Source organism: Streptomyces sp. B5E4 (genome assembly GCF_039871555.1).
GTDB lineage: Bacteria > Actinomycetota > Actinomycetes > Streptomycetales > Streptomycetaceae > Streptomyces.
Window position 1 is genome coordinate 57,672 of sequence record NZ_JBDPMI010000004.1, and the last position, 57,671, is coordinate 115,342.

The 57,671-nt window shown below is 74.8% G+C and carries 42 protein-coding genes (2 of these 42 cut by a window edge); 23 read left to right on the forward strand and 19 right to left on the reverse strand.

Features of this window, described 5'->3' with window-relative positions; translation table 11 throughout:
* The 5 genes from ABGA99_RS07525 to ABGA99_RS07545 all read left to right on the forward strand — a co-directional run.
* On the forward strand, positions 1-2,630 hold the 3' portion of the coding sequence (locus ABGA99_RS07525; protein ID WP_347582357.1) for a S8 family serine peptidase. It extends 697 nt beyond the left edge of the window; the window shows 2,630 of its 3,327 coding nt (coding positions 698-3,327); its start codon lies off the left edge, out of view; the stop codon is at positions 2,628-2,630.
* 216 nt (positions 2,631-2,846) lie between these two features.
* Positions 2,847-3,884 (forward strand): aspartate-semialdehyde dehydrogenase, encoded by a 1,038-nt coding sequence (locus ABGA99_RS07530; protein ID WP_347576524.1) that lies wholly within the window; start codon positions 2,847-2,849, stop codon positions 3,882-3,884.
* Between the two features lie 160 nt (positions 3,885-4,044).
* Positions 4,045-6,627, forward strand: coding sequence for an aminopeptidase N (gene pepN, locus ABGA99_RS07535; RefSeq protein ID WP_347576525.1), 2,583 nt, complete (start codon positions 4,045-4,047; stop codon positions 6,625-6,627).
* A gap of 267 nt (positions 6,628-6,894) precedes the next feature.
* On the forward strand, positions 6,895-7,422 hold the full coding sequence (locus ABGA99_RS07540) for a DUF1203 domain-containing protein (RefSeq protein ID WP_347576526.1): 528 nt from the start codon (positions 6,895-6,897) through the stop codon (positions 7,420-7,422).
* A 93-nt stretch (positions 7,423-7,515) separates the two neighbouring features.
* The gene (locus ABGA99_RS07545; protein WP_347576527.1) at positions 7,516-8,313 is read left to right on the forward strand and encodes a VOC family protein; all 798 of its coding nucleotides are present in this window, start codon (positions 7,516-7,518) and stop codon (positions 8,311-8,313) included.
* Between the two features lie 108 nt (positions 8,314-8,421).
* Here the strand turns inward: ABGA99_RS07545 and ABGA99_RS07550 are convergent, their stop codons facing one another.
* The 11 genes from ABGA99_RS07550 to ABGA99_RS07600 all read right to left on the reverse strand — a co-directional run bounded on the left by ABGA99_RS07550 (position 8,422) and on the right by ABGA99_RS07600 (position 23,162).
* Positions 8,422-8,646 (reverse strand): hypothetical protein, encoded by a 225-nt coding sequence (locus ABGA99_RS07550; RefSeq protein WP_018834246.1) that lies wholly within the window; start codon positions 8,644-8,646, stop codon positions 8,422-8,424.
* 87 nt (positions 8,647-8,733) lie between these two features.
* Positions 8,734-9,351 carry an alpha-L-fucosidase gene (locus ABGA99_RS07555; RefSeq protein WP_347582358.1) on the reverse strand — a complete coding sequence of 206 codons (618 nt, stop codon included), beginning with the start codon at positions 9,349-9,351 and terminating at the stop codon, positions 8,734-8,736.
* Between the two features lie 42 nt (positions 9,352-9,393).
* A complete protein-coding gene (locus ABGA99_RS07560) occupies positions 9,394-11,565 on the reverse strand; it encodes a 4-alpha-glucanotransferase (protein WP_347582359.1) in 2,172 nt (723 codons plus the stop codon).
* A 135-nt stretch (positions 11,566-11,700) separates the two neighbouring features.
* Positions 11,701-11,922 carry a hypothetical protein gene (locus ABGA99_RS07565; RefSeq protein WP_347576530.1) on the reverse strand — a complete coding sequence of 74 codons (222 nt, stop codon included), beginning with the start codon at positions 11,920-11,922 and terminating at the stop codon, positions 11,701-11,703.
* Between the two features lie 214 nt (positions 11,923-12,136).
* A complete protein-coding gene (locus ABGA99_RS07570) occupies positions 12,137-14,086 on the reverse strand; it encodes a sialidase family protein (protein WP_347582360.1) in 1,950 nt (649 codons plus the stop codon).
* A gap of 10 nt (positions 14,087-14,096) precedes the next feature.
* A complete protein-coding gene (locus ABGA99_RS07575) occupies positions 14,097-15,677 on the reverse strand; it encodes a sulfatase-like hydrolase/transferase (RefSeq protein ID WP_347582361.1) in 1,581 nt (526 codons plus the stop codon).
* Positions 15,674-16,609: a dihydrodipicolinate synthase family protein gene (locus tag ABGA99_RS07580; RefSeq protein ID WP_347576533.1), complete on the reverse strand. Its 936-nt coding sequence runs from the start codon at positions 16,607-16,609 to the stop codon at positions 15,674-15,676. Before ABGA99_RS07580 ends, ABGA99_RS07575 begins: the two co-directional genes overlap by 4 nt.
* A gap of 410 nt (positions 16,610-17,019) precedes the next feature.
* The gene (locus ABGA99_RS07585) at positions 17,020-18,555 is read right to left on the reverse strand and encodes an ABC transporter substrate-binding protein (protein ID WP_347582362.1); all 1,536 of its coding nucleotides are present in this window, start codon (positions 18,553-18,555) and stop codon (positions 17,020-17,022) included.
* A gap of 73 nt (positions 18,556-18,628) precedes the next feature.
* Positions 18,629-19,576 (reverse strand): ABC transporter permease, encoded by a 948-nt coding sequence (locus ABGA99_RS07590; RefSeq protein ID WP_347582363.1) that lies wholly within the window; start codon positions 19,574-19,576, stop codon positions 18,629-18,631.
* Entirely contained in the window at positions 19,577-20,482 is a 906-nt protein-coding gene (locus tag ABGA99_RS07595) for an ABC transporter permease (protein WP_347582364.1), read from the reverse strand.
* Positions 20,483-20,654: 172 nt separating this feature from the next.
* The gene (locus ABGA99_RS07600) at positions 20,655-23,162 is read right to left on the reverse strand and encodes a dipeptide ABC transporter ATP-binding protein (protein WP_347582365.1); all 2,508 of its coding nucleotides are present in this window, start codon (positions 23,160-23,162) and stop codon (positions 20,655-20,657) included.
* A gap of 157 nt (positions 23,163-23,319) precedes the next feature.
* Here ABGA99_RS07600 and ABGA99_RS07605 point away from each other — a divergent pair, with 157 nt between their 5' ends.
* On the forward strand, positions 23,320-23,997 hold the full coding sequence (locus ABGA99_RS07605; protein WP_347576538.1) for a FadR/GntR family transcriptional regulator: 678 nt from the start codon (positions 23,320-23,322) through the stop codon (positions 23,995-23,997).
* A 278-nt stretch (positions 23,998-24,275) separates the two neighbouring features.
* A complete protein-coding gene (locus ABGA99_RS07610; RefSeq protein ID WP_347576752.1) occupies positions 24,276-27,413 on the forward strand; it encodes a beta-N-acetylglucosaminidase domain-containing protein in 3,138 nt (1,045 codons plus the stop codon).
* A gap of 297 nt (positions 27,414-27,710) precedes the next feature.
* Here the strand turns inward: ABGA99_RS07610 and ABGA99_RS07615 are convergent, their stop codons facing one another.
* The 7 genes from ABGA99_RS07615 to ABGA99_RS07645 all read right to left on the reverse strand — a co-directional run bounded on the left by ABGA99_RS07615 (position 27,711) and on the right by ABGA99_RS07645 (position 35,694).
* Entirely contained in the window at positions 27,711-28,706 is a 996-nt protein-coding gene (locus tag ABGA99_RS07615; RefSeq protein ID WP_347576539.1) for a BadF/BadG/BcrA/BcrD ATPase family protein, read from the reverse strand.
* Positions 28,697-29,962: a 6-phospho-beta-glucosidase gene (locus ABGA99_RS07620; RefSeq protein WP_347576540.1), complete on the reverse strand. Its 1,266-nt coding sequence runs from the start codon at positions 29,960-29,962 to the stop codon at positions 28,697-28,699. Before ABGA99_RS07620 ends, ABGA99_RS07615 begins: the two co-directional genes overlap by 10 nt.
* A complete protein-coding gene (locus ABGA99_RS07625) occupies positions 29,959-30,888 on the reverse strand; it encodes a carbohydrate ABC transporter permease (protein WP_347582366.1) in 930 nt (309 codons plus the stop codon). Before ABGA99_RS07625 ends, ABGA99_RS07620 begins: the two co-directional genes overlap by 4 nt.
* A complete protein-coding gene (locus tag ABGA99_RS07630) occupies positions 30,888-31,835 on the reverse strand; it encodes a sugar ABC transporter permease (protein ID WP_347582367.1) in 948 nt (315 codons plus the stop codon). The genes ABGA99_RS07625 and ABGA99_RS07630 overlap by 1 nt, the downstream gene beginning before the upstream one ends.
* On the reverse strand, positions 31,835-33,181 hold the full coding sequence (locus ABGA99_RS07635; protein WP_347576543.1) for an ABC transporter substrate-binding protein: 1,347 nt from the start codon (positions 33,179-33,181) through the stop codon (positions 31,835-31,837). The genes ABGA99_RS07630 and ABGA99_RS07635 overlap by 1 nt, the downstream gene beginning before the upstream one ends.
* A gap of 130 nt (positions 33,182-33,311) precedes the next feature.
* Entirely contained in the window at positions 33,312-34,517 is a 1,206-nt protein-coding gene (locus ABGA99_RS07640) for an ROK family transcriptional regulator (protein WP_347582368.1), read from the reverse strand.
* A gap of 166 nt (positions 34,518-34,683) precedes the next feature.
* Positions 34,684-35,694: a mechanosensitive ion channel family protein gene (locus ABGA99_RS07645; RefSeq protein ID WP_347576545.1), complete on the reverse strand. Its 1,011-nt coding sequence runs from the start codon at positions 35,692-35,694 to the stop codon at positions 34,684-34,686.
* A gap of 333 nt (positions 35,695-36,027) precedes the next feature.
* Here ABGA99_RS07645 and ABGA99_RS07650 point away from each other — a divergent pair, with 333 nt between their 5' ends.
* From ABGA99_RS07650 to ABGA99_RS07685, 8 genes are all read left to right on the forward strand, one after another.
* Positions 36,028-36,564: an HNH endonuclease gene (locus ABGA99_RS07650; RefSeq protein ID WP_027741881.1), complete on the forward strand. Its 537-nt coding sequence runs from the start codon at positions 36,028-36,030 to the stop codon at positions 36,562-36,564.
* A 296-nt stretch (positions 36,565-36,860) separates the two neighbouring features.
* A complete protein-coding gene (locus ABGA99_RS07655) occupies positions 36,861-38,366 on the forward strand; it encodes a hypothetical protein (protein WP_347582369.1) in 1,506 nt (501 codons plus the stop codon).
* 20 nt (positions 38,367-38,386) lie between these two features.
* On the forward strand, positions 38,387-39,382 hold the full coding sequence (locus ABGA99_RS07660) for a glutamate ABC transporter substrate-binding protein (protein WP_347576547.1): 996 nt from the start codon (positions 38,387-38,389) through the stop codon (positions 39,380-39,382).
* Positions 39,383-39,472: 90 nt separating this feature from the next.
* Positions 39,473-40,777: a hypothetical protein gene (locus ABGA99_RS07665; protein ID WP_347582447.1), complete on the forward strand. Its 1,305-nt coding sequence runs from the start codon at positions 39,473-39,475 to the stop codon at positions 40,775-40,777.
* Between the two features lie 28 nt (positions 40,778-40,805).
* On the forward strand, positions 40,806-43,397 hold the full coding sequence (locus tag ABGA99_RS07670) for a tetratricopeptide repeat protein (protein ID WP_347576548.1): 2,592 nt from the start codon (positions 40,806-40,808) through the stop codon (positions 43,395-43,397).
* A gap of 11 nt (positions 43,398-43,408) precedes the next feature.
* Positions 43,409-44,773 carry a protein phosphatase 2C domain-containing protein gene (locus ABGA99_RS07675; protein WP_347576549.1) on the forward strand — a complete coding sequence of 455 codons (1,365 nt, stop codon included), beginning with the start codon at positions 43,409-43,411 and terminating at the stop codon, positions 44,771-44,773.
* A gap of 121 nt (positions 44,774-44,894) precedes the next feature.
* On the forward strand, positions 44,895-46,250 hold the full coding sequence (locus ABGA99_RS07680; protein ID WP_347582370.1) for a VWA domain-containing protein: 1,356 nt from the start codon (positions 44,895-44,897) through the stop codon (positions 46,248-46,250).
* 28 nt (positions 46,251-46,278) lie between these two features.
* Positions 46,279-47,292, forward strand: coding sequence for an FHA domain-containing protein (locus tag ABGA99_RS07685; protein ID WP_347582371.1), 1,014 nt, complete (start codon positions 46,279-46,281; stop codon positions 47,290-47,292).
* Between the two features lie 137 nt (positions 47,293-47,429).
* Here the strand turns inward: ABGA99_RS07685 and ABGA99_RS07690 are convergent, their stop codons facing one another.
* A complete protein-coding gene (locus tag ABGA99_RS07690) occupies positions 47,430-47,729 on the reverse strand; it encodes a trypco2 family protein (protein ID WP_347576552.1) in 300 nt (99 codons plus the stop codon).
* A gap of 90 nt (positions 47,730-47,819) precedes the next feature.
* Here ABGA99_RS07690 and ABGA99_RS07695 point away from each other — a divergent pair, with 90 nt between their 5' ends.
* The 8 genes from ABGA99_RS07695 to ABGA99_RS07730 form a co-directional block, all read left to right on the forward strand.
* Positions 47,820-49,172, forward strand: a complete 1,353-nt coding sequence (locus ABGA99_RS07695; RefSeq protein WP_347576553.1) for a serine protease — start codon at positions 47,820-47,822, stop codon at positions 49,170-49,172.
* Positions 49,169-51,622 (forward strand): tetratricopeptide repeat protein, encoded by a 2,454-nt coding sequence (locus tag ABGA99_RS07700; protein ID WP_347576554.1) that lies wholly within the window; start codon positions 49,169-49,171, stop codon positions 51,620-51,622. The genes ABGA99_RS07695 and ABGA99_RS07700 overlap by 4 nt, the downstream gene beginning before the upstream one ends.
* Before the next feature lie 24 nt (positions 51,623-51,646).
* Complete coding sequence (locus tag ABGA99_RS07705; RefSeq protein ID WP_347582372.1) at positions 51,647-53,125, forward strand: hypothetical protein; 1,479 nt, start codon at positions 51,647-51,649, stop codon at positions 53,123-53,125.
* On the forward strand, positions 53,122-54,108 hold the full coding sequence (locus tag ABGA99_RS07710) for a hypothetical protein (protein WP_347582373.1): 987 nt from the start codon (positions 53,122-53,124) through the stop codon (positions 54,106-54,108). Before ABGA99_RS07705 ends, ABGA99_RS07710 begins: the two co-directional genes overlap by 4 nt.
* A 2-nt stretch (positions 54,109-54,110) precedes the next feature.
* The gene (locus tag ABGA99_RS07715; RefSeq protein WP_347582374.1) at positions 54,111-55,382 is read left to right on the forward strand and encodes an ABC transporter substrate-binding protein; all 1,272 of its coding nucleotides are present in this window, start codon (positions 54,111-54,113) and stop codon (positions 55,380-55,382) included.
* 110 nt (positions 55,383-55,492) lie between these two features.
* A complete protein-coding gene (locus tag ABGA99_RS07720; protein WP_347582375.1) occupies positions 55,493-56,089 on the forward strand; it encodes an ABC transporter ATP-binding protein in 597 nt (198 codons plus the stop codon).
* 13 nt (positions 56,090-56,102) lie between these two features.
* Positions 56,103-56,507, forward strand: a complete 405-nt coding sequence (locus ABGA99_RS07725) for a globin (protein ID WP_347576558.1) — start codon at positions 56,103-56,105, stop codon at positions 56,505-56,507.
* A 132-nt stretch (positions 56,508-56,639) separates the two neighbouring features.
* A protein-coding gene (locus ABGA99_RS07730) for an ABC transporter permease (RefSeq protein WP_347582376.1) crosses the window boundary here: on the forward strand, positions 56,640-57,671 show its beginning. 2,736 nt of this gene lie beyond the right edge of the window; only the first 1,032 of its 3,768 coding nucleotides appear in the window; the start codon lies at positions 56,640-56,642; the stop codon falls past the right edge of the window.

A 57,671-nucleotide genomic window follows, 5' to 3' on the forward strand; every position in this document is an offset into this window, starting at 1 on the left:
AGCGCAAGATCACCGACTGGGTGACGGCCACCGACCCGATCGTCGACGGCGACCGCACCTGGCGCCCGATGGTCAACGACGTCTCAGGACCCGCCTTCACCTTCAACGACCGCGAGTACACCGCCCCGCGCGGCGACTACTCCGTCAGCCTCTTCAGCGAGAACGCCACGCTGGGCGGCGAGATGCAGGGCGACCTGAACCGCGACGGCGACACCACCGACTCCTGGGCGCTGCTGTACGACGCGGCGGCCGGGACCGTCCGCGTCGACCTCGGCGACGACGGCGACTTCACGGACGACAAGCCGATGGCTCCGTACGGCGAGGACCACAGGTTCGCCTACTTCGGCGCCGACGACCCGGGCACGGCGATCGCCGAGGCGATCCCGTTCGTCGTGGAGATCCGCAAGGACGTGCCGATGGACCCGTACGGCGGGGACTGGATCGGCAAGAAGGAGGACTTCGTCAACATCGGCGTCGTCGAGGGCGCGCACGGCACCCACGTCGCCGGCATCACCGCCGCCAACGGCCTCTTCGGCGGCAGGATGAACGGCGCCGCGCCCGGCGCCAAGATCGTCTCCTCCCGGGCCTGCACCTGGAGCGGCGGCTGCACCGCGGTCGCGCTCACCGAGGGCATGATCGACCTGGTCGCCGACCGCGGCGTCGATGTCGTCAACATGTCGATCGGCGGCCTGCCCCCGCTCAACGACGGCAGCAACGCCCGCGCGGCGCTCTACAACCGCCTCATCGACACCTACGGCGTGCAGCTCGTCATCTCCGCGGGCAACGACGGCCCCGGCGCGAACACCATCGGCGACCCCGGCCTGGCCGACAAGGTCATCAGCGTCGGCGCGGCCGTCTCCCGCGAGACCTGGGCCGCCAACTACGGCAGCCAGGTCGAGACGAAGTACGCGATGATGCCGTTCTCCTCCCGCGGCCCGCGCGAGGACGGCGGCGCCACCCCGACGATCACCGCCCCCGGTGCGTCGGTCAACACCATCCCGACCTGGCAGCCCGGCTCGCCCGTCGCCGAGGCCGGGTACCGGCTGCCGCCCGGCTACGGCATGCTGCAGGGCACCTCGATGTCCTCGCCGCAGACGGCCGGCGCCGCGGCGCTGCTGCTGTCCGCCGCCGAGCGGGAGGGCATCGACGTCACGCCGAACGCCCTGCGCACCGCGCTGACGTCCACCGCCGACCACATCCCCGGCGTGCAGACGTACGCGGAGGGCGCCGGCCGGGTCGACGTCGTCGACGCCTGGGACTCCCTTCAGGACGGCGCCACGGCGTACGACTACAAGGTCGAGGCGCCCGTCGACACCGTGCTCGCCGGCTTCCTCGCCACCCCCGGCGTGGGCACCGGCGTCTACGACCGCGAGAGCGGCCCGGCGCGCGGCGAGTCCGAGACGTACGAGATCACGCTCACCCGCACCTCGGGCCCGGCCGGCGGCACGCCGCACGAGCTGGAGTGGCAGGGCAACGACGGCACCTTCAAGCTGCTCGGCGACGACGACGTCACGCTGCGCCGCGGCCAGCCCCTGACCGTCAAGGTGCAGGCCAAGCCGCGCTCGGCGGGGCTGCACAGCGCCGCGCTGCTGGTCGACGGCGAGCGCACCGAGGGCATCGACCACCGGGTGCTGACGACCGTGGTCGCCTCGCAGGAGCTGGCGGCGCCCGCGTACGGGTACCAGGTGTCGAACGAGGTGCAGCGCAACTCCACCCGCTCGTACTTCGTGAAGGTCCCCGAGGGCGCGAAGACCCTGGAGGTGGCGATGAGCGGCCTCAAGGGCAGGAGCCAGACCCGCTGGATCGCGATCGACCCGTGGGGCATTCCGGCCGACGAGACGTCGACGCCGTTCTGCTACCACAACTACGACAACCCGGCCAACACCTGCCGCCCCGACCTGCGCTCCTACGACGACCCGATGCCGGGCGTGTGGGAGATCGAGGTCGAGTCGCGGCGCACCTCGCCGGAGCTGGACAACCCGTTCACGGTCGAGGCGGCCGTGCTCGGCGCGGGCTTCGACCCCGAGGTGCAGACGATCGACGAGGCGAAGGTCGGCACGCCCAGCCCGGTGGAGTGGACGGTGACCAACGGGTTCGCCCCGGTGGCCGGCAAGCTCGCCGGCGGGCCGCTCGGCTCCGGTCTGTCCACCCGGCCGGGCATCGCGGACGGTGACACGAACACCACGACGGTCGAGGTCGGCGAGGGCGTCACCCGGTTCGACGCGGTCATCGGCGCCACCTCGGACGCCAACGCGGACCTGGACCTGACGGTCTACCGCGACGGCGAGCCCGTCGCGCAGTCCGCGGACGCCGACTCGGAGGAGGGCGTCACCCTCGTCGACCCGGAGCCCGGGACGTACACGGTGGAGGTCTTCGCCTACGCCGTGCCGGCGGGCACGACCGAGTACGACTACCGCGACGTGTACTTCTCCCCGGCGCTGGGCGAGGTGAGCGTCGGCGACGCGCCGGTGGAGCTGGACAGCGGCGCGAGCGCCGAGGTCGGCGCCGAGGTCACGGTGGCGGCGCCCGGGCCCGAGGGGCGCGAGTTCTTCGGCGAGGTGCAGTTGCAGAACGCCCGCGGCACGGTGGCGGGCGCGGGCAGCGTGCGGATCGGGACGGTGGTGCCCTAGTGCGCCTGGCGTACGCCGTGGGTGACGCGCGTACGCCCTGACAGCACCCGCGGGGGCGGGACGCCGGGTCCGCCGGTGTCCCGCCCCTGTGGCGTGTGTCTCAGTCCGCCGCGCGGGCGCGCGTCGCGCGAGCGGCTGGGCAGGGGAAACGACTGGAGCCAGCCGCCCGGCGCCCGGCATCATGGTGGGCGGACCCGCACCCGTGAACGGAGAGCCATGAAGATCGGAATCGTCGGAGCCACCGGCCAGGTCGGCGGAGTGATGCGCGACATCCTCGCCGAGCGGGCCTTCCCGGTGGACCAGCTTCGCCTGTTCGCGTCGGCCCGGTCCGCGGGGCGGACGCTGCCGTGGCGGGACGCTCCCGGCGGTACGGTCACGGTGGAGGACGCCGGCGGCGCCGACTACTCCGGGCTCGACATCGTGCTGTTCTCCGCCGGCGGCGCCACCTCCAGGGCGATCGCCGAGAAGGTCGCCGCGCAGGGCCCGGTCGTGATCGACAACTCCTCCGCGTGGCGCCGCGACCCCGCGGTGCCGCTCGTCGTCTCCGAGGTCAACCCGCACGCGGTGGCCGACCGCCCCAAGGGCATCATCGCCAACCCGAACTGCACCACGATGGCCGCGATGCCCGTGCTCAAGCCGCTGCACCGCGAGGCGGGCCTGGTCTCCATGGTCGTCGCCACCTACCAGGCGGTCTCCGGCTCCGGCCTCGCCGGCGTGGACGAGCTGTTCGAGCAGGTCCGCGCCGCCGGCGAGGAGGCGCCGAAGCTGACCCGGGACGGCGCGGCGGTCGCGTTCCCCGAGCCGGCGAAGTACGTGGCCCCGATCGCGTACAACGTGCTGCCGATGGCCGGCTCCCTCGTCGACGACGGGCTCGACGAGACCGACGAGGAGCAGAAGCTGCGGCACGAGTCGCGCAAGATCCTGGAGATCCCGGAGCTGAAGGTCTCCGGCACCTGCGTCCGCGTCCCCGTCTTCACCGGGCACTCGCTCCAGGTCAACGCCCGCTTCGCGGAGCCGCTGAGCCCCGCGCGGGCCACCGAGCTGCTGGCCGGGGCGGCGGGCGTCGCGCTCGCGGACGTGCCGACGCCGCTGGGCGCGGCCGGGAAGGACGTCTCGTACGTGGGGCGCATCCGGCGGGACGAGACGGCGGAGAACGGCCTGGCGCTGTTCCTCTCCGGCGACAACCTGCGCAAGGGGGCGGCGCTGAACGCGGTGCAGATCGCGGAGCTGGTGGCGGCGGAACTGCGGTCCTGAGACCGGGGCCGGCCGGCGGCCGAGCCGCCGCCGGAAGGAGTTGTCCACAGGCCGGTACGGTCCGTCCGGCCGGGGGTGCCGCCGTCGTCCACAGGCCCCTCCCCGCGGGGGGCCGGCGTGCGAGGATTGCGGTCAGTCGTAGGGGTAAGGAGTAGCCCAGGTGCCTGGCACGAATCTGACCCGGGAAGAGGCGCAGGAGCGCGCGCGCCTGCTGAAGGTGGACGCGTACGAGATCGATCTCGACATCTCCGGCGCCAAGGAGGCCAAGGAGGGGGGCACCTTCCGGTCGGTGACGACGGTGCGGTTCTCGGCCGCCGAGGAGGGCGCGGAGACCTTCGCCGACCTCGTCGCGCCCGAGGTCCACGAGGTGGTGCTGAACGGCACCGCGCTCGACGCCGCCGAGGTCTTCGCCGACTCCCGGATCGCCCTGCGGGGGCTGCGCGCGGGGGAGAACGAGCTGCGGGTCGTCGCCGACTGCGCGTACACCAATACGGGTGAAGGTCTGCACCGGTTCGTCGACCCGGTGGACGGCGAGACGTATCTGTACACGCAGTTCGAGGTGCCCGACGCGCGCCGGGTGTTCGCCAACTTCGAGCAGCCGGACCTGAAGGCGACGTTCGCCTTCACGGTGACCGCGCCGGAGGGCTGGCAGGTCATCTCCAACTCGCCGGCGCCGGAGCCGGCGGCCGGGGTGTGGCGCTTCACGCCCACGCCGCGCATGTCGACGTACATCACCGCGCTGATCGCCGGGCCGTACACGTCGGTGCACGGCACCTGGGAGGGCGACGGGCGGACGGTGCCGCTGGGCGTGTACTGCCGTCCTTCGCTCGCGGAGTTCCTGGACGCGGAGGCGATCTTCGAGGTCACGCGGCAGGGCTTCGACTGGTTCCAGAAGCGGTTCGACTACCCGTACCCGTTCGAGAAGTACGACCAGCTCTTCGTCCCGGAGTTCAACGCCGGCGCGATGGAGAACGCGGGCGCGGTCACCTTCCGCGACCAGTACGTGTTCCGCTCCAAGGTCACCGACGCGGCGTACGAGATGCGGGCCGACACGATCCTGCACGAGCTGGCCCACATGTGGTTCGGCGACCTGGTGACCATGGAGTGGTGGAACGACCTCTGGCTGAACGAGTCGTTCGCCACCTACTCCTCCACCGCCTGCCTCGCCCAGGCGCCCGGCTCGCGCTGGCCGCACGCGTGGACCTCGTTCGCGAACCAGATGAAGACGTGGGCGTACCGCCAGGACCAACTGCCGTCCACCCACCCGATCATGGCCGAGATCGCCGACCTCGACGACGTGCTGGTCAACTTCGACGGCATCACGTACGCCAAGGGCGCCTCGGTGCTCAAGCAGCTCGTGGCGTACGTCGGCGAGGACGAGTTCTTCCGCGGCGTGCAGGCGTACTTCAAGCGTCACGCCTTCGGCAACACCCGGCTGAGCGACCTGCTCGGCGCCCTGGAGGAGACCAGCGGGCGCGACCTGGCGGCCTGGTCCAAGGCCTGGCTGGAGACCGCCGGGATCAACGTGCTGCGGCCCGAGCTGGAGACCGACTCCGACGGCGTGGTCAGCTCGTTCGCCATCCGCCAGGAGGCGCCCGCGCTGCCCGCCGGTGCCAAGGGCGAGCCGGTGCTGCGCCCGCACCGCATCGCCGTCGGGCTGTACGAGCTGAAGGACGGCCGGCTGGTGCGCACCGACCGGCTGGAGCTGGACATCGACGGCGAGCTGACCGACGTGCCGCAGCTCGCCGGCCGCCCCCGCCCCGCGGTGGTCCTGCTCAACGACGACGACCTCACCTACGCCAAGGTCCGGATGGACCCCGTCTCGCTGGACGTGGTCACCCGGCACCTCGGCGACTTCGAGACCACGCTGCCGCGCGCGCTGTGCTGGGCGTCGGCCTGGGACATGACCCGCGACGGCGAGCTGGCCACCCGCGACTATCTGGACCTCGTCCTCTCCGGCATCCGCAAGGAGAGCGACATCGGCGTGGTGCAGTCGCTGCACCGCCAGGTGAAGCTGGCCCTCGACCTCTACGCGGCCCCCGACTGGCGCGAGACCGGTCTGGCCCGCTGGTCGGCCGAGGCCGAGACCCAGCTCCACGCCGCCGAGCCGGGCGGCGACCACCAGCTCGCCTGGGCCCGCGCCTTCGCGGCCACCGCCCGCACCGACGGCCAACTCGACCTGCTCGCGGGCCTCCTCGACGGCTCCCGCACGATCGACGGCCTCGATGTCGACACCGAGCTGCGCTGGACCCTGCTGCACCGGCTGGCCGCCACCGGCCGGGCCGGCGACGACGCCATCGCCGCGGAGCTGGAGCGCGACAAGACCGCGGCCGGCGAACGCCACGCGGCCGCGGCCCGGGCGGCCCGGCCGACCGCGGCGGCCAAGTCGCGGGCGTGGACGGAGGTCGTGGAGGAGGGCAACCTCGCCAACGCGGTGCAGGAGGCGGTGATCGGCGGCTTCGTCCAGACCGACCAGCGCGAGCTGCTGGCGCCGTTCACGGCGAAGTACTTCGACGCGGTCAAGGACGTCTTCGACTCCCGCAGTCACGAGATCGCCCAGCAGATCGTCGTCGGCCTCTACCCGACCCTCCAGGTCTCCCAGGCCACCCTGGACGCCACGGACACCTGGCTCGCCGAGACCCAGCCGTCCCCGGCCCTGCGCCGCATGGTGACGGAGTCCCGCGCCGGCGTGGAGCGCGCCCTGCGGGCCCAGCGGGCCGACGCCGCCACCGCGGAGTCCTGACCGCGGCGGGCCCCCGCCCCGGGGGCCCGCCCGCACCACCGCACCGCCCCGCTGCCCGGCGCAGGCCGGGCGGCCCGCTCCCGGGCGCCGCGCGGAGGCAGCGGGCCGGCACAGGCCGGGCAGGTGGCGTCCGTGCGGACACGGCTCCTCCCCTGGTCGTCGTCACGCGGTGGGTGCGTGACGCAATCCTGCCAGCGCCCGCCGACACCGAACCTGACGTCGGATTCCCGCCAGCTTCCGCGGCCCGCGGCGCGCAGCCTGGACGGCATGACGACGACACCGCAAGCTCCCGCCGCCTACCGCGCCGCCCCCATCCCCCCGGCCGTCCTGGCCCGGCTCCGCGAAGCCGACGACGCCGGTCGCCCCGCGCGGGCGGTGACCGACGGCGAGGGCGGGGCACCGTTGCGTTGCTGTCTGCGGCGGAGCCGGGCCGGGGAGCGGATCGCGCTCGTGTCGTACGCGCCGCTGCGGCGGTGGGCCGCGGGGGCCGGGGTGGATCCCGGGGCGTACGACGAGCAGGGCCCGGTCTTCGTGCACGCCGGGGACTGTGCCGGGCCCGCGTCCGGCGCCGGGTATCCGTTCGCCGAGACCGCCGCGCTGCGGGCGTTCCGGCGCTACGACGCGGGCGGCCGGATCGTCGGCGGCGCCGCGCTGCGGCTGCCGGAGGATCCGGCCCGGGCGGAGGCGGCGACGGCGGAGGCCCTCGCGGAGGCGTTCGCGGCGCCCGAGGTGGCGTTCGTGCACGTGCGGGCTGTCGAGTACGGGTGCTTCCTGTACGAGGTACGGCTCCCCTGAGCCGTCCGCGCGCGAGCGGCGCGCCACGGGGCTAGCGTGAGAAGTGCACAAATCGCCGCAATAACGCCCAGCCCTCAGAGGAGGCGACCGATCATGACCGTACGACCCGAAGGCGCACCCACGTGGGCGGACGCGACCTTCCCCGACCTCGAGGCCGCGAAGAGCTTCTACTCCGACGTCTTCGGCTGGACCTTCGAGGACGGCGGCGAAGCCTCCGGGCACTACACCCAGGCCAAGGCGGAGAGCGGCGTCGCCGCCGGTCTCGCACCGCCGATGCCCGGCTCGGAGGACGCGCCGGCGGGCTGGACGCTCTACTTCGCCACCCCCGACGCCGAGGTCACCGCCGAGCACGTCGGTGAGCAGGGCGGGCGGGTTCTCATGGGCCCGATGGAGGTCGGCCCGTACGGCACGATGGCCATCGCCGAGGACCCGGACGGCATCCGGTTCGGGCTGTGGGAGTCGGGCAGTCACGAGGGCTTCGCCGCGATCGGCGAGCCCGGCACCTTCTGCTGGGCCGAGGTCGACACCCGTAACCCCGAGCACGCCGACGCCTTCTTCCCGGAGCTCTTCCACTACCGGGTGCGCAAGATGCAGGACGACCAGATGGACTACGCCGTGTGGAGCGTCGGTGACGGCGACCCGCTCATCGGCCGGGCGAAGATGAGCGGCAACGTCTTCCCCGCCGGGACACCTCCGCACGTGGGCGTCTGCTTCGCGGTGGACGACTGCGACCGTGCCGTGGAGACGACGCAGCGGCGCGGCGGCAGCGTGACGTTCGGGCCGCAGGACTCGCCCTTCGGGCGGATGGCGACCCTGGAGGACCCGCAGGGCGCCACGTTCACCGTGATCGACGTCAACCGCACGGTCGGTGACATGCCGGACTTCGCCTGAGGCGGGCGGCAGCGGCCGGGCCCGGCCCACGGGCCGCCCGGGCGCACCGCAGGCGCCCGTCCCGGGTCCGGGACGGGCGCCTGCGCGCGGCGGATCGATCCGCCGGCGTCAGCTCTTCTTCTTCTCCGCCGCGACCACCAGACCGGCGATCACCGCGAAGGCGACCAGCGGGGTGAGCACGAAGAGACCCAGGGTCTCCGCGACACTCAGCCCGGGGCCCGGGTCGTCGCCGTCGTCGCGGTTGAGCGCAGAGGCGGCGGGGGACGACATCAGCATGATCAGCGCCGTCCCGGCGGCGAGTGCACCGGCGCGTAGGGTCTTCTTCCTGTCCACGCTCAAACCGTAGCGAACACCGCCGCCACCCGCGCGCCCGGGGTCGCCTAACGTGCTACGGACCACCCGCCGTGCTCAGATGCGCCGTCACCGGCAGCAGCCGCGGCGTGCCGCGGGTCTCCTCCACCCGTACCCGCAGCCTCTCCGCCGTGACCGGCGCGGCCGGCGGCAGGATCGGTACGCGCCGATCGTCGTGCCCGCCGCGATCCGGTGCCACCGGCCCGTCGCCGGATCCTGCGCCAACACCGCGAAGCGCTCGACGCGCTGGCCGTGCCGGATGTCCTCCGCCAGCCGGACCCGGTCGAACGGCAGGTCCGCGAGCCAGCCGGCGTGCCAGGCGTGCGGCAGTTCCGCGCCGTCGGACGGCGAGAGGTAGACGCCGACGTCGAGGCCGGCCTTGCGGGCTTCCCTGACGTACGTGCCGAGGAGGTCGCGGCTGTGCGGGCCGGCGGCCACGCAGTGGTCGGAGTAGCGCGTCGGGTAGAGGTTGAAGCCGTCGTGGTGCTTGGCGGTGAGCATGGCCATCTCGGCGCCCCTCGCCTTGTACGTGCGCATCCACTGGGCGACGTCGACCCGGCCGGGGTCGAAGAGCGCCGGGTCCTCCGCGCCGGAGCCCCACTCGCGGTCGGTGAGGGTGTTCATGCCGAAGTGGGTGAAGGCGGTCACCTCGCGGCGCTGCCAGGCGAGCTGGCCGCGGGTGGGCACGATGCGACGGCGGCGGCGCCCGTGCCGACGGAACGGGCGGCCCTACGCACGGGGGGCCTCCTCGCTCGTACGACCGGACTCCCCACCGCCGGACGCCCCGCGGGACGCCTCGCCGACGGGCGGAGCGAGCGGGTCCGCGCCGTCCCTGCCGCCGAGTTCGCGCACCACCTCCGCCAGCAGCCGGTGCGTTCGCGGCGCGTCGGCCAGCTCCTCGAAGAGCAGCGTGCGGCCGTCCGGATCGGCGACGGGCAGCCGCCAGCCGGGGTACTCCGCGCCCGCGCCCGGCACGTGCTGCGGGCGCCGGTCGCCGGCCGCGTCCGGCAGCCAGACGGCGACGAGCCGCGCGGGGGTGCGGGCGAGGAAGCGGTACAGGCCGGTGATGACGGACGCCTCGTCGGCCCGGCCGCCGGGCAGCAGCCGCAGCCGGTCGAGCAGGTCGAGCCAGGTGCCGACCTCCACGGCGTCGGCGGCGCGGGCGGCGGGCAGCGGTCCTTCGACGAGGCCCAGTTCGTGGCGGAGGGCCAGGTGCGCGCCGCTGAGCCGGGCGGCGGTGGGCGGCAGGTCGTGTGCGGTGACGGAGGCGAGCGCGTCGGCCCGCCAGCGCTCCGGCGGCCGCGGGCACGGCACGGCGCCCGGGGTCTGCGGCGCCGGCTCGCGCTGGTTCCACAGCGCCGCCGTGCCCAGCACGCCCCGCGCGGCCAGCGCCTCCCGTACCGCGGGGTCCGCCGGTCCTTCCCGGTCCTCGCCGATCACGGGTGCGCCCGCCCGGTGCGCCTCCAGCGCCAGTACGCCGAGCATCGCCTCCGCGTCGTACGAGACGTACGTGCCCTCCGCGGGCGGCCGGCCCGCCGGCACCCACCACTGCCGGAACAGCCCGCTCACGTGCCCGACGCGCAGCGCCCCCGCCCGCCGCAGCGCGGCGCGCAGCACCGAGCGGTACGGGCCGTAGCCCGCCGCCGCCAGCCGGTCGGGCCGCCACACCGGCACGCCCCGGTCGGTGCCGGGGACATCGCCGTCGTCCGGCGCGGTGCCGGCGGTGCAGCCGGCGGCGAGGACGGACTGCTCCGCCCAGGCGTCGGCGCCCGAGGGGTGCACGCCGGCCGCCAGGTCGTGGATGACGCCGACGGCCATGCCCGCGTCCCGGGCGATCCGCTGGGCCCGCCAGAGCTGGTTGTCGGTGAGCCAGGCCAGCCGGCAGTGGAAGTCGATGCGGTCGAGCAGGTCGTGCCGGGCGCGGGTGGTCGCGGTGGAGCGCGGGTCGGCGAGGCCGCCGGGCCAGGAGCGCCAGTCGGGGCCGTGGATCTCGGCCAGCGCGCACCAGGCGGCGTAGTCGTCGAGGGGCTGGCCCTGTTCGGCGAGGAAGTGGTGGTACGCGACCCGCCGGCCGGGCGTCAGCTCGACGCGCATCAGCAGTTCCAGCGCGGCGCGCTTGAGCCGCCACACCTCGTCGCGGTCGACGAGCCCGCCCTTGGCGCGTACCCGGTCGCGCAACGCGGCGGCGCGGCCGGCCAGTTCCGCGGCCTGCTCGCGGTCGGCGGGGGCGAGGTAGCGGTATTCGGGTATGTCCTCGATCCGCAGGTGCACGGGGTCGGCGAAACGCCGGGAGGACGGCCGGTACGGGGACGGGTCCGCGGGCCGGCCCGCGGCGCCGGGGACGGCGGCGTGCAGCGGGCCCAGCTGAACGAAGTCCATGCCGTGGGTACGCGCCGACCAGGCGGCCAGCTCCGCCAGATCACCGAGGTCGCCCATGCCCCAGGAGCGGGTCGACAGCAGCGCGGGCAGCGGGAGCGCGAGCCCGGCGCCGCGCCGGCCCGGCTGCGGCACGCGCGCGGGGGCGGCGATGACGGTGGCCTTGCCGGTGCGCCCGTCGGGGGCGGTGGCGGTGAGGGTGTGCACGCCGAGGGGGAGCGGGGCGCGCGGGTCGAGTTCGGCGCCGCCCTCGCCGGCCAGGGCGGTCTCGGTGCCGGCCGGCAGCGGCCCGGGGTCCAGGAGGGTGCCGGCGGGCGGCACGAGGGTCGCGGGCAGGAGGCGCTCCCGCTCGGCCCTTTCGCACGCCGCGAGCGAAGCGGCGACGGCGGCGGGCCCGGCGGCGTCCACGCCGAGCGCGGCGAGGACGGCGACGAGGGTGTCCTCGGGGACCGGGAGGGCGCGGCCCGACGTGCGTGCGTACGAGACCGCGACTCCGTGCAGCGCAGCTAACCGCGCCAGGGACATGCCACCCCCAGGTGGTATGCGACGTCTTCGGCTCCGGCGTCACCCACATACCCGGTCGCGGGCCCCGGAGGGTCCCCGCCGGGGTGAGCCGGCAGGCTGATCGTACTGCGGCAGCCGCGTGCCGTCAGCAGGCCGTCACGTGAAGTGAACGGGCGGCAGCGGCTCGCTGATGAGGTTGTCGTCGGCGGCGAGCGGCGGCTCGCTGGTCAGCGGAGTGCCCGCGGCCAGCGGGGGTTCGCTGGTCAGCGGCAGTTCGGCGCAGGAGCAGGCGCCGGCCAGACCGTAGTCGGGGTCGGCGCCCTCGACGGGTTTGAGGTGGTGGTCGTGGCTGACGTGGAACGGAGCGGGAGCGGCCACCGCGGTCCTCCTCGGTCGACGGCTGGTCACGTCCGCCGCTACCCGATCAAGGGCAGGGCAGTCGTGGCGACACACGTTCGTGCCATACGTCACAGTACCCGGAACGGGCGATTTCACTGCAACGGGCCCTGGAAGACGCAAGAGCTGGGGCACGTACGCCCTCCCGGCCCGCTTTTTCCGTCGGGGCCGGGAGGACGGAAGACGGGTGCCGCGGCTAGCCGCGGCGGACCCGCTCCAGCGGCAGGTGCAGCACGGTCTCCCCGCGCGGGGCGCGGTTGTCCGCGGCGAGCCGTGCGACCTGCCCGGGGTCGAGGGCGCAGTCCAGCAGCCACACCTCGTCCACGGCACCGACGAGCGGGTTGTTGATCCCGCCGGTACGGGCGCCGGCCCGGATGCCGGTACGGGCGCCCGCGGAGACCGAGCCCGCGACCGGTCCGGAGGCGGCGGCGGGGGCCCCGTCCACGTAGAGCGTGACGCCCGTCTCGTCGCGGGTGAGCGCGACGTGGTGCCACCGACCGTCGGCGAAGTCGCCGGGGGCGGAGACGAAGGTGTTCCCGGAGCCGGTGTTCACGTGGCCCCGGATGCGGTTCTGGTCCGGCTCCAGCCGGATCCACCACTTGGCGTCCGCCGCCTCCTCGGAGTGCGCCCAGAGCACGGCCTGCTGCTGCTCCCGCTCCGTGCTGCGGAACCAGACGGCGGCGGTGAACGGCCCGGTGCCGAACGCCGGCTCGCCGGCCGGCTGCGTCTCGACGTAGTCGCCGGCGAGGCCGAGCCCGCGGCCGAAGGGCCCGCCGACGCGCTCCGGGCTGCCGCCGACGACGGCGTCGCGGCGGTGGCCGGAGGCGTCGGGCGTGGTCGAGGGCCGCGGCGGCGGGGTGTTCAGCAGCGGGGCGGGCACGTGCGCGTAGGTGATCCGCCGGTGGTACGGCTGCAGCCCGTCGCCGGTGGGCGTGCGGGCGCCGTTCTCGTAGAGCACGCCGACACCGCCGGCGGCGGGTACGAGGTCGGAGTAGCCGGCCGGGCCGTCGTGGACCTGCGGTCCCTCCCGCCAGTTGGCGCCGTCGTCGCGGCTGGTGCGCAGGGTGAGGTTCTCGCGCGCGGTGGCGTGCCGGGGTGCGGAGAACACCAGCCGCCGGGCCGGGTCGGAGGCGGCCGGGAGCGTGAGTACGGCGCCCTGGACGACGGGCGCGAGGAGGTCGGGCACCTCGCGGTACGGGGCGTCGAAGGTGGCGCCGCCGTCGGTGCTGACGGTGGCGGCGCGGGAGCCGGGGCTGCTGCCGTGCTGGTCGCGGGTGTTGAAGTAGACGGTGCCGTCGGACAGTTCGGTGGCGGAGGTCTCGTTGGGGATGACGGTGCCGTCGGTGACCTCGTCGACGCCGCCGAGGCGCCAGGTGGCGCCGCCGTCGTCGCTGTAGAGGGAGTGGCCGCCGAAGAGGTGCTTGTCGGGGCAGGCGCCGCCGGGTTCGGGGGCGCGGGAGTGGTTGCCGGGGATGACGAGGCGGCCGGCGTGCGCGCCGCGGGTGAGCTGGGTGCCGTGGCCGGGGCCGCCGACGAAGTGCCGCCACCCGGGCCTCTTGACGTCGGCGGTGATCTCCCGCGGTTCCGACCAGGTGGCGCCGTTGTCGTCGCTGTGCTGGACGAACGAGCGCCGGGTCTCCTCGGCCGTCGCCCGGCCGCAGATGACGTCCTGGCCGGAGACGCCGCCGCCGGTGCGGGTGGTGTTGAGCAGGACGCGGCCGGTGGCGCGGTCCACGACCGGCACGGGGTTGCCGAACTTGTTGCCGCCGTCGTCGGCGACGACGGACAGCCCGCCCCACGTACGGCCGCCGTCCGCGGACCGCTTGAGCACGAGGTCGATGTCGCCGTCGTCGCCCGGACTGTCCACCCGGCCCTCGGCGAACGCGAGGAGCGTGCCGTCGGCGGCCTCGACGACGGCGGGGATCCGGAAGGTGTGGTAACCGTCCTCGCCGCGTTCGAAGACCGTGGAGTACGCGATGCGCGCGGCGGGCCCCGGCGCGGCCGCGGTGTCCGGCGCCGTCGCGGGCAGGGCGGCGGCCGGCAGGGCGCCGGCCAGCAGCAGCCCGCCGGCGGCGAGTCCGACGGCTCTCGACGTGCCTCTGCGGCGGGCGGGTCGGCGGGCGGAGGGAGGAACGGGTGCGGACATGGTGCTCCCTTCAGGGGTGGGTGTCACCGGAGGAGGTCCAGGCGGCGGGGCCGCCGGCGTCGAGGGCCCGGCGGACGGCCGCCGCGTCGTGCGCGCGGGGGGCGGCGCGCGGGTCCCGGCCGGGCGCCGCGGCGGGTACGGGGCCGGGGACGCGGGGGGCGTTCTCGTCCAGGCGCGTCGGCACCGGGGTGTCGAACACCGCCCAGCGCCACAGCGCTTCGCGCAGCTCGGCGGCGGCACCCGCGCAGGCGGGGTCGGCGAGCCGGTCGGTGAGCTCGTACGGGTCGGACGTCAGGTCGTACAGCGCGTCCTGTGCCGGCTCTGCGGCCAGCAGCAGCTTGTGCGTACGGGAGCGGGCCATGAGCACCCGGCCGCGCCGCCGGTCCTCGGCGAAGACGTACCCGTCCCCCGCGGCAGGCCCGGCGAGGTCGTGCCCCGCCAGGGCGCCGGACGCGGCGACGCCGCACGCGGCGAGCACCGTGGGGGCCACGTCGACCAGCGAGGCCGGGGCGTCGCTCACCTCCCCGCGGCGGCCGCCGCCGCGGGCCCCGGCCGGGTACTTGACCAGCAGCGGCACCCGCACCAGCGGGTCGTACATCGGGCCGTCCTTGAGCAGCAGGTGGTGGAAGCCCAGGTACTCGCCGTGGTCGGAGGTGAACAGCACGAGGGTGTCGTCGTAGAGCCCGCGCCGGCGCAGGGTGTCCAGCAGCCGGCCGACGTGGTGGTCGAGCTGGGCGATGGAGCCGTAGTAGTGCGCGAGGACGGTACGCAGCACGGGCTCGGTCAGCGGGCCGTAGTCGAAGTACGCGCGGGCGTGCGGCAGATCGGCGTCGGGGATGGCGGGGGTCCAGCCCGGCGGAAGCGTGAGCGCGGCGGGCTCGTGGAGGGTGTCCCAGGGGGCGGGCGGATCGAAGGGGTGGTGGGGTTTGACGAACGAGACGTGCAGAAGCTGCCCGCCGCCGTCGTCCCACGCGTCGAGTTCGCGCAGGGCGTGCTCGCCGATCCAGGTGGTGGAGTGCCACTCCTCGGGCAGGTCGGAGCGGCCGGTCCCGTAGGTGTCCCGGTAGCCCGGCGGCGCCTGGGGACGCAGCGTGAGTTCCTGGTCGAGCAGGTCGACGACGTCGGCGAGGCCGGCGGCGCGCAGGTCGCGGTGGTAGTCGTCGTCGTAGCGGCCGGGGCCGTGCTGTTCGGCGAGTTGCAGGCGGTCGTAGCCGACGTCCAGATAGGTGGGGGTGAAGTGCATCTTGCCGACGGCGGCGGTGCGGTAGCCGGCGCGGCGCAGGGCGCGGGGGAAGGTGTCGAGGGCGGGGTCGAGGGTGCTGTGGTTCGTCCAGGCGCCGTGCTGGTGGGCGTAGAGGCCGCTGAGCATGGTGTAGCGGGAGGGGGTGCAGACGGGGTACGGGCAGTACGCCTCGGTGTGCCGGACCCCGTCGGCGGCGAGCAGGTCGAGGGCGGGGGTGCGGACGTCGGGGTGGCCGGCGGCGCCGAGGCAGTCCCAGCGGTACTGGTCCGCCTGGACGACCAGCACGTTGGGGCGGGCGCCGGACCGGCCGGGCGGCACGGGGTGCGGCGCCGGGTGCGGCGCGGTCACGCGGACGGCCCGTCCGGGAAGCCGATGCGGCCGAAGTCGGCGCGCAGGGCGTCGAGCTGGGCGTCGTCGAGCGTGCCGAGCGGCTCCCGGCACGGGCCGCAGTCCACCCCCGCGAGCCGGGTCGCCGCCTTGAAGCCGGGCAGCTCACCGGCGTGCCGGGAGGCGGCGTCGATGGCGGCCTGGGCGAGAAGCTGGCAGGCGCGCGCCCGGTCCGTCTCGCCGCGTTCGAGATGGCGGATGAGCCGCAGGTAGACGGGGGCGGCGAAGTTGTACGCGGAGCCGATCGCGGCGCGCGCCCCGACCCCGGCGGCGGCGAGCAGCAGCCGGGCGCTGCCGAAGTACATCTCGTACCTGCCCTCGGCCCGTTCCAGACATCGCTGGAAGTCGGCCAGGTCGTTGTCCGCGTACTTGATGCCCGCGAAGGTCGGGATGCGCCGGGCCGCCTCCGTGAGGAACGCGCTGGCCGGCACCTGCACCCCGGTGACGGACGGTATGTGGTAGTAGATGAACGGCAGTCGGGGGGCCGCCGCGGCCAGCGGGGCGAGGAAGTCCGTGAGCGCGGCGGCGTCCCGGGGCCGGTGGAAGTACGGCGGGACCGCGGAGACCGCGCGGGCGCCGCTCGCCTGGGCGTGGGCGGCGAGGGCCTGCGCCTCGGCGAGGCTGGTGTGGCCGACGTGTGCGATGACGTCCATCCGCCCCTCCGCCGCCTCGCACCACCGCTCCAGCAGCGCCTTCCGCTCGGCGCTGGTGAGGGACGCCCCCTCGCCGGCGGTGCCGCCGACGTACACCGCCGGGCAGCCCCAGGCCGCCACCGCGTCCGCCTGCTTGCCGACGGTCTCCAGATCGAGGCCGCCGTCCGGGCGGAAGGGGGTGAACACCGCGGTGAGCAGGCTCATCACCGGGCTGCCGGCGGCGTAGTCGAGCGCTTTCATACGGGACCTTTCTCGGAGGACGGGGGTCGGGCGGGTACGGGCGTGCGGCCGCGGGGGCCGGCGGTGGGCCAGGGCGGCAGCGCGGACGGGCGAGTCGGCCGGAGGGAAGGACGGACGGAGCGCGGACGGGTGGGCAGACGGGCGGACGGAGGGCGGACGGCCGTGACCGGACTGTGCCGAGCGGCGGGCGGGCCGGGCGGTGGCGGGGCCGCAGGCAGCGAGGCGGACGCCGCGCCGTCCGCCGGCGGCGACCGGACGAGGCGTCCCTCGCCCGGCGACCGGCGTGCGACGGCGACCGCCGGCTGCCCGGCGGCCCCCGCCACGGGACCGCCATCGGCGATCACCGCCCGACCAGCCGGACGACTACCGCCGCGCGACGACCGCCCGGCGGCCACCACCGCCCGCCCCCGCTACGCGGTGTCGGTACGGGTGAGGTCGAGGAAGTCGCGCTTGTCGACGGCGTAGCCGCTGACGTTCCGGTCCAGCGCGGCCAGCGAGGGCCGCGTGGCGATGCCGACGGCCCACGCCTCGTCGACGAGCACCGCGTTCAGCTCCGCGTACGCCGTGGTCTGCGCCTCGGGCGTGAGCGCGGTGCGGCTCGCCTCGACGGCCGCGGCGTAGCGGGCGGGGACGCGGGCGCCCATCATCACGTTGTCCTCGGTGGGCAGCATCTGCCGCCCGCGGGAGATCAGCGACGGGCTCTGCAGGTTGTTCGGCTGCGCGGCGATGCAGCACTCCAGCTCCCCGGCGAACAGCGCGTCGAGGAACGCCGTCTCCTCCATCGGCTGGAGCGTCAGCTCGAAGCCGATCTTCTCGAAGTCCGCCTGGATCGCCTGCACGATGTCCTTGGCACCCGGCTCGGGACCGAACGCGGCGGTCGCCTTGCGCGGCCCGCCGGCGGCGTCCAGCAGCTTCTTCGCGGCGTCGAGGTCGAAGCCGTGGGAGTCGAGGTAGCCGGAGTCGAACGCCGGGGACTCCGGCATGAACGCGGTGTAGACGGGCTTGCCGAGGCCGAAGCGGACCTGGTCGATGATCCGGTCGCGGTCGATGGCGCGGGCGAGGGCCCGGCGCACCTTCTTGTCGTCGAACGGCGGCCGGGCACCGTTCATGAAGAACAGGTCCATCCGGCCGGCGCCCTGGACCAGCGTGAAGCGGTCGCGCAGCCGGTCGGCGTGGCGCAGCGACAGGTACACGGCGCCGTCGAGGTCGCCCGACTCCAGCGCGCCGACGAGGGACTCCTCGTCGCGGAAGAAGCGGAACTCGACCTCGTCCAGCCGCGGTTCGCCGCGGTCCCAGAAGCCGGGGTTCTTCTTCAGCCGCAGCAGCCGGTCGCGGCGGAAGTCCGCCAGCAGGAACGGGCCGGAGCCGGCCGGCTTCTTCTCCAGCACGGCGACCTCGTTCTGCCCCGCGGGGACCAGCGGGAAGGCGAACATCCAGTCCAGGACCAGTTCGTCGGGCACGGCCTCGGCGAAGTCCAGCCGCACGGTGCGGTCGTCCTCTGCGGTGGCCCGGTCGATGAACGCGGTCGTCGCGGCCAGCGTGAACCCCGTCTCCGGGTCCTTGGCGCGCTCGACGCCGGCGACGACGTCGGCGGCGGTGACCGCCTTGCCCGACTGGAAGTCGCTCGTGCGCAGGGTCACGGTCACCGAGGTGTGGTCGGCGGCGAACTCCCACGTCGAGGCGGCGGCGGGCTTGGCCGTGTAGTCGTCGGTGTAGTCCAGGAGGTAGGTGTAGAAGGTGTGGATGTGCAGGGCGGTGTTCGTCTGGTACGGGTCGAACTGCATGATCTGCGTGGTGCCGAGGGTCAGCCGGCCGGACGCACCGCCGGACCGGCTGCCCTCGCCGCAGGCGGTCAGCAGCGGTACCCCGGCCAGCGAGCCGGCTCCGGTCAGTCCGGCGGCCTTGAGCAGGGAACGCCGGCTGAGCCGTGGCGCGGGTCGTGCCATGACAGGACTCCTTTTGACGTAGTGCGTGCGCGGGTGTCGGGGGGAGCGGGGTGCGGAGGAGTCGGTACGGCGGTCAGGCGAGCCGGATCCGCGGGTCGAGGTACGCGTAGAGGACGTCGACCAGCAGGTTGAGACAGAGGAAGGCGGCCACGACGAAGAGCACGCCGCCCTGCACGACCGCGTAGTCGCGCTCGCCGATCGAGGTGTAGAGGAGCCGGCCGAGGCCCGGGTAGTTGAAGACGGCCTCGATGACGACGGTGCCGCCGAGGAAGCCGCCGAGCTGGATGCCGACGACGGTGACGGTCGGCAGCGCGGCGTTGCGCAGCGCGTGCCGGCGTACGACGTAGCGCTCCGGCACGCCCTTGGCGCGCGCGGTGCGGATGTAGTCCCGGCCCATCACCTCGCGCAGCGAGGCGGCCAGGAAGCGGGCGAGCACGCTGGAGGCGTGCACGGCGATCGCGAGCGCGGGCAGGATCGTGGCGCGGACCGCACCCACGGGGTCGCTGAACAGCGGCACGTAGTCGCTGGCCGCGGGGAGCGCGCCGAGTCGCACGGCGAAGACGAGGATGAGCAGCAGGCCGAGCCAGAAGGCGGGGATCGCGAGCCCGGCGGTGAGGTACGCGTCGGCGGCGCGGCCGGCCCACGAGCGGGGGCGCAGCGCGACGACGGTGCCGGCGGGGATGCCGATGAGCAGGGTGAGCGCCATGGCGAAGGCGGCGAGCTGTCCGGTGGCCGGAACGGTGTCCAGGAGGGTCGAGCGGACGGTTTCCGCGGAGAAGTACGAGTCGCCGAGGTCGCCGGTGACCGCGTTGCCGAGCCAGGTGACGTACTGCTGGACCACCGAGTCGTCCAGGCCGAGCCGTTCGCGGGTGGCGGCCAGTTCGGCCGGGGCGGCGTCGGGGCCGGTGAGGACCGTCGCCGGGTCGCCGGGGAGCGCGAAGACGAACGCCCAGACGGCGAGGGAGCCGAGGAACAGCACGAGGGCGAACTGCAGCAGCCGCCGGATGAGGTACGCGTACATCTAGATCGTTCCCTCCCGGGCCCCGCCGGTCACGGCCGTGCCGAAGGCCCGTTGCAGCCCGCGCCCCACCCGGTCGAGGCAGAAGACGGTGAACGCGAGGCAGAGCCCGGGGAAGACGCCGTACCAGGGGCTCTGGTGCAGGTACGAGCGGGCCTCCTGGAGCATCCCGCCCCACGAGGGCGCGGGCGGCGGGGTGCCGAGGCCGAGGAGGCTGAGGCCGGACTCGACGACGACCGCGAGCGAGGCGGTGACGACGAGCTGGACGAGGATGGGGCCGAGGACGTTCGGCAGCACGGTGCGGACCATGGTGTCGGCGGCCGGTGCGCCCATGCCGCGGGAGGCGACGACGAAGTCGCGCTCCCGGATGGAGAGCGTGGCGGCGCGGGTGAGCCGGGCGAACTCCGGTACGGCGCCGACGCCGATGGCGAGGATGAGGTTCAGCCGGCCCGGGCCGAGGACGGCGATGATGACGAGCGCGAGCAGGATGCCGGGCACGGCGAGCAGCAGGTCGGTCAGCCGCATGGCGACGGCGTCGGCCCAGCGGCCGACGTAGCCGGCGACGAGGCCGAGCGGCACGCCGACCAGCGCGCCGAGGGCGGCGGCGCCGAACCCGACGAGCAGCGAGGCACGGGTGCCGTGGAGGACGCGCGAGGCGATGTCGCGGCCGAGTTCGTCGGTGCCGAGGAGGTGGGTGGCGGAGGGGCCGAGGAGGTTGTCGGCGCCCTGTTCGTTGGGGTCGAAGGGGGCGACCCAGGGGGCGAGGAGGGCGAGGAGTACGAGCAGGAGCAGCCCGGCGGCGCCGGCGAGCGCGGAGCGGGAGCGGGCGAAGCGGCGGGCGGCGGCGAAGCGGGGCGCCCTGGCGGGCGGGGCTGCGGCGGGGGTCTTGGTGAGGGCGGTGCCGGTCATGAACTCACCTCGCGCCGTGAGGGATCGACCGCGGGGCGGACCTCGGCGGCGGAAGAGGCGGACGTGGGGGCGGCGCGGCGGAGGCGTTCGGCTGCACGACCGGCGGAGGCCGTGTCCGTCGCGCTCGCGGGTGGGCCGGGGGCCACCGGGGTCGTGGTGGGGAAGGCGGCGGTCATGAGTGCACCTCGCGGAGTACGGGGCCGGCCGCCCGCGGGGCGCCGGCGCCGCGGAGCGTTTCGGCGAAGTGGCAGGCGGTCAGGCCGCCGTCGACGGCGCGCAGCGCCGGCTCCTCGGCGGCGCAGCGCTCCTCCGCCAGCGGGCAGCGGGTGCGGAAGCGGCAGCCCGACGGAGGGTCGGCCGGGCTCGGGACGTCGCCGCCGAGCGGGGCCCGGCGACGGGTCTCGCGGCCGACGGGGTCGGGGGCGGGCACGGAGTCGAGCAGCGCGCGGGTGTACGGGTGGCGGGGCCGGCCGTAGATGCGCTCGACGGGGCCGGACTCGACGATCCGGCCGAGGTACATGACCGCGACCTCGTCGGCGACCTGCCGCACGACGGACAGGTCGTGGCTGACGAAGAGGTAGGCCATGCCGGACTCCTGCTGCAGGTCGGCGAGGAGGTTGAGGACCTGCGCCTGCACGGAGACGTCGAGCGCGGAGACCGGCTCGTCGAGGAGCAGCAGCCGCGGGCGCAGCGCGAGGGCGCGGGCGATGGCGACGCGCTGGCGCTGCCCGCCGGAGAACTCGGCGGGGTAGCGGTCGGCGTGCTCGGGGCGGAGGCCGACGCGGTCGAAGAGGTCGAGCACGCGGTCGCGCCGCTGGGGGCGGCTGAAGCCGCCGGCCAGGCGCAGGGGTTCGGCAACGTTGTCGCCGACGCTGAGCCGGGGGTTCAGGGAGGCGAAGGGGTCCTGGTAGACCATCTGCACCCGCTGCCGGATGCGCCGCAGCTCGCCGCGGCCGGCGCGGACGAGGTCGTGCCCGGCGACGGTCAGTTCCCCGCCGCTGGGCTCGACGAGCCGCAGCAGCATCCGCGCGAGCGTCGACTTCCCGCAGCCGGACTCCCCCACGAGCCCGAGCGTCCGCCCGGCGGGTATCCGCAACGACACCCCGTCGACGGCGTGCACGTACCCGGAGGTGCGGGCGAAGACCCCGGTGCGGAGGGGGAAGAGCTTGCGCGCGTCCCGCACGTCGAGCGGTGCGCCGCGCGGCGCGGAGCCGCCGTCCGGCGGGGTACCGGACTTCGCCGCCGCGCTTCGCGGCGAGGCCGAGGACGTGCCGGGCGCACCCGGTGCCGGAGGCGACGCGGAGGCCCCCGCGCCAGCGGCCGGGACGGCCGGCTTCGCCGCCGCACCGTGCGGCGGAGCCGCAGGTGGCGGGTCGGCGGACTCCTCCGTCGCACCACGCGCCGGCGAGGCCGTCTCCTGCAGCCCGTCCACCGCGGTGCCGGACGCCCCGTGAGCCGGCCGCGACCCGGCCGCAGACGCCCCCACATCCGACGCGGGGCCACCGGCCCCTGCCCCGGCGCCCCGCGGCAGAGCCGTGGGCGGATGCTCGCCGCCGCCCGGCCCCAGGGCGGACTTCTCCGGCTCACCGGGCCGCGACGAAGCCATGCCCTGCGACCCGGCACCGCCACCCGCCGCGCCCGCGTCGCGCGGCGCGGGATCCCGCTCGGGGCCCGCCGCCCTCGGGGGCGGGCCGGCCTCGTCCGGGTAGTGGCACGCGCTCAGGCCGCCGTCGGTCGCCACCGGCTCCGGGCGCTCCTGCGCGCACCGCGGGCGGTCGTGGCCCACCGGGCAGCGCGGGGCGAACGCGCAGCCCGGGGTCACCTCGATCAGGTCCGGGGGGCGCCCCGGGATGGGCGTGAGGCGGTCGGCGCGTACGTCGAGGCGCGGCAGCGACGCCAGCAGGGCCGCGGTGTACGGGTGCCGCGGCCGGGCGAAGACGTCGTACACCGTGCCGGATTCGACCACCCGCCCGCCGTACATCACGCACAGCCGGTCCGCGGTCTCCGCCACCACCCCCAGGTCGTGGGTGATCAGCACGGTCGCCGCCCCGGTCTCCCGCGCCGCCCGCCGCAGCACGTCGAGAATCTGCGCCTGGACGCTGACGTCGAGCGCCGTCGTCGGCTCGTCCGCGATCAGGACCCGCGGCCGGTTGGCGATCGCCATCGCGATGACCGCCCGCTGGCACATCCCGCCGGAGAACTGGTGCGGGTACGCGTCGTACCGCCCGGCGGGGTTCGGCACGCCGACCTCGTCGAGCAGTTCCACGGTCCGGGCCCGCGCGGCGGGCGCGGACAGCGTCCGGTCGTGCACCCGCAGCGCCTCCGCGATCTGGTCGCCGACGCGCTGCACCGGGTTGAGCGCCGAGCCGGGGTCCTGGAAGATCATCGCCACCTCGCGGCCGAGCACCGCGCGCAGTTCGTCCGCCGGCAGCGCCAGCAGGTCCGTACCGCCGAGCAGCGCCTGCCCGGCCACCCGCCGCACGTTCCCGGCGGACAGCAGCCCCAGCGCGGCCAGGGCCGTGACGCTCTTGCCCGAGCCGGTCTCGCCGACGACGCCGAGGGTCTCGCCGGCGGCCACGTCGTAGCTCACGCCGTCCGCCGCGCGTACCACGCCGGCCGGGGTGTCGAACTCAACGGTCAGGTCCCTGATGCTCAGGGCCGACCCCGTGTCTGGTGCCACCGGCTCCCCCTATGGGAACGTTCGGAGTCTGCAAGATATCCTACAAGTTCGGGACCGTAGGTTCACGGTGCGCCGCTGTCAAGAGCCGTGGTAGGACGGGGATTCGCGAGTGGACGAGAGAAAGCGGGAGTCGTCGGTGCAACCAGCGTTCAGGCGGGTGGGGACCGCACCCCCGCTGCACAAGACGGTGCAGGACGAGATCAGGCACTACATCATCAAGCGCGGGCTGCGGCCCGGCGACCCGCTCAAACCGGAGGCCGAGCTGGCCCGGCTCTTCGGCGTCAGCCGCAACTCCGTCCGGGAGGCGGTGAAGGCCCTGGAGTCCACGGGCGTGCTCGAAACCCGTCGCGGCAGCGGGGTGTTCGTCCGGGACTTCTCCTTCGCCCCGCTGCTCGACAACCTCCCGTACGGACTGATGCAGGGCCCCCGCGCGCTCGTCGAGCTGGTCGCGCTGCGCAAGGCACTGGAGTCCGGGATGATCGCCGATGCGATGAGGTCGCTGACGCCGCAGAGCGTGGACTCGCTGCGCGAGGTGCTGGCCGGGATGCGGGCGGCGGCGGACCGGCACGAGGAGATCGCCGAGCTGGACCGGGAGTTCCACCGGCTGCTCTTCGCCGACCTCGGCAACTCGATGCTGCTGCAGCTCTTCGACCTGTTCTGGGTGGCCTACCACCGGGCCGCGCCCACCGCCCCGCACCGCGACCCGGAGGTGATCCACGACCTGCACGCCCGTATTCTCGACGCGGTGCTCAGCGGCGATCCCGAGCAGGCCAGGGAGGCCGTGCGGCAGCACTACGTGGGCATCGAGGAGCGGGTCGCCGGGTCCGCACCCTGACGGGCGCGGGCGGCCCGGCAGGCCCCTCCCGCGATTCGGGCCGACCGGCGCGTTGACAGCGGCGGCATCGCGGTGGTGGGCTCTCCGCTGCGCCCCGCGTACGGGCGGCGCGGGGTCGGTGTACGGCACACGTATGCGCATCCTTAACCGCCGTGAAACGCAGGGGCGATGAGCAGTCGACAGCGTCGGCGTACGGTCGGGAAGACGGCCGGCAGCCGGTGCGCGGGACCGGAGACGGACGGAGGGCGGCGGAGGTGGGCGGAGTTGCCAGGCGGCGGGTGGCCACGGCGACGGCGCTGTCCGCCGCCGTGATCGGCGGGCTGCTCGGCGGCCGGGCACCGGACGCCGCCGCACAGCCGCAGCAGCCGGACTCCGGCGGCACGGAGTCGGCCGAGACGCCGGCCGCGGAGGAGGCGCTGCGGGACGCGGTGTGGCCGCGCCCGCAGCAGTTGCGCGCCCGGTCGGGCGAGGTGCACGCGGGCGGGCAGGCCGTGCTCGTCACCCCCGAGGGCGCGGACCCGCAGGCGCTCACCGAACTGCACGAGGTGCTGCGGGCGGTCGGCGTACGGGAGTTCACGCAGGTACGCCCCGGCGCCGCGCTGCCCGCGACCGGGCTCGTCGTCTACGCCGACCAGGCGCCGGCCGGCCCCGCGGGCGTCGCGGGCCCGCCGCCGCGGCGCTCCCCCGCCGACGCCGCGCTGCGCGCCCTGGGCGCCGGCGAGCAGGCCGACCTGCCGGCCGGAGGCTACCGGCTGGCCGCCGGCCGGTACGAGGGCCGTGACGTCGTCGCGCTGGCCGGGACCGACGCCGCGGGCCTCTTCCACGGCGTGCAGACACTGCGCGAACTGGCCCGCGCGGCCCGTACGGAGAACACCCTGCCCGCCGTGTCCGTACGCGACTGGCCGGGCACCGCCGTGCGCGGCATCGCCGAGAACCACTACGGCCGCCCCTGGAGCCACGAACAGCGCCTGGCGCAGCTCGACTTCATGGGCCGCACCAAGCTCAACCGCTACCTCTACTCCCCCGGCGACGACCAGTACCGCCAGGCCGGCTGGCGCGAGGCGTACCCGGCCGAGCAGCGCGCCCGGTTCCGCGAGCTGGCCGAGCGGGCCCGCGCCAACCACGTGACGCTCGCCTGGGCGGTGGCGCCGGGCCAGAACTTCTGCTTCTCCTCGGGCCGCGACCGCAAGGACCTGCTGGCCAAGGCGGACGCGATGTGGGCGCTGGGCGTACGGGCCTTCCAGCTCCAGTTCCAGGACGTCAGCTACAGCGAGTGGGCCTGCGGCGAGGACGCCGACGAGTACGGCACGGGCCCGGAGGCCGCCGCCCGCGCGCAGGCCGAGACCGCCAACGCGCTGGCCGCGCACCTGTCCCGGCGGCACCCGGAAGCGGCGCCGCTGTCGCTGCTGCCGACCGAGTACTACCAGGACGGCACCACCGACTACCGCTCCGCGCTCGCCGGCGAGCTGGACGAGCGGGTCGAGGTCGCCTGGTCGGGCGTCGGCGCGGTGCCCAAGGAGATCAGCGGCGGGCAGCTGCGCGACGCGCAGGCCGCGTTCGGCGGCCATCCGCTCGTCACGCAGGACAACTACCCCGTCAACGACTACGCCCGCGACCGCATCTTCCTCGGCCCGTACGACGGCCGCGACCCGGCGGTGGCCGCCGGCTCCGCGGGCGTGCTGGCCGGTGCGATGGAGCAGCCCGCCGCCTCCCGCGTGCCGCTGTTCACGGTCGCCGACTACGCCTGGAACCCCCGCGCGTACGACCCGGACGCCGCCTGGCGGGCGGCCGTGCGCGACCTCGCCGCGGACGCCCCCGACCCGGAGGGCGCGGGCGCCGCCCTCGCCGCGCTGGCCGGGAACTCGGCCTCGTCGGAGCTGGGCGCCACGGAGTCGGCGTATCTGCGGCCGCTGATCGCGGACTTCTGGCGCGAGCGGGAGAACGCGGCCGGCGGCCGGCGGGACGCTGAGAAGGCGGCCGAGCGGCTGCGGGAGGCGTTCACCGTGATGCGCCGCGCGCCGGACGCGCTGGCGCCGCTGGCGGACGGCACGTTCGGCGACGAGGTGCGGCCGTGGCTGGCGCGGTTGGCGCGGTACGGCGCCGCCGGCGAGCGGGCCGTGGACATGGTCACCGCGCAGGCCGCGGGGCGCAACGAGGAGGCCTGGCAGGCGCGGCTGGAGCTGCAGCGCCTGGCCGGTGAGGCCGGCCGGGGCGGCGGGGTGGTGGGCGCGGGGGTGCTCGACGCCTTCCTCAGCCGGGCGCTGACGGACTCGGACTCCTGGCTGGGCGCCGGCGGCGCCGCCCGGAGCGGCGCGGGCGCCGGGGCGACCGCCTCGGGCGGCGCGGAGCCGCTGGAGCGCTCGTCGGTGACGTCGGCGGCCGACGGCAGACCGGCGACGGCGTACGAGGCCGCCCGGCCGCCGTCGCCCGGCACGCACGAGGCGCTGGTGGTGGAGTTCGACCGGCAGCCGCTGCGGGCGGTGACGGTGCTGACCCAGCCCGGCACGGGCACCCGCGCCGAGGTGCAGATCCGGGTACGGGACGGCGGCGGGACCGCGTGGCGCCCGGTCGGCGAACTCGACGGCCGCGGCTGGACCGAGCTGCCCGCCGGGCGCGCCGACGCCGACGCCGTACGGCTCGTGTGGGCCGCCGACACCACGGCGCCGGTGGTGCACGAGGTGGTGCCGTGGTCCGCCGCCGGGCCGGGCGCCCGGCTGTCGCTCTCCCGCGACGAGGCCGACGTGACGATCGGCGGCGATCGGGTGGTCGTGGACGCGGAGTTGTCGGCGCGGCGTCCCGGCGACGCGGGCGGCAAGGTGACGGCGAGGGCGCCGGAGGGGCTGGAGGCGGAGTCCCCCGGCGAGGTGCGGATAGCCCGCGGCACGACCGCCAGGGCCCCGATCGAGATCCGCGCGACGAAGGACGTGGCACCGGGCACGTACGAGATCCCGGTGCGGCTGGAGGACGGCGGCGCGGCCCAGGTCCGTACCGTCACCGTGCACGCCTACCCCGCGGTGGGCGGCCCCGACCTGGCGCGCGCGGGCCGCGCGTCGTCGTCGGCGGACGAGACGCCGGACTTCCCGGCGGCGGCGGTGACGGACGGCGACCCGGAGACGCGGTGGTCCTCGCCGGTCGAGGACGGCGCCTGGGTGCAGGTGCGGCTCGCGGAGCCGGCGCGGGTCGGCGAGGTGGCGCTGAGCTGGGAGAGCGCGTACGCGAAGCGCTACCGCGTGCAGGTCTCCGCCGACGGCCGCCGCTGGCGCACGGCGGCGTCGGTGAACGACGGCGGGGGCGGCCGGGAGTCGGTCCGGATGGACGAGCGCGAGGTGCGCTACGTCCGCGTGCAGGGCGTGGAACGGGCCACGGAGTTCGGCTACTCGCTCTACGCCCTGGAGGTACGGGCCGTCCGCGACTGACCGCGGAACGGAGGCGGGGCCCGCTCCGCGAAGGGCACGCCCGGCGCCGCGAGGCCCCGGGCGGGGTTCCCGGACAGTGCACCGCCGTGGCCCGCGGCGAGCCGGCCGCCCCGGCGGGTCGCGACGGGCACGGCCCGTCCCGGCCTACAGGCCCCCGGCCCGGCCCCGGGGTCGACCGCATACCGCGCTGAGCGGCCCGAAGGGCGCGGTGCCGCCCGCGGGCACGGGCCCGCGACGGGCTCGTGGCCCGCGGATCCCCGTACGGGCCCGCGGCAGGCGGAAGGCGCCCGGCGGCCCTCAGCCGTAGTGCGCGCGGGTACGGGACTCGGCGCCCTCCGGGGCATCCGTGCGGTCCAGGCCCAGCAGGGCCGCGCCCAGCACCGGTGGGGCCGTGACCACCCGGGGGACCGCCTTGGGGGCGCGGGCCGTGAGCAGGGTGCGTATCCGGTCGTCCAACTGCACATGGCCCGCGGCCAGGACGCTGCCGCCGAGCACCACCGGCACCTCCTCGTCCAGCAGGTCGAGCCGCTCCAGCGCCACCGCCGCCAGCGCCACCACCTCGTCCGCCAGCCGGTCCACGATCGACCGCGCCACCGGATCGCCCCCGGCCGCCACCGCGAAGAGCAGCGGGGCCAGCCGCTGGGTGCGCGCCACCGGGACGGTGCCGAGGTGGACGCCCTCGATCAGCTCGTACATCGTGCCGAGGCCGAAGTGCTCGGGCACCGCCGTCGCCAGGGCGGTCGGCTCGCCGCGGCCGTCCTCCGCCCGCGCCGCGTACCAGACCGCCTCCGCCGCGAGGCCCGCGCCGCCGCCCCAGTCGCCGGACAGCTTGCCGAGGGCGAGGAACCGGTGGGTGCGGCCGTCGGGCAGCAGCCCGGCGCAGTTGATGCCGGCGCCGCAGACGACGGCGACCCCGCGCGGCTGCGCGCCCGGCGGGAGGCCGGCCCGCAGCAGGGCGAACGTGTCGTTGTGGACGGTGACCGTACGGCCCCATCCGCGCGCTTCCAGTTCCGCGCGGACGGTGCGCTCCTCGACGGGCAGGTCGACGTTGGCCAGGCACGCGGACACATGCGCGGCGACGGCCCCGCCGGCGCCCTCGCCCCCCGCCTGCCGTACCGCCCCGGCCACCGCCTCGGCCAACACGTCGACCGCCGCCGTCACCCCCGTCACCGGCGGCCGGAAGCCGCCGCTGCGCCCCTGGCCCAGTACCGTGCCGTCCCCCGCGACCAGCGCCGCGTCCGTCTTGCTGTTCCCGGCGTCGATCGCCAGCACGGCGACCGGGCTCAGGCCCACGGCAGGTACTCCCGGTTGTGCGCGATCAGCGCGTCCGTCAGCTTCCCGGCGCGGTCGTACTGCCCCACCAGCGGGTGTGCCAGCAGCGCGCGGAAGACGCGCTCGGACCCGCCGTGCAGCGCCGCCTCCAGCGCCAGCCGCTCGTACGCCGTGGTGTGCGCGATGAGACCGGCGAACAGCGGGTCCAGCTCCCGGACGGCGAGCGGCCTGGCGCCCTCGGCCGTGACCTCGGCCTGCACCTCGACGACCGCGTCGTCGGGGAGGAACGGCAGGGTGCCGCGGTTGACGGTGTTGACGACCTGCACCGCACCCTCGTCCCCGCCCAGCAGCGACGCGGCGAGCGCGACGGCGGCCTCGGAGTAGTACGCGCCGCCGCGCCGTGACAGCAGCTCCGGCTTGGTGTCGAGCGTCGGGTCGGCGTACATCCGCAGCAGCTCGGCCTCCATCCCGGCGACCTGCGCGCCCCGCGAGGGGCCCTCGCGCTGTTCGCGTACGACCTGGTCGTGGGCGTAGTAGTAGCGCAGGTAGTACGAGGGCACGACGCCCAGCCGGGGCAGCAGCTCCGGCGGCAGACGCAGCTCCCCGGCGATCCGGGCGCCGTGTTCGCCGATCAGCTTGGGCGTCACGTCGACGCCGCCGGGGCCGCCGAGGCGTACGCCCAGCTCCCAGGTGAGGTGGTTGAGGCCGACGTGTTCCAGGTGGACGTCCGCGGGTGGGGCATCCAACAGCCGTGCGAACGTTCTCTGCAGATGGATGGCGACATTGCACAGGCCCACCGCGCGGTGCCCGGCCTGCAGCAGCGCGCGGGTGACGATGCCGACGGGGTTGGTGAAGTCGATGATCCAGGCGTCGGGGGCGGCCTTGCGGACCCGTTCCGCGATGTCGAGCACCACGGGCACGGTGCGCAGCGCCTTGGCGAGGCCGCCCGCGCCGGTCGTCTCCTGCCCGACGCAGCCGCAGTCCAGCGGCCACGTCTCGTCCCGCTGCCGCGCCGCCTGCCCGCCGACGCGCAGCTGGACGAGCACGGCGTCCGCGCCCTCGACGCCCTCCTCCAGCCCGGCGGTGGTCACGACCCGCCCGTCGTGGCCCTGCCGGGCGAACATCCGCCGCGCCAGGGCGCCGATCAGGTCCAGCCGCTCGGCGGCGGGGTCGATGAGGACCAGCTCGTCGACGGGCAGCGTCTCGCGCAGCCGCGCGAACCCGTCGACCAGCTCGGGCGTGTAGGTCGAGCCGCCGCCTACCACTGCGAGTTTCACCCTTTGACTCCTGTCAGCGTGACGCCCTCGATGAAGGCTCTCTGGGCGAAGAAGAAGACCACGATCACCGGGGCCATGACCAGGACCGTGGCCGCCATGGTGAGGTTCCAATCGGTCTGGTGGGCGCCCTTGAACGACTCCAGCCCGTAGCTCAGCGTCCACCAGTCCGGGTTCTCCGAAGCGTAGATCTGCGGCCCGAAGTAGTCGTTCCAGCAGGAGAAGAAGTGGAACAGGGCGACGGCGGCGATAGCGGGCTTGGCCATCGGCACCACGATGCGCAGCAGCGTGCGCAGTTCGCCGCAGCCGTCGATGCGCGCGGCCTCGGTGTACTCGCGCGGGATGGTCAGCAGGAACTGCCGCAGCAGGAAGACGCTGAAGGGGTTGGCGAAGGCGAACGGGATGATCAGCGGCCACAGCGTGCCGGTCATGTCCATCTGCCGGGACCAGAACAGGTACATGGGCACGATGACGACCTGCGGCGGCAGCATCATCGCCGCGATGACCATCATCATCGCCAGGTTCCGGCCCCGGAAGCGGAACTTGGCCAGCGCGTAGGCCACGGGGAGGCTGGAGCCGACGGCGAGCACGGTGCCCAGGCCCGCGTAGAGCAGCGTGTTGCGCCACCAGGTGAGGAAGCCGGGGGTCTCCCACACCGTGCCGAAGTTGCCCCACTCCCAGGTACGGGGCCACAGCGCCCGGGTCAGCGCCTGGTCGTCGCTCATCACGGCGGTCAGGAAGACGAAGACGAACGGCAGCACGAAGAACAGCGATGCGGCGATCGCCAGGGCGTGCACCGCGACCCAGTTCAGCAGCTCCCTGCGGCGCGCCTGCGCGTTCGTCGCGGGACCGCGCCGCGGGCGCCGGCCCCGGGCCGCGGGGCGCGCCGCCGCCGGCCGCTTCCGCTCGACCGGATGTACCGCCGCCATCAGTCGTCCTCCTTCAGGAAGCCGCTGCCGCGGCGCATGAGCACGTACGTGAAGGCCATCGCGAGGACGAAGAGCACCAGGGCGACGACGCACGCCGCGCCCGTGTCGAACCGCTGGAAGCCCAGGTGGTAGACGCTCTGCGGGACGGTGAGGGTCGACTTCTCCGGGTAGCCGGGCTCGAAGTGCTGGCCGGAGCCGCCGATGACGCCGCTGGCGACCTTCGCGGCCACGATGGGCTCGGTGTAGTACTGCATCGTGGCGATCACGCCGGTGACGACGGCGAAGAGCACGACGGGCCGGATGTTCGGCAGCGTGACGTACCGGAACCGGGACCAGGCGCCGGCGCCGTCCAGCTCGGCGGCCTCGTACTGCTCCTTGGGCACGTCCAGCAGCGACGCCATGAAGATGACCATGAGGTCGCCGACGCACCACAGCGCGAGGACCGTGAGCGCCGGTTTGGACCACTGCGCGTCGTTGAACCAGCCCGGCTCGCCCAGACCGAGCCGGCCGAGGACGGTGTTGACCGGTCCGGTGCCGGGGTTCATCAGGAAGACGAACGACATGGTGGCGGCGACCGGCGGCGCCAGATACGGCAGGCAGAACAGGGTGCGGAAGACGCCCGCGCCGGTCTTGATCCTCGTGATGAGCAGGCCGACGCCGAGCCCGAAGATCGTGCGCAGGGTGACCATCACGGCCACCAGCCACAGGGTGTTGGCCAGGGCGGGCCAGAAGAAGGGGTAGTCGAACAGGACGTAGCGCCAGTTCTTCAGCCCCACCCAGACGGGGTCGGTGAACCCGTCGTACTTCATGAACGAGAAGTAGACGGTCGCGCCGAGCGGGTAGGCGAAGAAGACGCCGAAACCGACGAGCCAGGGCGAGAGGAACCCGAGGGTGCGCAGCGCCGCGCGGCGGCGCCGCGCACCCAGGGTGTGGACGGCGGCGGACATCAGCCGGCCTGCGCGTTGTCCTTGTCGATCTGCTCGTCGGCCTGCTCCAGCAGGGACGTCAGATCGTCCTCCTCGCCGCTCTCGTACTTCAGCCCGTAGTCCTGGAGCGTGAGCAGGAAGGCGCCGCCGTTCTTCGAGGGCGGGGCGTGGCTGGATTCGGGGTGCCGGGCGATGTCGACGAACGTGCGGTAGACCGGGTCGTCGTTGAGCTCCGGGGACTTCAGCGCGGCCAGCGTGGAGGGCACGTTGTGGATGGCGTTGGCGAAGCCGACGACGGCGTCGGTGTCGGTGGTCAGGTACTTCACCAGCTCCCACGCGGCGTTCTTCTTCTCGCTGGTGGTGGCGATGCCGGTGATGGTGCCGGAGAGGTAGCCCTTGCCGTACGAGTCCGCCTGGTCGTCGGGGACGGGGAAGGGGGCCGCGCCTATCTCGAAGCCGACGTCGGCGTCGGCGGCCATCTTGCCGCGCCACTCGCCGTCCATCTGCATGGCGACCTGGCCGGTGTGGAAGGGGTGCTTGGGGCCCCACTCGTCGCCGAAGGTGTTGCGGTACTTGCGCAGCTTCTCGAAGCCGCCGAGGGCGTCGACCATGCTCTTCTGCCACTCGAACATCTCGGCCGTCTTCGGGTCGCCGGCGGCGTTGGAGTCGCCCTCGCCGTCGAAGTAGGTGAGGCCGAACTGCCCGCCGTAGTGCTCGACGGTGGTCTCGTAGCCCTGGTAAGTGGGCATGAAGCCGAGCTGTTCGTAGCCGTCGCCGTCGGGCTTGGTGAGCTTCTTGGCGACCTCCTCCAGCTCGGAGAGGGTCTTCGGCGGGGCGTCGATGCCGGCTTCGGCGAAGGCGTCCTTGTTGTAGTAGAGGCCGTAGGCGTCGCCGAGGAGGGGCAGCGCGCAGCGCTTGCCCTCGTACTGGGTGTACTCCAGCATCGGCGCCGGGAAGGTCTCCTCCGGGCTGATGCCGGCCTCCTTCAGGAACGGGTCGAGGTCGGCGAGGACGTTCGAGGAGCAGAAGCGGCCGACGTTGTCGGTGGTGAACGAGGACACCACGTCGGGGCCGTTGGAGCCGCCGGCGCGCAGGCCCTGGTTCAGCTTGTCGTCGTTGACGCCCTTCACGGACGTGACCGTGATGTGGGGGAACTCCTTCTCGAAGGCGTCGATGTTGGCCTCGATCGCCTCGACCTCGGACGGCGCGCTCCAGCCGTGCCAGAAGGTGAGCGTGACCTCGGCGTCGGGATCGTCGTTCGCGGCGCCGGAGTCGTTGCTGCCGGTGCAGGCGGCGGCGAAGAGCGACAGCGCTGCCGCGGCGGCGACCGCGGCGACGGTGCGGCCGCGGGGGCGGGTTGTGGGCATGGTCGTCGTACCTCCTGGCGGATGCAGGGGAAATCGGGTGGGTGGCGGGAGCAGGCGAGCTGGGAGGGGGCGGGAGCAGACGAGCCGGGCGGGGCGGGCGTTCCGGGAGACGGGCCGGGTGGGGCGGGCGTCAGCGGGCGGTGGTGTCGAAGACCTCGTCGCGGGTGGCGGCGAGCGCGCTCTCCAGCGCGCCGGTGAGGACGGGGTGCCGCTCGACCACGCCGGTCACCAGGCGCGGCCGGGGTGCGGCCAGCTCGGCCAGCTCGGCCTGGACGAGCGCGCGCAGCCGGTCCCCGCCGGCGGCCAGCACGGCGCCGGAGAGCACGATGAGCTGCGGGTCGAGGACGGCGACGACGGAGGCGAGGCCGACGGCCAGGCGCTGCGCGAAGCGGTCGAGGAGTTCGGCGTGGCCGGGTTCCCCGGGTTCGGCGGCGGCGCGGGCGACGAGTTCCGCGGCGACCTCGGCGTGGTGCCCGCGCCCGGGGGCCAGGCCCAGCTCGCGGGCGAGCGGGGCGAGGGCCTGGGCGCCGGCCAGTTCCTGGAAGCCGCCGCTGTTGGCACGGGTGACCTGGCGGACGAGGGTGGCGCCGGGCACCGGCAGGAAGCCGACCTCGCCGGCGCCGCCGGTGCTGCCGCGGTGCAGCCGGCCGCCGATGACGACGGCCGCGCCGAGGCCCTCCTCGTTCCACAGCAGGACGAAGTCGTCGTGGCCGCGGGCGGCGCCGCGGCGCTGCTCGGCCACGGCGGCGAGGTTCACGTCGTTGTCGTACGCGACCGGCATCGGCAGGGCGGCGGCCAGCTCCTCCAGCAGCGTCGGGGAGTGCCAGCCGGGCAGGTGGGAGGCGTAGCGCAGGCGGCCGGTGCCGGGGTCGAAGGCGCCGGGGGTGCCGATGACGGCGCGGTGCAGCTCGGCGCGGGTGAGCCCGGCGTCCTTGGCGGCGCCGTCCACGGCGCGGACCACACGGCGTACGGTCCCCTCCGCAGCGCCGCCGCCGGTGCGTTTGGCCGTGGCCAGTTCGTACGAGCCGACCGTGCGCCCGGTGACGTCGGCGACGGCCGCGCGGATCCGGGCGGCGGTGACATCGAGTCCGACGACGTGGGCGACGGCGGGGTTGAGGGCGTAGAGCTGGGCGTTGGGGCCGGGGCTGCCCTCGCTGGTGCCGGTGGCGAGCACCAGCCCGGCCGCCTCCAGCCGGGCCAGCAACTGCGAGGCGGTCGGCTTGGACAGGCCGGTGAGCTTGCCGAGCCGGGTGCGTGAGAGCGTGCCGTGCTCCAGCAGCAGCTCCAGCGCGGCGCGGTCGTTCATCGCGCGCAGCGTCCCCGGGCCACCGGCCATGGGCCTCACCTCTCCCCCGGTCCGGACGGTGCCGTACCGCTCGCCGCTCCGGATGGTTAGGAAACTTTCCTATCGGAGTGCGGCGAAAGTAGTGCCGTGGACGAAGCGCGTCAAGAGGACGGGCCACAAGCGCGCCGGGCCGCCCGCGGCGGCCCGGGGGCCGGGGCTACTCCCCGCCGCCACCGCCGCCCGAGGGCGCCTGCTGGGGCACCGCCACCTGCTCCGTCCGGGGCGGCACCACCGCGCCCGGCGGTACGTCCGACATGACGACCCCGGCCGCGAGCAGCGCCTCCCGGATCCGCCAGCGCAGCTCGCGCTCGACCCCGATGGACTTCCCCGGCATCGTCCTGACCTGCACCTGGATGATCGCCGTGCCCTGCGTGACCGCGGTCAGGCCGAGCACGTCGACCTCGCCCCACAACTGCTCGCTCCACGGCTCGGTGCGGCCGAACCCCTCGCCGGCGGCGGCGATCACGTCGCGCACCCGGTCCAGGTCCTCGCCGGCCGCCACGGGCACGTCGACGACGGCCGTCGCCCAGCCCTGGCTGAGGTTGCCGATCCGCTTGACCTCGCCGTTGCGCATGTACCAGATCGCCCCGTTGTCGCCGCGCAGCTTGGTCACCCGCAGCCCGACCTCGATCACCTCGCCGGTGACCTCACCGACGTCGATGGTGTCCCCGACCCCGTACTGGTCCTCGATGAGCATGAAGACGCCGGAGAGGAAGTCCATCACCAGGTTGCGGGCGCCGAAGCCGAGCGCGACGCCCGCGACGCCGGCGCTGGCCAGCAGGGGCGCCAGATCGATCTTGAGGGCGGACAGCACGGTCAGGGCGGCTGTGCCGAGAATCACAAAGGAGGCGCTGCTGCGCAGGATGGAGCCGAGTGCTTCGGACCGCTGTCTGCGTCTCTCGTGGTTGACGAGGAGCCCGCCGAGGGCGGTGCCGTCCACGGCGTCGGCGGTGCGCGTCATCCGCGTTATCAGCTTGGTGATCATACGCTGGACCACGCGGCGCAGCACATACGCGATCACCACGACGAGCAGGATCCGCAGTCCCACGCCCAGCCACGAGGCCCAGTTCTCCTGGATCCACCCGGCCGTCTCCTCCGCGCTCTTGCGCGACTCCTCAAGCGGCGTCGGGGAGGGGCTCTCGGCAGCCGGGCGAGCGGTGGCGAACACGGCGTGGAACCTTCCGTTCAGGGGTGGACGACCTCACCCTACCCGCCGCTCCGGCCTGCCTCTTTGCCGTTGCTTTACCGCCGCGGGGCCGCCCGGCGGGCGCCGCGGGGCGGCCCGGTGAAGCCCCGTGTTGCGGTCCGGTTACCGCCCGGTGTGACCAGGCGTAGGGCGGGTCCGAAGGGGGGATCAACATCACGGGGACGGCCGTGGAACCTTGCCGGGCGGTTGGCCCGTTTACCTGATCGTGGTGGCGCGGAGGCGGGGGTGCAGGACACACTGTTGACCAGATCGTCCCGGCGCGAGCCACGCGCCGCCGGCGTACAAGGAGGCACCGTGCCGCACGTCCTCGTCCTCAATGCTTCCTACGAGCCGCTCGGCGTCGTGCCGATGCGCCGCGCGCTCGTGCTGGTGCTGAACGGCAAAGCCGTCAGTCTGGAGGAATCCGGTGCCTTCCTGCACAGCGCCACGCGGGTGATAGCGGCGCCAAGCGTCGTACGACTGCAGAGGTTCGTACGGGTCCCCGTCAGGGGGCCCGTTCCGCTCACGCGCCGGGCGCTCTTCGCCCGCGACGGGGGCCGCTGCGCGTACTGCGGCGCGGTGGCCACCAGCGTCGACCACGTGATCCCGCGCAGCCGCGGCGGACAGCACCGCTGGGACAACGTCGTGGCGGCCTGCCGCCGCTGCAACCATGTGAAGGCCGACCGGCCGATCCACGAGCTGGGCTGGCGGTTGCGCCACCAGCCCGCGCCCCCGTCCGGGCTGGCCTGGCGGATCATCGGGACAGGGCATAGGGACCCGCGCTGGTTGCCCTACCTGCAGCCATACGGCGCGGACGAGGCCCTGGCCCGGATCGACGGCATCTCTGCCTAGAACCGGGCCTTTGTTATGCCCGCGGCGACCCCCGCCGCGGTACCGGCGCCCCGGTACTCCCCCCGGGGCGCAGAAGCCGGTCGGAACAGGAACCGAACGGATGCGCTGGGCGTGAAGAAGGGCAGGATGGGGCCCCAACGCCCACCGCGTGGCGCGCTACGGTACCGATCCGAACAAGATCCCGGGAATCGCGGTGTGACGGCCTGAACGGGCCGCCATACTTGCCGACGTGCCCGGGGTGGACTGGACCCGCCCACGCAACCGGGCGAACAGCCAGCGACCCAGGGGGAGGTCACGTGACGTACCCGCCGCCGGCCGGCAGCGCCGCGCCGCCGGAGCACCAGACCGCGCCTGCGTTTCCCGCGCAGGCCGGGCCCGACGGCCCACTCGTACCGCAGGCGGGCTCTCCCGCGGGCAGCGCCGCCGCACCGCCGCCGCCCGCCGCACCGCCGGGGCGGCGCTCCGCGTTCGCCGAGGGCCTCGACAGGCTGCGCGCCGCCGCGACCACCGAGCCGGGCCGGCTGCGGATCATCGGGGCCGTACTGGCGGCGCTGGTCGTGCTGTTCGGGGCGCTCACCGCCTGGCAGGTGTCCGACCGGTCGGCGGCCGCCGACGACGTCATCAACCGCAGTCAGCCGCTGAGCGCCGACGCCGCCGACATCTACCGCTCGCTGGCCGGCGCCAACACCACGGCGGCCACCGGGTTCCTGGAGGGCGGGCAGGAGCCGCCCCAGGTGCGCGCGCGGTACGACGCGGACATCGAGCAGGCCTCGAAGCTGCTGGTGAAGGCCGCGGCCAACTCCCAGGGCGCCGCGGAGTCGCAGAAGCAGATCGAGAAGCTGAACCAGGCGCTGCCGGTCTACACCTCGCTGGTCGAGACAGCCCGCGCCAACAACCGCCAGGGCCTGCCGCTCGGCGGCGCGTACCTGCGCTACGCGGACGAGCAGATGCGCGAGACGCTGCTGCCCGCCGCCGAGCAGCTCTACCTGTCCGAGACCGGACAGTTGGAGCAGGACTACTCCGACGCCAAGGCGTGGCCGTGGGCCGCGCTGGCCGGCGGACTGCTCGCGCTCGGGGTCCTGTTCTGGGCGCAGCGCCGCCACTACCGCCGGACGAACCGGGTGTTCAACCACGGCCTGCTGGCGGCCTCCGCGGCCACCGTGATCGTGCTGCTCTGGCTGACCGTCGGGCACACCCTCGCCCGCTCCGGTCTCGGCGACTCCGACCGGCACGGCGCCCAGTCGCTGCACGCGCTCAACGAGGCGCGGATCAACACCCTGCGGGCCCGCGCCGACGAGAACCTGACGTACGTCAACCGGGGCTCCGTCACCACCGAGGAGGGCCTCGACAAGTACGAGGACAGCTACCTCAAGGGCATGAGCGAGCTGGCGGGCAAGAGCCCCGACGCCAAGGAGGCGCCGGAGGACAGCCTGCTCGGCCGCGCCCTGGAGCTGGCCGACGACGACCAGGGCCGCGAGCCGGTCGCGGAGGCCGTGGACAACGTACGCGCATGGCGCGAGCTGCACGGCGAGGCGCAGGACCAGAACGTCGCGGGCAAGTACGAGGACGCGAAGGACATGGTCATCGGAGGCGGCGGGGAGAAGTCGACCAGCGAGTTCTTCGACCAGGTCGACGACAGCCTCAAGGAGGCCCTGGACCACGAGCGGCGGGAGTTCAAGTCGGCGGCCGAGGACGGCCGCGGGGCGCTCTCCGGCCTGTGGATCGGCGCCGGGCTGCTCGCCGTGCTCGGCGCGGCCGGCGCGGTGTTCGGCATCGGGCGCAGGCTCTCGGAGTACCGATGACGGCGAAGGGGGAGGCAGCGATGCGGACGGCGAAGGCACCGAGGACGAGGCGGAAACTGCGCGGCTGGGGCGGCGTGGCCGGGACGGCGGCGGCCGTCGCGCTGACGGCCGCCCTGCTGCCCGGGCTCACGGGCGGCGACCGGCAGGACGGCCGGGCGGACGACCGCGCCGCGGGCGGTGCGGTCGCGGCGCAGCCGGCGAAGTCGAGCCAGGAGGAGTGCCAGACACCGGAGGCGAGCCTGCGGCCGTCCCCGACCGCCTCGGGCGACGGCGTCAAGCGGATCGTCGACCGCGGCTATCTGATCGCGGGCATCGACCAGAACAGCTACCAGTGGGGCTACCGCAACCCGCTCACCGGCCAGTTGGAGGGCTTCGACATCGACCTGGCGCGGGCCATCGCCGAGGAGATCCTCGGCCCGGGGGAGGACAAGATCGTCTTCCGCTCCATCCCCACCAGCCAGCGGATCCCGGCACTGCAGGCCAACGACGTCGACATCGTGGTGCGCACGATGACCATCAACTGCGAGCGCATCGAGGAAGTGGCGTTCTCCACCGAGTACTTCACCGGCGACCAGCAGGTGCTGGCGCCCGAGGACTCGGGCATCACCGGCTTCGACGAGAGCCTGGACGGCAAGCGCGTCTGCACCGCCGACGGCTCCACGGGCATGACCGCACTGGAGGAGGACTCGCACGGCGCGGAGGTCATGCTGGTCCCCAACCAGCTCGACTGCCTGGTGCGGGTCCAGCTCGGCGACGCGGACGCGGTCGTCACCGACAACGCGCTGGCGGCAGGACAGGCCGCGCAGGACCCGTCGATGAAGCTGTTCGGCACCCTGAACCAGCGCGAGCCGTACGGCGTGGCGATGAACGAGGACGACCACGATCTGGTGCGCCGGGTCAACAAGCTGCTCGAGGACTACCGCAAGGACGGGCGCTGGCAGGATTCCTACGACGAGTGGCTGGCCGACGCCATGCCGGGGATCGACGGCCCGCCGGCCCCCAAGTACAAGGACTGAGCCGGCGCGCGCAGGAGCAGTAGCAGCACGGCAACGGGCAGAGTACGGCAGCACGGAGGGAAACAGATGCCGCTCCCGCCACGGGGTTCGATGGACCGCGAGGAGGTCGATCGTGCGCTCGCGCGGCTGGGAGCCGAGCACGAGGCGATCGAGACCTCGCTGCTCGCGCTCCAGGACCACGCGGGACGCCGGCTGCTGGAGGGCGCCGAGCTGTCCGGTACGACCAAGGAGCGCTGGGCCGCCGCGGAGCAGGCGGTCTCGCTGCTGTGGGCGCACTTCGACGCGTACACGAGCGCGCTCGGCTCGGCCCGGGAGATCCGGGCCCGCCGCCGCTCACCGGGCGCCGCGGAGCTGGCCGAGCTGACGGCGCTGCTGCGCGACCACGGCGTCACCTTCGCGCCGGGTGCCGCGGCCCTGCCGCGTACCGTCGCCGGCGGCTATCCGGCGTCGCTGACGGGGCCCGCCCGGCTGTCGGAGTCGCTGAAGCTGGACGAGCTGGTGGAGCGGATGAACCGGTGGTACGCGGAGGTGATCGACGTCGTCGCGGCGGCGGACTCCGTGTGGTCGGCGCTGCCGGCGCGCATCGACCTGCTCGCCGCCGAGCTGCAGCGCACCCGGTCACTGGCCCAGTCCGTCGGCGTACGGTCCGGGGAGCACCCGGCCGGCGACGACCTGGAGCGGATCACCGCGGAGCTGGCGTCGCTGCGCGACGAGGTGGTCCGCGACCCGCTGGCGTTCTGGTCCCGGCCGGCGGGGCGCAGCCCCGGCGCGGCGCCGGGCGGCGGCAGCCCGGACACCGCGCGCTACGACGCGGCGGCGCGCGGCCTTGAGGACGTGCGCCGGGAGATCGACGCCGTGCTGCACGTCCGGCAGGACGCGGAGGAGCGGCTGATCAGGGTGCGCGACGTGCTGTCGCGCGCGGACCGTACGCTGGGCGAGGCGCGGCGGGCGCGCGGCGAGGTGCTGGCGAAGATAGCGGCGTCCGAGGTGCCGGCGGTCAGCGGCCCGCCGACCGCGTTGAACGAGCAGTTGGCCAACGCGGTCGAGTACCGCAGGCGCGCCCAGTGGCACCGGCTCTCGCCGCTGCTGGAGAGTCTGGAGCAGCGGGCCGAGGAGGAGTTGCTACGGGCACGGGAGTCGCTGACGGCGGTGACCGCGCCGCTGGCCGTGCGCGCGGAGCTGCGCGGCCGGCTGGACGCGTACAAGGCGAAGGTGGCCCGGCACGGCTTCGCCGAGGACCGCATCCTGGTGGAGCGGTACGACGCGGCGCGCCGGCTGCTGTGGTCGGCGCCCTGCGATCTGATCGCGGCGGAGCAGGCGGTGCTGCGCTACCAGCGGGCCACGGCGGAGGTGCTGGCGGCGGGACCGGTCGATCGGCCCGGGGGCACGGCGTGAGGCTGGACGGAACGGAGTTGGGGGAGTCATGAGCAACGCGCAGGCATGTCAGCGGCCGGGCTGCGGAGGCACGTACGAGGACGTCGGCGGCGGCGAGCTGTACTGCGACACCTGCGGGCTCGCCCCCGTCGTCTCACCGGACGGCGTGGTCGGCTCGGCGCCCACCGGGGTGACGGGACACCGCCGCGGCAGCCGGGGCAGCTCGTCGTCGAGCGGTTCCAGCGCGTCGAGCCGGTCGAGCAGCACGTCGCGGAGCAGTTCGCGGGCGTCGCGCCGGTCGGTCTCCGGGCGGCTGTCGCGCGCGCTGACCGGGGAGTCGACGGGCCGCTCGGTCTCGGTCAAGAGTTCGCGTACGTCCGCGGTGGCCTCCCGCGGCAAGCTGGGTGCGGGCCTGGTGACGGTGCCGGAGGTGCCGCGGCCCGACCCGCGTACGGCGGTGCTGGCGAACCCCGAGGTGCCCGAGCGCAAGCGGTACTGCAGCCGCAGCGAGTGCGGGGCGCCGGTGGGCCGTTCGCGCGGGGGGCGACCGGGGCGTACGGAGGGCTTCTGCACCAAGTGCGGGCAGCCGTACTCCTTCGTGCCCAAGCTGCAGGAGGGCGACATCGTCCACGGGCAGTACCAGGTCGCGGGCTGCCTCGCGCACGGCGGCCTGGGCTGGATCTACCTGGCGATCGACCGCGCGGTCGCCGACCGCTGGGTGGTCCTCAAGGGCCTGCTGAACACCGGTGACGAGGACGCCATCGCCGCGGCCGTCTCCGAGCGCCGCTTCCTCGCGGAGATCGAGCACGCGGGCATCGTGCGCATCTACAACTTCGTCGAGCACCTCGACCAGCGCACCGGCAGCCTCGACGGCTACATCGTCATGGAGTACGTCGGCGGCAAGTCGATGAAGGAGATCGCCAACGAGCGGCGCACGCCGGACGGCAAGCGCGACCCGCTGCCGGTCGAGGTGGCGTGCGCGTACGGGATCGAGGCGCTGGAGGCGCTCGGCCACCTGCACAGCCGCAACCTGCTGTACTGCGACTTCAAGGTCGACAACGCCATCCAGCAGGGTGACCAGCTCAAGCTGATCGACATGGGCGCGGTGCGCCGCATGGACGACGACGAGTCCGCGATCTTCGGCACCGTGGGCTACCAGGCGCCCGAGGTGGCCGACGTCGGCCCGTCCATCGCCTCCGACCTGTACACGGTGGCGCGCACGCTGGCCGTGCTGACCTTCGACTTCCAGGGCTACACCAACGTCTTCGTCGACACCCTGCCCGACCCCGACTCGATCGACGTCTTCCACCGGTACGAGTCCTTCTACCGCCTGCTGGTCCGCGCCACCGACCCCGACCCGGCCCGCCGGTTCGCCTCGGCCGCGGAGATGTCCGAGCAACTGACGGGCGTGCTGCGGGAGGTCGTGGCGCTGCAGACGGGCAAGCCGCAGCCGGCGCTGTCCACGCTCTTCGGTCCCGAGCTGCGGGTGGTGGACACCGAGCTGTTCCCGCCGGCGACCGGCGAGACCTCGCAGCTCGGCGCCCGGCCCGTCAACAAGCGCGAGCGCGCCGCGCGGGCCGCGGGCAACGGCGTTCCTGCGCTGCCGGCCGCACAGGGCGTACCGCCGCAGTTGCCGGGCGGCGGGGCGGGGATGGGCACGCAGGTGGCACTGCCCGCGCAGATCGCCGACACGCTGCCGCTGGACTCCCCCGCGGCGGCGCTGGCGCTGCCGGTGCCGCGGGTGAGCCCCAGCGACCCCAACGCCGGTTTCCTCGCGGGCCTGATGGCCTCCGCGCCCGCGGAGCTGACCGCCGCGCTGTCCAACGCGCCGACGGACTCCATCGAGCTGCAGTTGCGCCGGGTACGCGCCCATCTGGAGCTGGGCGACCTGGCCGCGACCGGCTCGGCGCTGGCCGAGCTGGGCACGCAGCACCCGGACGACTGGCGGATCGTCTGGTACCGCGGGCTGCAGGCCCTGGCCACCCGCGACTTCGAGACGGCCGCGCTGTCCTTCGACGCGATCTACGACGCCTTCCCCGGCGAGCCCGCGCCGAAGCTGGCGCTGGGCATCTGCGCCGAGGTGCTGGGCCAGTTGGACAACGCCACCGAGTACTACCGGCTGGTGTGGACGACCGACCCGGCCTACGTCAGCGCCGCGTTCGGGCTCGCCCGGGTGCGGCTCGCCGCCGCCGACCGGTCCGGTGCGGTACGCGCGCTGGAGTCCGTACCGGAGGCGTCGATCCACTACACCGCGGCGCGCGTCGCGGCGATCAGGGCCCGGCTGCGCCAGCGCGCGCCGCAGGAGCCGCTGCTGACCGACTTGCAGGCGGCCGGTACGCAGGTGGAGCGGCTGCAGGACGTCGGCCTGGACGCGGGCCGCAGAGCCCGGCTGTCCACCGAGGTGCTGGGCAGTGCGCTGGACTGGGTGCTCACCGGCCGCACCGGGGCCGGCGCGGGCCAGGCCGCCCCCGCCGGGCCGCCGGCGCCGCAGCCGCTGCTGGGCTGCGCGCTGGATGAGAACGGGCTGCGGCTCGGTCTGGAAAACTCCTTCCGGGTGCTGGCCCGTCTCGCACAGCACGGCCATGAGCGGATCGACATGGTCGAACGGGCCAACCGCTACCGGCCGAAGACCTGGGTATGAGAGGAAAGCCCATGGCGAACACACCTCCCGTATCCCAAGTGAACACGTGCCCCTCGTGCGAGGAGCCGTTGGAGGCGGGTGACCTGTTCTGCGGGGCGTGCGGCGCGGATCTCGCCGCGCCCGCACCGGCCGCGCCCGCACCGGCGGCCGTGGAGCCCGCGGTGGGACCCAACGGCGCCGTGCCCGCCGGGGCCCCTGCGGCTGCGCCGCCCGCCGGCCGGGTCGCCGCGCCGGACGGCGGGCCTTCGGAGGCGCAGCGCACCGGCAGTTACCGCATCGCGGGCCCCGGGGCCGCCCCGCAGGGCGGCGACTCCGGCGAGTTCCTGCTCGACGCGCCCGCGGAGGACCCGGAGCACTACCGCATCGCCGAGCCGGTGGCGCCGCAGGGCGCCGACCCGCGCGCGGTGCTGGGCACCGCCGCCCCGGACGCCCCGGCAGCCGCCGGGCCGCCCGCCGCCGGTCCGGTGCCGCCCGGGCGGCGCTGCATCGCGTGCCGTACGGGCGCGATCGACGCCGACGGGTACTGCGAGCGCTGCGGCCACGCCCAGCCGCGCGAGCGGGACCACATGGAGCACGAGGTGGAGGGCGTCGCGGCGGTCAGCGACCGGGGCCTGCGCCACCACCGCAACGAGGACTTCTTCGCCATCGCGGAGACCCCCCTGCCCAACGGCGCGCCCGCCACGGTCGCCGTCGTCTGCGACGGCGTGTCCTCCGCCGGCCGCCCGGACGAGGCGTCGGCCGCCGCCAGCGTCGCCGCGGGGGCGTCGCTGCAGGCCACGCTGGGCCGCGGGCTGCACCCGCAGCAGGCGATGCACGAGGCGCTGCTCGCCGCCGCGGGCTCCGTCAACGAACTGGCCGCGCAGCACTCGCCGCTGAGCAACCAGAACGCGCCGGCCTGCACGATCGTCAGCGCGGTGATCGCCGGCGGCATCCTGACCGTCGGCTGGGTCGGCGACTCGCGCGCGTACTGGGTGCCGGACGACCGCGCCGCGCCGTCGGCCCGGCTCACCGAGGACGACTCGTGGGCCGCGCAGATGGTCGCCGCCGGGCTGATGTCCGAGGCGGACGCGTACGCGGACGACCGCGCGCACGCGATCACCGGCTGGCTGGGCGCGGACGCGCACGAACTGGACCCGCACACGGCTTCGTTCAAGCCGGACGGTCCCGGCGTGGTGATCGTGTGCACCGACGGCCTGTGGAACTACGCCGAGGCCGCGGCGGAACTGGCCGCCGCGGTGCCGCCGGACGCCGCCGCCCGGCCGCTGCACGCGGCCCAGGTGCTCGTCGGCCACGCCCTGGACGGGGGCGGCCACGACAACGTAACAGTGGCGGTACTCCCGTTCCCCGGCCCGGCGGGCGGGGCAGGCCCTTCGTGACGGAGGGGGAACGCGAGGGGGGCTGATCCGCCACGGGGGGCGGCGCGCGTAACGTAGTCAGCCTCTCTTGCCCGGTGAATTGTCTACATAGATCTAAATACCATCAGTGGGAGGGGACGAGATGGCCAACTTCTCGAAGTCGCACGCGCCGGAGTTCTCGGTCGAGGTCTACCAGAACGAGTATCTGCCCGAGGGCGGCCGTGAGGTCAACGCGATCGTCACCGTCGCCTCGACGGGTGGCGGCACGACGGGCGGCATGCCGCTGCCGGCCGCCGATCCGGCGCGTACGCAGTTCGGTTCGGGGGGACCGGACGCGGGCATAGTGATCATGGTCGACTGCTCGGGTTCGATGGACTATCCCCCCACCAAGATGCGCAATGCCCGGGACGCCACGGCCGCCGCGATCGAGACGGTACGCGACGGCGTCGCCTTCGCCGTCGTCGCCGGCACCCACCTGGCCCGCGAGGTCTACCCCGGCGGCGGCCGGCTCGCGGTCGCCGACGCCACGACCCGTACCGAGGCCAAGGAGGCCCTGCGCAAGCTGAGCGCCGGCGGCGGCACGGCCATCGGCACCTGGCTGCGGCTCGCGGACAAGCTGCTCGGCTCCGCCGAGGTGGCGATCCGGCACGGCATCCTTCTTACCGACGGCCGCAACGAGCACGAGTCGCCGGAGGACCTGCGCGCCGCCCTCGACGCCTGCGCCGGCCGGTTCACCTGCGACGCCCGCGGCGTCGGCACGGACTGGGAGGTCAAGGAGGTCACCGGCATCGCCTCGGCGCTGCTCGGCACCGCCGACATCGTCGCCGACCCGGCCGGTCTGGCCGCGGACTTCACGCAGATGATGGAGACCGCGATGGGCAAGGAGGTCGCGGACGTGGCGCTGCGGCTGTGGACGCCGCAGGGCTCGACCATCAAGTTCGTCAAGCAGGTCGCCCCCACGGTCGAGGAGCTGACCGAGCGGCGTACGGAGGCCGGCCCGCGCGCCGGCGACTACCCCACGGGCTCGTGGGGCGACGAGTCCCGCGACTACCACGTCTGCGTCGAGGTACCCCCCGCCTCGGTGGGCCAGGAGATGCTCGCCGCCCGCGTCTCGCTGATCCTGCCGCGGCCGGACGGCAGCGCGCAGACCCTCTCCCAGGGGCTGATCCGGGCGGTGTGGACGGACGACATGGCGGCCTCCACCCGTATCAACGCACAGGTGGCGCACTACACCGGACAGGCCGAACTCGCCCAGGTCATCCAGGCCGGACTGGAGGACCGCAAGGCCGGCGACATGGACGGCGCCACGGCCAAACTGGGGCGTGCCGTCCAGCTCGCGAGCGCCTCCGGCAACGCGGACACCGCAAAGCTACTGTCGAAGGTGGTGGACGTGGTCGACGCGGCGAGCGGTACTGTGCGTCTGAAGGCCAAGGTCGCGGAGGCCGACGAGATGACTCTGGAGACACGGTCGACGAAGACCGTCCGCGTCAAGAAGTGACGAGAGTGAGACAGGGGGATCCACCGAGATGGCGACCTGCCCGAACGGTCACCCGTCAGGAGCCGAGGACTGGTGCGAGGTGTGCGGCATCCGCATGCCGGGCGCCGTCCCGCCGCCGGCCGCCCAGGTCCCGCCGCCGGGCCCGGGGGGCTACGGCTACCCCGGTCCCCCCGCCGGCGAGCCCACCCAGGCCGCGGAGCCCTGCCCGTCGTGCGGCACGCCCCGGGAGGGGCACGCGCAGTTCTGCGAGGAGTGCCGGTACAACTTCGTCACCCAGAGCGCCCAGCCGTACGTGCCGCCGGCGATGGCCTCCGGCTTCTCGCAGGGCTTCCACCCGCAGCACCCGCAGGGGCTGACGTACCAGCCCTCGGGCCCCTCGCATGTCCACCGCGGCCCCGAGCCGCTGGGCCCGGACACCGGCGCGGGGCACGCACCGCCGCCACCGCCGCCGCCCCCGCCTCCGGGTCCCGGACTCGGGGTGCCCCCGCAGGCACCGCCGCAGCCGGACCCGCGGATGGGCGGCGACTTCGTGATCACGCCGCCCAGTTCGGCGCAGCCGCCGCCGCAGCACGGGCAGCACGGTCAGCACGGGCAGCACGGCCAGCAGTTCCCCGGCCAGGGGCCGCCGCCGCAGCCGGTGGGCTGGGTGGCGGTCGTCGCGCCGGACCGGGAGTACTTCGCGGCGATGATGTCGCGCAGCGGGCCCGAGGCGCAGGGGCTGAACCTGCCGGCGTACTCGCCGGAGCAGAAGGTGCCGCTGGTCGGGCCGCAGATCGCGATCGGCCGAAAACGGCAGTCGACGGGCGAGGTGCCGGACATCGATCTCGCCAGACCGCCGGAGGACCCGGGTGTCTCGCACAAGCACGCGGTGCTCGTCGAGCAGCCGGAGGGCGGCTGGGCGGTGGTCGACCAGAACAGCACCAACGGCACGACCGTCAACGGCGCGGCCGACCCGATCCAGCCCTTCGTCCCGGTGCCGCTGAGAGAGGGCGACCGGGTGCACGTCGGCGCGTGGACGACGATCCGCATCGAGCGGGGCTAGCCGCCCGCTCACCCCGCACGACCCGGACGGCCCGGTGCTGAATCGTTCCGAGCCGGACGGCCGAGGCGATGTCGTACGGACCCCATCCCGTACGCCACCGCCGGACCCCGCACCACCGCCTCGACGGCGAGGCGCCCTCAGCGGCTGATCGGCCGGTCGGCGGCCGTGCCGTGCGGCACCAGATCGAGCTGCACCCGGTGCGTACCCACCCGGGTCGCGGATCCCCCGGCGCCCGCCTCCACCACGCCGAGCCGCAGCGACAGCCGCCCCTCCCCCGTACGGTGCAGCTCCACGGCGAACTCCAGGCTCACCCGCTCCACCCGGAACCGCCAGTCGCTCCGCTCCCCTTCCCGCTCCGCCTTCGCCAGCTCCCGCCGTACCTCGGCGATCGCGTCGGTCAGCCCCACCACTTCGTCGCCCTGCGCGTCGTGCGCCATCCGCGAACCCCCTTCACCCCATGACTATGTGTCATTAAGCCGTGCCAGAGTGTAGAGGGGCAGCCGCCGGGAGCGTTATCGTCAGCCGTCATGGGGGATCGGGCTGCCGTGGAGGGCAACGGCTGGCGGCTGCGGCTGCGGGTCGGCGGCAGAGTCCTGGGCGCGGGCATCCTCATCGCCCCGGACCGGGCCCTGACCTCGGCACACGCCCTGGACGGCACCGGCGGCGAGTTGACCGTCGACTACGCCGACTACCACGGCGCGTTCGGGCCCAGCCGCGCCCGCCCGCTGACCGGCTGCGTCAGGCCCCGCGGCACGGAGCCGGCCGACGGGGACGTCGCGCTGCTCTCGCTCGACCCGCCCCGCGCGGGCGCCCGCCCGGCGCCCCTGCGCCGCATCCCCCGCTACACGGGCGCGAAGGTGCTCATCGGCGGCTTCCCCGCGAAGGGCGACGAGGGGTTATGGGTACGGGCCCGGGTGGACGGCCCGTACGGCGCCTGGTGGCAACTGACGCCGGAGAACCAGGTGATGGTCCTCGAAGCGGGGTTCAGCGGCGCGGGCGTCGCCAACGCCCAGTTGGACCAGGTCTCCCCGGAGCCGCCGCCGGAGGTCCTGGGCATGGTCGTCAGCCGGTTCCACGACGACGGGCAGGTGCCGCAGTTCGAGAAGCGGCACGGACACATGATCCCGCTGGACCGGATCGCGGAGCTGCTGCCGGAGGTGGACCGGCTCATCGAGGGGCCCGCGCCGCGCGACGCCGCGCTCTCCGCCGTCGTACCGGCCCGTCCCGGCACGGGGGCGGACGCCGCTCTCGCCGCCTGTCTTGCCGCCTGGGCCGCTGGAGGCAGTCCTCCGGTGCTGCTCGTCACCGCACCCGAGGGCTCCGCGCGGGACCTCGCCTTCACCGCGGGTCTCGACCGCGTCGAGATCGCCCTGGACGCCGCCGGGAGCAGGGCGGACGACCTCGCGTACGCGCTGGGCGAGCGGCTGCGGCTGCCGGAGCCGTACGGCAGCGCCTTCACCGCCTGGCTGCGCGGCCGCGGCCCGCGGCCCGCACTGCGCGACTCGGGCCGGCAGCTCGACCTGCCGGTCAGGGTCGCCGTGGCCGGGGTCGACACCTCGGCGGAGCCGGTGGCGGCCCTGGGCGTGCTGACGCAACTGGTGGCGCTGGGCGTCCGGCTGCTCGTCGTGCTGCGCCGCCCCGGCGCCGAGTTCCTGGCCGCGGCGGAGCGGCAGGTGGAGTGCCCGGCACTGCGCTCGTACGCCCGCGGCCTGGTCCGCAGGGTGATCGCGCTGGAACGCGGCAGGCCGGGCCCGCGGGTGGCCAACGCCCGCAACGCCGCCCTCACCCCGTACGACTGCACCCGCCACCCGGTCCGGGAGCTGCGGGCCCTGACCAGACTGCTGCACGCGGACATCGCCCGTCTGGAGGGCCCCCGATGACCGACGCCGGCGTACCGACCCGCTGCCCGCACCGGCTGTTCTCCGGCACCGGCTGCGCGGGCGAGCTGCTGCCCGCCGGCTACTGCACGCGCTGCGGCCGGCACCGCGACGCGCCTCCGCTGCCCGAGCCGGACGGCGGCCCGGGGCAGCCGCTGGTGCTGCCGGAGCTGCCCGCGGAGGACGCGTACGACTCGGTGATCCCGGAAAACGCCCCGCTGGCCTACGGCAAGCACTGCGGCAACACCGCGTGCGGTGCACTGCTCGCCCCGCCGCTGGTGGACCCGCCCGTGCCCAACGAGGGCCACTGCCCGGCCTGCGGGCACCGCTACTCGTTCGTGCCGCGGCTGCGCGAGGGCGACATGCTCGGCCAGTACCGGGTGCTCGGCTGCCTGGCCCACGGCGGCCAGGGCTGGGTCCACCTCGCCGAGAACACCCGCCTCGAAGACACCCAGGTCGCGGTCAAGGAGCTGCTGAACCGGCACGACGAGCAACTGGCCGAGCTGGCCGAGAGCGAACGCCGCTACCTCATCGCGCTCGACCACCCGGACATCGTGCGGATCCTCGACTATCTGCGCGAGGAGGGGGGCGGCAGCGAGCAGCCGATGAACTACATCGTCATGGAGTACGTCGGCAGCAACACCCTGGAGAAGATCGTCACGGAGGTGCGGCGCGGCCGGCGACGGCTCGACATCGAGGAGGTCATCACCTACGGCTGCCGGATCCTGGACGCGCTCGACCACCTGCACCGGCGCAAGGCCCCCATCGGACCGCTGGCGTACTGCGACATGAAGCCGTCCAACGTCATCCACCACCGCGACGGACTCAAGGTCATCGACCTCGGCGGCGTCCGCCGCATCAGCGAGGCCACCGCGCCCGTCCGCACCGCAGGCTACGCCGCGCCCGAGGTCGACCGCACCGGGCCGACCGTCGCGCACGACCTGCACACCGTCGGCCGGACGCTCCAGGAGCTGGCCCGCTTCGCCGCCGCCGGCGACATCCCCGGCACCGGCATCACGTCCTTCCGGTACGTCGTGCGGTGCGCCACGGCGCCCGAGCCGGGCGACCGGTTCGCCTCCGCCGCCGAGATGAGCGAGCAACTGCGCGGCGTGCTGCGGGAGATCCGGGCGCTGCGCACCAAGCCCGACCGGCCGGAGCCGTCCGCCCTGTTCGTGCCGACGCGGCGGCTGCTCGACGCGGGTCTGGGCCAACTGCCGCCGCTGCGCCGCTGGCTGGAGCGGCCGGCGCCGCGGCGGAGCGCACGGCACTTCTCCGAGCCGCTGGACACGCGCCCGCCGGAGGCGGGCGACGTGGCGTTGGCGCTGCCGGTGCCCCGGCCGCACGCGGAGGACGGCCAGCGCGGCCTGTTCGGGCTGTCGTCGACCCATCCGGGCAGGAAGCTGCACCAGCCGGCGGGCGATCCGTCCGCCGAGATCTGCTTCCACAACGTACGGATGCATCTGCTGGCCGTGCGGGCGCCCGCGCTGGCGGAGGCGGCGGAGGAACTGGCCGAGGCCCGGGAGATCCTCGCCGGCAGCCCGCACCGGGCCTGGCAACTGGACTGGTACGAGGGGCTGCTCGATCTGGTACGGGCGCAGGCCGCCGCGGACGGCGGCGGGGCGGGGGTCACCCCGGAGGGTGACGAGGGCGCGGACGACGCGGTGTCACCCGAAGTGGCGGCGCTGAGCCGGGCGTACGGCCACTACGAGGCGGTCTACCGGCGGCTGCCCGGCGAGTACGCGCCGAAGCTGGCGCTCGGCTACTGCGCCGAGCGGCTGGCCGCCGCCGGCGCGGCCGGGACGGCCGGCGGGCGCACGCCGGCGGAGCTGCGCCGGATCGCCACCGACCACTACCGCACCGTCTGGTATCGCAACCGCATGCAGGGCAACGGCGCGTTCGGCCTGGCCCGGCTCGCACTCGCCCGCGGCAGCCGGCAGGAGGCGGTCGACGTGCTGGACAACATCCCGAGGGACTCCCCCGACCACGGCGCCGCGTGGATCGCGACCCTGCGGGTCTCGGCCGCGCGGCTGGGCCCCGACGGCCCGGCGCCGCCGCCGCTCGGCGAGATCGGCAGGGCCCGCGCGCGGCTCGCCGACGCCGCCGACACCGACAGCGCGGCGCCGCTCCATCTGGCGCAGGAGCACGGGCTGCTGCTGGAGGCGGAGTTCCTGGAGTGGGCGCTCGACCTCGTCACGGGTCCCGGCCCGGCGGGCACCGGTGACGGCTTCCCGTACGGCCGCCTCTTCGGCGAGCCGTACCGCCCGCGCGCCGGCGAACGCCCCCTGCCCCGCGCCCTGCCGTCCCGCCCGGCCGCCGCGCGAGACACCCCCGAGCGGACCATCCGGCTGCTGCTCGCCGCCTGTTACCGCAAGCTGTCCCGGCACTGCCGGGACGAGGACCGCGCGAAGCTCATCGAGCTGCACAATGCGGTCCGCCCGCCCACCGTCGTCTGACCCGCCCACTGGAGGCGAACCCCGATGGACACGCTGCGGTTCGGCCTCACCCTCGCGGACGCCGCGGAGGCGCAGCACCGGCTGCGCGCCGACGTGGCCGCGCACACCGTCGACAGCACCGTGGAGATCACCGCGGAGGCCGCGGGCGGGCCGGTCCCGGCGCCCGCCGACACCGGCGTCATCGTGGCCCTCGACTTCGCGCCCGAGCGGCTGGCGGAGACCCGCCGGGCGGTCGCCGCGGCGATCACGGCGCTGCCCGACGGCATGTCGTTCGCCGTGCTGCACGGCGGCGGCGCGCCGCGGATCTGCTACCCGTACGACGCCAGCGAGGTCTGGGCGTACGCGGACGGCATCAGCCGGAACACCGCGCGCTTCGAGGCGGAGCGGCTGCTGCCCGCCGGCGGCGCGGGGGCCGCGGGCGGCGGTCCCGGCGGCTACGCCGCGTGGCTCGACGCCGCCCGCGCGCACGTCGCCCGCGAGCCGCGCCGGATCGCCCACCTGCTCATGATCACCGACGGCCGCGGTCACGACGACGGCCGTCTCGACGCCGCGATCGACGCCTGCGCCGAGATGTTGACGTGCGACGTCATCGGCGTCGGCGGCGAGTGGGAGCCGACGCTGCCGGCCCGGATCGCGACCCGGCTGCACGGCAGGGCCGAGCTGGCGGAGGGCGCAAAGCCGCTGGCCGCCCGGCTCGCGGACATCGCCGGCCGGCTGCGGTCGACGCGGGTGCCGGCGGTGCCGGTCGAGGTGCGGCTGCGTACCGGCGTGACGCTGCGGTCCTTCCGCGAGGCGGCCCCCGTCAGCCGGGAGTTGCGGCCCGACCCGCGGCCCGCGGACGCGGACCCGTTGCGGCACGTCTTCACCACCCGGCTGTGGGACGCGGGCACCCGCCGCTACATCCTGTCCGTCGAGGCCCGCCCGGACGGTGACCCGGCGGCCGGCCGGGAGGCCGACATGCTGGAGGCCGATCTGCTGCTGGCCCAGGTCGCGCTGGGGCCCGGGGTCGCGGCGCTGCCGGGGCGGGAGGCGACGGCGGTGCGGGTGCGCTGGTCGTACGACGCGGCTCCCGGCCGGGTGCGGGCCCGGGGCGCGAGCGCGACGTACCTGCTGCGCGACGATCTGGCCGAGGCGTTCAACGCGGGCTGCACCGCCATCTCCCGCGGCGACCTGCGCACGGCGGCGGAGATGCTGGGCACGGCCGCGAAGCTCGCGTACGCGCTGAGGGACCGGGACTTCCTCGACCACGACCTGAACCGCGTCGCCGAGGTACTGGACGCGGCCAACGGCGTCGTACGGGTCCGGACGGGCGCCGCGGTCGACCGGAGCGCGGTGCTGCGCAGCCGGCTGTCGCGCGAGCAGGACCGGCCGCTGGACGTGGCCCCGCCGGCGCCCGCCGGCATCCCCTGCCCCGACCCGGACTGCGGCCGGGTCTCCACCGGCGCGGCCGGCTTCTGCGTCGCCTGCGGCACCCGGCTGGCGGCCGTGGGGAGCCCGGGGTGAGAGCCCGGCTCCGGCGGCTGCTGCGCGCGCTGCTGTTCCCGAGGACGGTCAAGTACCGGCTGCTGCGCCATCTGACGGCGGTGCTGGTGCTGGGCGCGGTCGGCAGCGCGGCGCTGCTCGTCTCGTACGACACCGTGCACCGCGTGCCCGCGGAGCTGCAGGCGCGCTCGGTGCCCGCGGTCCAGGACGCGGTGGCGTTCCGCAAAGCGCTGCGCGAGGCGGACGACCAGGTGCACCGCTCGTACGTGGACGGCCTCATGGACACCGTGGGCCCGGGCGAGCGCTACCAGCAGCAGAGCGGCGCCGCCGACCAGGCGCTGTCGCGGCTGTCCGACCGGCAGATCGAGGGCGACGACGGCCGCCGGGTCGTCGAGGTGCTGAACGTGCTGCACAAGGCGTACCAGGACGCCGTCAACGAGGCGGCCTTCTACCGGGGCACGGAGAACCGGCCGATGCGCGAGCAGAAGCTGCACGAGGCGGAAACGGTGCTGGAGCGCGACCCCACGGGCGTCTTTCCGCGGCTGAAGGAGCTCCAGCGCGACCAGCTCGCGAGCATCGAGGACGAGACGGACGTGACCGCGGCCGAGAAGGCGGGCTGGATGGTCGCCGTGACGGCGCTGCTGCTGCTGGCGCTCGTCCTGCTGCTGGCCTGGCGGGTGCTGTGGCGGTGCTGCGGGCGGCTGTTCAGCGGCTGGCTGGCGGTGGCGCTGGTGCTCGTCGGCCTCCTCGCCGCGCTGCCGCTGGCGGCGACGTACGACACCCAGGAGAAGCTGGACGCCGTCCACAGCGCGCTGGTGCGGGTCGACGACACCGACGAGCAGGACCGCATCGACGCCGAGGCCGTGACCGTACGCGAGACCATCGCGTCCACCTCGGCGGCCGCCCGCGCCCTGCCGTGGGTGGCGGCGGGCTGCGGCGTGGCGCTCGTCTGCGCCGCGAGCGGGCTGCTCTGGCGGCTGTACGACGACTACGGGAGGGACTAGCCGTGATCCGGACGTCCCGGCTGCGCCGGGTTCTCGTGGCGGTGGCCGGCGGGACCGTGCTCGCCGGCTGCGTCGGCGGCCAGCCGCCGGTCGACGAGTCGGCGGCCCGCCCGGTGACGGTGCTCGGGCCGTGGACCGGCACGCAGGAGGAGACGTTCGAGAAGCTGCTGGAGAGCAAGGGCTTCGACTACGTCTACCAGGGCACCGCCGCCCAGCGCGAGGTGCTGCTCTCCCAGGCGCAGGCCGGCACCCCGCCGGACATCGTGATCATGCCGGGCGCCGGTGAGCTGGCGGTCTACGCCGCCGAGGGACGGCTCGAACCGCTCGACGAGGAAGGGCTGTACGCGAAGGAGGAGTACCACCCCCCGTGGACCCCGCGGGCCACCGGGAAGTCCGGCGAGCGGGTGTACTGGGTACCGGTGCGCGTGGCCCTGAAGAGCATCGTCTGGTACCGGGCGGCCAACGGCAGGCCCGAGACCGTAGGGGCCCGGGAGTGGTGCGTGGGCATGGGCGACGACGGCGCCGCCGGCTGGCCCGGCAGTGACTGGATCGAGGACCTGCTGCTCCAGACCGCAGGGCCGCGGACGTACGCCCGCTGGGCGCGCGGCGAGCTGGCCTGGACGACGGAGGCCGTCGTCCAGGCCTGGACGGCGTGGGGCACGCTGATGAAGTCGGACGGCGCCGGTCCCGCGCGCTGGGCGCTGCTCAACGACTACCGGGGCCCGGGAGACCAGGGGCTGCTGTTCGACGGGCGGGTGGAGACCGACGAGCGGTGCGTGGCCGAACACCAGGGCTCGTTCGCACGGGACCTGTACGGGAAGGAGGACCACCGCGCGGACTACACACCCTCGGCCCCGTACCTGCCGGGCACGTGGAACGCGCGCGGGCGGGAGGTGAGCGGGGACTTCGCGGCGCTCCTCGACGACCGCGAGAAGACCCGGGAGGTGTTCCGGTTCCTCGCCTCGAAGGAGGGGCAGCGGGCCTGGGCCAGGACCTCGAAGTCGCCGGTCTACAGCGCCAACTCCGAGCGGGGCATGCCGGGCAGGGAGGGTTCGGTGACGCGGCGGATCGTCCGCGACCTGGAGGACACCACCCTGCCGCGCTGCCTGGACGCCTCCGATGTGATGCCGCCGGCGGTGCGGGACGCGTTCTGGAACGCGGCGCTGCAGTACCTCGCCGCGGACGGGCTCGACCCGCTGCCGTGGCTGCGGAACATCCAGAAGGTGCAGGAGTTCGAGAAGCGGCGGCCCTGGATGACGGGCATCTGCGGCTGACCCGCCGTCCCGTACGCGCCCCGCCGCCCGTCTCCCGTACCGGCCGCGAACTGCACAGACGTGCACCTCGGCTCTCCCCAGGCCGGCCCCGCGGCACTAGGGTCTGCCCCATGACCGCCGCGATCTCCGTCACCGACCTGGCCAAGCGCTACGGCGACGTGCGCGCGGTCGACGGCGTGAGCTTCGAGGTCCGCGAGGGCGAGTTCTTCGGGCTGCTGGGGCCGAACGGCGCCGGCAAGACCACCACCCTGGAGATGGTCGAGGGCCTGCGCCGCCCCGACGGGGGCCGGGCGGTGCTGCTCGGCGAGCCGTCCTGGCCGCGCAACCAGGCGCTGCTGCGGCGCATCGGCGTGCAGCTCCAGGCGTCCGCGTTCTTCGAGAAGCTGACCGCCCGCGAGCAGATACGCACCTTCGCCTCCCTCTACGGCGTATCCGACGAGCGGGCCGACGCGATGCTCGCGGAGGTCGGCCTCACCGAGAAGGCCGGCACCCGCGAGGACAAGCTCTCCGGTGGCAGGCGGGCAGCGTCGGCGGGGTCCTCAGGTCCGTCGTGGACCAGGCCAGCATCGCGGCGACCGGGCAGCCGCCCGTACACGCTGACCTGCGGGCAGGTCGAGGACGAGTCCCTCCAGGCGGGACGCGTCGTAGCCGGGACGCCCCCGCCCGCGTGCGGTCCTACGACTTCCGTCCTCGGCCGGGCGGGATGAGACCATGGATCCGATGACAGAGATTCCAGTGGGACCGCCGCCGCCCGGGACGTTCTACGAGCAGGTGGGCGGCGAAGAGACGTTCCGCCGCCTCGTGCACCGGTTCTACGAGGGCGTGGCGGAGGATCCGCTGCTGCGCCCGATGTACCCCGAGGAGGACCTCGGTCCTGCGGAGGAGCGGCTGACGCTGTTCCTCATCCAGTACTGGGGCGGCCCGCGTACGTACAGCGAGGCGCGCGGCCACCCGCGGCTGCGCATGCGGCACGCGCCGTTCGCCGTGGACCGCGCGGCGCACGACGCCTGGCTGCGCCACATGCGGACGGCGGTGGACGAGTTGAAGCTGCCGCCGGCGCAGGAGAAGCAGCTCTGGGACTACCTCGTGTACGCCGCGGCCTCGATGGTCAACACCCCCGGCTGACCGGCGGATTCCGTTCCGTATCCGCGGGTTACAGCCGGTCACGATCAGGTCAATTTCCCCCTCCACTCGCTACCGCGTGCGAACGCGCTCTGACAGCATCCAGACAATTCGGCGGTGGTGTCAGGGGGATGCGTGACGGGGTTCGTTCTGCTGCGGGCGCGCGCCCACGGGCTGCTCCTCGCCGCGGCCCTGCTCGCCGTGCTGCTGACCACCGCCGTCCTGGCCACGCTCGCCGCCTTCTCCGGCACCGTCGGCGACGCCGCGCTGCGCCGCACGCTGGCCGGTGACGCGGCGGCCGACGCGGCGCTCACCCTGGAAGTCCCGTATCTGACGGGCGAGGACCGGGCGGCGGCGGGCAAGGCGGTCGGGGACAACGCGCACGCGGCCTTCGCGGGTCTGCCGGTACGGGTCCAGAGCCTGGACCGCTCCGGCCCCTACGAGCTGCCTCGCCGGCTCCAGCCGCCGGCGGCGCAGGCCGGGGAGGACCCGGATCTGACGCATCTGGGGGTGCTGGAGCGGTCGGAGGTCGCGCTGGCGGCGGGCCGCTGGCCGGGGGCGGCGGCCAGGGCACCGGAGGGCACGCCGGACGGGGCGGACGGCGGCACCGTGCAGGTCGCCGTGCCGCAGATCGCCGCCGACCGGCTCGGCCTCGCCCCCGGCGACACCCTCACCCTCGCGGGACGGAGCGACGACGACCCCCCGCTGCCCGTCGAGATCACCGGCGTCTACCGCCCCCGCGACCGCGACGCCCCCTACTGGCTCGCCGACGAACTCCGCGGCAAGGGCGTCCAGCAGGGCGGCTACACCACCTACGGCCCGCTGCTCGCCGACCCCGGCTCCTTCACCTCCGGCCGGGTGGTGCAGGCCGCCGGCGCGTGGGTACTGCGCGGCGCCTTCGACGAGATGACCGCCGGCCGCGCGGACGCCCTGCGCGCCTCCGTGAAGAAGGCCTCCGGCGCGCTCGCGGACGAACCGGTCTTCGACGGCCGTGCGGTGGCCACCACCCGGCTCCCCCAGCTCCTCGACGGCACCGAACGGGCCCTGCTCGTCAGCCGGTCCACCCTGCTGATCGTCGCCCTCCAGCTCGTGCTGCTCGCCGCGTACGCGCTGATGCTCGTCGCCCGGCTGCTCGGCGCGGAGCGCCGCGGCGAGACGGACCTGCTA

Coding starts and splice junctions, on each gene's coding strand:
- ABGA99_RS07530 (WP_347576524.1), top strand. CDS start 2,847: ATGAAGATCGGAATCGTCGGAGCCACCGGCCAGGTCGGCGGAGTGATG.
- ABGA99_RS07540 (WP_347576526.1), top strand. CDS start 6,895: ATGACGACGACACCGCAAGCTCCCGCCGCCTACCGCGCCGCCCCCATC.
- ABGA99_RS07545 (WP_347576527.1), top strand. CDS start 7,516: ATGACCGTACGACCCGAAGGCGCACCCACGTGGGCGGACGCGACCTTC.
- ABGA99_RS07560 (WP_347582359.1), bottom strand. CDS start 11,565: ATGTCCCTGGCGCGGTTAGCTGCGCTGCACGGAGTCGCGGTCTCGTAC.
- ABGA99_RS07570 (WP_347582360.1), bottom strand. CDS start 14,086: ATGTCCGCACCCGTTCCTCCCTCCGCCCGCCGACCCGCCCGCCGCAGA.
- ABGA99_RS07580 (WP_347576533.1), bottom strand. CDS start 16,609: ATGAAAGCGCTCGACTACGCCGCCGGCAGCCCGGTGATGAGCCTGCTC.
- ABGA99_RS07585 (WP_347582362.1), bottom strand. CDS start 18,555: ATGGCACGACCCGCGCCACGGCTCAGCCGGCGTTCCCTGCTCAAGGCC.
- ABGA99_RS07590 (WP_347582363.1), bottom strand. CDS start 19,576: ATGTACGCGTACCTCATCCGGCGGCTGCTGCAGTTCGCCCTCGTGCTG.
- ABGA99_RS07595 (WP_347582364.1), bottom strand. CDS start 20,482: ATGACCGGCACCGCCCTCACCAAGACCCCCGCCGCAGCCCCGCCCGCC.
- ABGA99_RS07625 (WP_347582366.1), bottom strand. CDS start 30,888: ATGGCGGCGGTACATCCGGTCGAGCGGAAGCGGCCGGCGGCGGCGCGC.
- ABGA99_RS07630 (WP_347582367.1), bottom strand. CDS start 31,835: ATGTCCGCCGCCGTCCACACCCTGGGTGCGCGGCGCCGCCGCGCGGCG.
- ABGA99_RS07635 (WP_347576543.1), bottom strand. CDS start 33,181: ATGCCCACAACCCGCCCCCGCGGCCGCACCGTCGCCGCGGTCGCCGCC.
- ABGA99_RS07640 (WP_347582368.1), bottom strand. CDS start 34,517: ATGGCCGGTGGCCCGGGGACGCTGCGCGCGATGAACGACCGCGCCGCG.
- ABGA99_RS07660 (WP_347576547.1), top strand. CDS start 38,387: ATGCGGACGGCGAAGGCACCGAGGACGAGGCGGAAACTGCGCGGCTGG.
- ABGA99_RS07665 (WP_347582447.1), top strand. CDS start 39,473: ATGGACCGCGAGGAGGTCGATCGTGCGCTCGCGCGGCTGGGAGCCGAG.
- ABGA99_RS07670 (WP_347576548.1), top strand. CDS start 40,806: ATGAGCAACGCGCAGGCATGTCAGCGGCCGGGCTGCGGAGGCACGTAC.
- ABGA99_RS07675 (WP_347576549.1), top strand. CDS start 43,409: ATGGCGAACACACCTCCCGTATCCCAAGTGAACACGTGCCCCTCGTGC.
- ABGA99_RS07680 (WP_347582370.1), top strand. CDS start 44,895: ATGGCCAACTTCTCGAAGTCGCACGCGCCGGAGTTCTCGGTCGAGGTC.
- ABGA99_RS07685 (WP_347582371.1), top strand. CDS start 46,279: ATGGCGACCTGCCCGAACGGTCACCCGTCAGGAGCCGAGGACTGGTGC.
- ABGA99_RS07690 (WP_347576552.1), bottom strand. CDS start 47,729: ATGGCGCACGACGCGCAGGGCGACGAAGTGGTGGGGCTGACCGACGCG.
- ABGA99_RS07695 (WP_347576553.1), top strand. CDS start 47,820: ATGGGGGATCGGGCTGCCGTGGAGGGCAACGGCTGGCGGCTGCGGCTG.
- ABGA99_RS07700 (WP_347576554.1), top strand. CDS start 49,169: ATGACCGACGCCGGCGTACCGACCCGCTGCCCGCACCGGCTGTTCTCC.
- ABGA99_RS07705 (WP_347582372.1), top strand. CDS start 51,647: ATGGACACGCTGCGGTTCGGCCTCACCCTCGCGGACGCCGCGGAGGCG.
- ABGA99_RS07720 (WP_347582375.1), top strand. CDS start 55,493: ATGACCGCCGCGATCTCCGTCACCGACCTGGCCAAGCGCTACGGCGAC.
- ABGA99_RS07725 (WP_347576558.1), top strand. CDS start 56,103: ATGACAGAGATTCCAGTGGGACCGCCGCCGCCCGGGACGTTCTACGAG.